Raw genomic sequence first — 56890 nt, 5'->3', positions numbered from 1 at the left:
GAAATACGTCAGGCGAGTCAGAGCCTTGCGGAGCAATCTCAATCTATGGCAGCAGCATCTGACGAGCTAAATCACAAACTCTCTTACTTCCGGGTCTAAAGCCCAAAAAACGCTCCATCTAAGATGGAGCGTTTTTCATTATCAATTGATAATCTCAGTTATTTTTGGTTGTACACCATGATAAAAGTGATGGGCACTGATGTAGCTATTGATGGCAATCCTGCAACCTCACGTAACTTTTCAATGCCCGCTTCTAGTCCAAAATCTGATGCTTGCACAATCACAGGATCCGTCGAGACAATGGCAATCTTATTTTCAGTCAATCGCATCACCGTTAGTTTGGCTGCGTAAGTTTTCTGCACGCCATGTAGAACCACGGTAAGATCATTAACAATTGAGTACACTCCACCAATTTGGCTGTTGTCCAATTGACTCATATCGACCACAGTGGTGATCGTCGTTTTGGCAAACTCTGCTACATTAAACAACATCGTTTGCATGCGTTCGTTACGAATAGGAATATTGGTCTCAACACTGGATAGATCAATGACTACCGTAGCTTTACCATCATCGCTGATGGTCCCCGTCATTGAGGAAAAGTGATGCACTTCACTCACACTGTTTTTCTTGGTCGACACAAATTTTAATGACGAGTTATTGCCATCTAACATCCATTCGGCCTGCACTGGAAGCACGACTATGAAGGCCAACAACATGGTTACCATTCTGACTATCATTTTTTTCTCCTAACTGATCACTGACCTAGTTAGGTTTAGTCTAACCTACCGAGAAACGCCATTTTGCTTACCGCGAACCTGCATAATCGACAAAATATCTCATTGTCCCATCATTCTCACTATTCCCACGATGGTTCTCACATTGCGAATAGCGTGAGAATTTAATCTATTACACTGAAATATATCGGATTAATACTAGGCATCGAATTTGCTTACCTCTGATTAACTCGCCTTTAAACATAAAATTAGAGGAATAAGCGATGAGAACAAGGAACGTCATCACACTAGCCAGTTTACTCCTACCATGGCAAGTTTATGCTCTTTCTGTAGCAGATTTAACCTTCGAGTCTGGCGCGGAGGCATCAAATTATTCAGCTAAGGGAAAGCCGAGTAATTTATATTCTGTTGCAGACACGTTACCACAAGACGTGTTGACCAATGTCTACTCCATGCTTCCAGAGGGTAGTGTCGTCAACAGTGCTTTCATTGCACCAGATAAATACTCAAGCATCGATATTGACGATGAACTGAACGGGGCAGAATATGCAACCGCCCGTATTACCTTCCTTAACGAAGGTGCTGGATATCGAAACAGCCTTGGCTATTTTGTTTTCGACACTGACAACCCTCCTACAGATAAAGACGATATTGACGCCCACATTATTGTCTTTCCAAATGCCTCAAAACCTGGAGAAGGAGAAATGCAAGAAGGGGATACGATTGACCTCGGCGTACAACTAACTGCCAATCAAACACTCGCCTTCTTCTTGATTCCGAACGGCTGGGGCTGGGAGGGGAGCTACAACAATATTGCTAACTTTGGGAATTGGGGAACACCTTTTTATAGTTACCCAGCTTTGAATCCAGAAACTACCATGGAACACAGAAGGCATAACGTTGCTTTCCTTGATGTTCAAAATGAGTTTTTGGTATTGAGTTTTGAAGATATAAAACGTCCATCTGGCGATAACGACTTCAACGATCTCATATTTACCGTTGAGGTCACTCCTTTTGAAGCCATTGATGGCGTAAACAATGATGGCACGACCGACTCCAAATATGAAACCCTTGTGCAAGAAAACGATCCTGACATTTCTATCACCTCGGTCTATCCCAGTTCAGATTCTATGGCCACTATCGCTTTTGAAGACCGCTGGCCATTAATGGGGGATTACGATTTCAATGATGTGGTGTGGAGCTATAAGATTACCGAGCAAATCAATGGACAACGCGAGCTGACCAACATCACCATCGACTACACACTGCAAGCTATGGGTGCTGGCTACTCTAATGGGTTTGCGCTCCAATTACCTAACGTCGATCCAAACAACCTTGCTTCGGTTGCATTGACAAGAAATGGACAAAGCGTCAGCCATACTGTTCAACAAGCGTCCAACGACGAAACTATCTTAATCATAGCCGAAGACTTAAGAGCAGAGTTATCCGCGCTAGGGGGACTGCCTCTTGGTTGTCATTTTTTCAAAACAGACAGCACGTGTCTGGCAATGCAACAGGACATCAGTTTGTCTTATCAACTTACTGTTGAATTAACGAATCCTGTGTCGCGCGACCTAATTGGTTATCCACCCTATGATCCGTTTATATTTGCCTCTGAAGGAGAATATCATGGCGATTTTGTTCAAACACCACCAGGGATGACTTGGCAAACACACATGAAGGCCTTCGGTGGTACAAGTTTTATGGATAACACCTTATTCGGGCTTCATGATGACCGCTCTGGCGGAGCACAATCGTTTCTATCAGAAAACAATATGCCTTGGGTTATTAATATTCGTGACCAATGGGGCCACCCAAAGGAACTGGTTGATATTACTGTCGCCTACCCTAACTTTCCTAACTGGGTCACGAGTGCTGGAGAACAAGATAGCGATTGGTACAAATACGCGAGCGCAAACCAAGTAATCTCAAGTTCGGAACAGTAAGGAGCATCCTATGATAAACCCAATAAAACTTCTCACTCTTTTCGCTGTCCTAGCCTCAATTGTTGCATGTGGCGGTGGCGGTGGCGGTCAAGATACTGCGAACACCACTCCGGCAAAACCTGTTGAAACCCCGACTGAAACACCAATTGAACGCACTGCAGATCTTGTGGCAGATAGAACATTTTCATTCGATGTTGGCCAGCTAATCACATTGTCAATTGATAAAGGTAACGCAGGAAAAGGCGCGTTGCATGTCTATAGTCAAGCCGCACACACTTTTGAAAATGGAGATATCGCTGCGGATCCAACTTCACGAGTAACGACCATCTATCCAGCAGAAACCGATGAAGTCACACTGCAAGTTAACAACAATTGGACCAAGATTTACGCTCAATGGGTGCCGATGACAAGTAATGAACAAGAGCAAACCTGGACTATTGACTTGAACCAAACCCAGAACGCTTACCATCTCGCTTTTTGACTAGGCTTTTATTGGGCCAGCTGCATTTCTGAGCCCATATAACGTTTGGTTTGGTTTGACACTTCATTCATCACTACAGGCTATCGATAATAGTATTGATAACTATTATTATTTAAGATACGATTGCGCTCTTTTGTTTCTCCCTTTCAGAATGAGCCAATCAATGAAATCACTACTCGCTAAAGGACTAAGCACGGTTTTTCTACTTTCGTTCGCTCTTATGGTTGCATCTGCACACGCACAAAGCCAACGCGTCATAACCGACCAACAAGGCAGTATCACCATCAAAGGCACACCAACTCGAGTCATCGCACTTGAATACTCGTTTGTGGACGCGTTAGCTGCTGTTGGTGTTTCACCGGTAGGCGTAGCTGATGACAAAAACATCGAACGAATTCTTCCAGAGATACGCGAACTGATTAAACCTTGGCAATCAGTGGGCGTTAGACCTCAACCAAGCCTAGAAGCAATCTCACAATTAAAGCCAGATCTCATCATTGCTGATGCTGAGCGTCATAGCACGATCTACAACGATCTTATGGCCATCGCACCAACGATATTGTTGAAAAGTCGCGGCGAAACTTACCAAGAGAACTTACAGTCTGCGATGAAAATTGGTATTGCGGTCAATAAAGCCGAAGAAATGGCAGCACGCATCGAAAAACACCATAAAATCATGGACCAATACAAAGCCAAGCTTTCTTCAAACGAGTCGTTTCAGTTTGCTGTTGTAACCGATAAAGGTATGTGGCTTCATGGTCCAAGCTCATATGCTGGGGGTGTTATTACCGCGCTTGGATTACATGGCCCAGCCGTGCCAAAAACGGATAAAGCCTACATTGAAGTCAGCTTTGAGCAGCTACTAAAAATCAACCCTGATTGGCTGCTGCTCGGTCCTTATAAGCCTCACACTGTTTATGATGACTGGCAATCAAATCCATTAAGCAAAATGCTGAAGGTAGAGAAAACAGAGCACGCCGTTAAGGTTTCTCCACAGCTCTGGTCACTAAACCGAGGTATTTTGGCAGCTGAAGGCATCGCCAAAAACCTCTCTGATATTATTAATCAACAGCACTAATTCAATATGCTTCAATCAACACAGTGCAAGCTCTGGCTTGCACTTATTGCTGGTACGTTGCTGAGCCTAAATCTCTCTTTAGTGGCGTGGTCTAGCTTTGACCTATCTTTTCAATCATTGCAGGGCTTCTGGCTACACTTTGACTCAGCCAGCATGGAGCATCAAATCATCGCAACACTAAGAATGCCTCGTGTACTCAGCGGTGCATTAATTGGAGCTAACCTCGCTGTTGCAGGCGCTCTCATGCAAGGATTGACTCGTAACCCCCTCGCTTCACCATCCGTGCTTGCTATCAATTCCGGAGCGGCACTATTTATCGTGTTGAGTAGCTTTGGCTTCTTATCTTTATCCGTGCCAACCGCGGTAATGGGTGCGATAGGCAGCGCGTTAAGTGGTCTGTTGGTTATGTTTCTTGGTGGCGCTTTTGATGATCGTCCACACCCTGTGAAACTGGTATTGGCGGGCATCGCTATCAACGCTTTGCTGCTTGGGCTCACACGCGCAACGATTATTCTTGCTGACGATCAAGCCTATAGCGTGCAATCTTGGCTCATTGGCTCAATTAGTAACTTAGATTGGTCTGCCCTGCACCAGTTATTGCCAATTAGTGTTGTGGGGTTAGCGTTAGCGTGGGCGCTTGCTCATCCTCTCAACCTGCTAGTTCTTGGTAACGATGTCGCTAAAGGCTTGGGCGTAAATACCAGCTTGATTCGATTACTGGCTTTCGTGGCTATTATTTTACTAACCAGTATCAGTGTTTCCATTGCAGGCCCTATTGGCTTTGTCGGTCTGTTAATTCCTCATATTGCACGCAAACTTGTCGGACACAGCTTCTTCGCTCTCATTCCCGCTAGCGCATTATTGGGGGCAATCTTAGTCATGTGCTCAGACGTACTTGCCAGAGCTATAGCCTTTCCCACAGAAACGCCGGTTGGTATCGTCACTGCGCTGATAGGTACGCCATTTTTCATTTTTCTTTCTATAAAAAGTCGGTTTAGCTCATGAGTAGAACTTGGCTAGTCCTTATCTCGACTACCCTCGCACTGTCTGTTTTCAGTTTGTTAGTAGGAGTCGCTGACTTATCGTTGTCGCAAATAACCGCAACGGCCTTCAAAGGTGGCGAGTACGATTTCGTCGTCAATCACTATCGACTTCCACGCCTCTTCCTCGCCATTGGTGTTGGCGCTGGATTAGGAATATCTGGAGCCTTGGTCCAAGGCGTGATCCGCAACCCTCTCGCCTCACCAGATTTAATCGGCGTAAGTGCTGGTGCCGGGTTTGTTGCCACGCTTTTGTTAACAGTATTCCCCAATGCACCAGTTTGGATGCTGCCAGTTGCCGCTATGATTGGTGGCGTATCTGTGGGGTTATTGCTGATCATCATCGCGCGCTCAGTTCAACTACCACCAGCCAGAATGGCACTCACTGGAATTGCTATCAGTGCCTTTCTTGCTAGCGGCATCGATTATTTGCTAGTGGTGCACCCAATCGAGATCAATACTGCAATGATTTGGCTCACCGGCAGTCTATGGGGACGAGGCTGGGAGCAGATGCCTTATATCTGGGTGGGGCTTGCTATCTTACTGCCTCTTTCATTGTGGCTCGCATGGCGACTGGACATTGTTGGTCTTGGCGATGAATCTGCCATCTCCCTTGGTGTAGAGCTTGATAAAGTGCAAGCCATGGCACTGATCTGCGCCGTCATGCTTGCCAGTTTGAGTGTGTCTATCGCCGGAACGATAAGCTTTGTTGGTCTTCTTGCCCCGCATCTCGCTAGACTACTGTTCGGACATAATCATAAAGCCTTACTGATGGGCTCCGCTGTGATTGGTGCACTTCTTGTCCTTACTGCCGATACCATCGCTCGAGGGATCTCGCCGCCGATCGAACTTCCTGCCGGCGTTCTAACCTCTGTTATTGGCGCACCCTATTTCATCTTCCTACTCAAACGTTACAAGGGCTGGTAATGCTGTCTGTCGAGAAATTGAACGTTGCCTATGGCAATAACACCATTATTGAAAATCTGAATTTGACGATTCCGAAAGGCAAAATTACTGCGTTAATTGGTCCCAATGGATGTGGAAAGTCCACGTTGTTGAAAACATTAGCGCGGATAAATAAGCCTAAATCTGGAAGAGTCCTACTTGATTCTACGCCCCTAGATGAGTACGGCTCCAAGTCGTTGGCCAGACGCCTTTCTATGCTTCCGCAAACCCATACCAGCCCGGAAGGCATCACGATTCAAAAACTGGTGGAGTATGGCCGCGCGCCTTATACCTCTCACTGGGGCAAATTGTCCCCTGAAGATAAAGCGATTGTAGCTAATGCAATGCAAGCAACTGGTGTAGATACACTTGCACAAAGCCCGATTGATGCGCTCTCTGGAGGTCAAAGACAACGTGCTTGGATCGCAATGATCGTCGCTCAGGATACTGAAATTGTGATGCTTGATGAGCCAACGACTTATTTGGATCTATCTCATCAAATTGAGCTCATGCGGATGATGCAAGATATGCATGCACAAGGGAAAACGGTGATTGTGGTACTGCACGATTTAAACCAAGCCTGTCGTTACTGCGACCATTTGGTGGTGCTAAAGCAAGGGCAACTCGTAACCCATGGCACTCCAAAAGACGTGTTTACCCAATCGTTATTAAAAGAAGTCTTTGACCTTGATGCGTTGGTGATTGAAGACCCAATTTCTGGTTCACCTATGTGTGTAGCACGATAATTATATCAATAGGTTATAGATCGCCTTTCGTTAATAATAATAACGTTATTGATAACTATTATCAAAAGCATTAATATCGCCACCCTAATGAGAAACACAGTGGTAATCAGGACACATGGCAAATCAAACTGGGAAGAAAGTCGTCTCCCTTTCGCTTCTCGCTCTGTCAATCGGACAAGCATTTGCGACAGAAGAAGTAAACGAATCACAGCCAACAAACAAACAGAAAACTGACGAAAATATGGTCGTTACTGCGACCCGCTACAGTCAAGATACAGATAAAATTCCGGGCTCAGTTCATGTCATTTCAGAAAAAGAACTGGAACAACAAACCGCGGTATCCGATGACCTAACCAGTGTTATCGCCAACCTAGTTCCGGGCATGACGCCAAGTCGACAAAAGCTCTCTACCCAAGGTGAGAACCTTCGTGGACGTACCGCACTTATCATGGTCGACGGTGTTCCACAAAATAACCCACTTCGCAATGGTAACCGTAACGGTTATACCGTAGATTCTTCAATGCTAGAGCGTGTGGAAGTGGTTCAAGGGGCAAGTGCCGTACAAGGTAACGGCGCCACTGGCGGTATCATTAACTACGTGACAAAAAGTGCTAAGCCAGGCGACCATTGGAAGCAGACCGTTGGAACACGCGTAACCTCAAACCTAAAGGAAGATGGTACCGTTGGTAAAGTCTATTACAATCTGAGTCAGTATGACGAAGATTACGATCTCTTTATTGGCGGTACGTGGGAACAACAAGGGCTGTATTACGATGGTAATGGCAACCCAATTGGCATGAACTCTATCCAAGGTGAAACCCAAGATTCCAATGCCACTAACTTTCTCGCTAAAGGCGGCTATAACTTTGACGGCGGTAATCAACGCGTTAGCTTCAGTGCTAGTCGCTACCAACTAAAAGGTAACCAGAACTACGTTAGTGTTCCTGGCGACTGGCAAAATGGCGTTCCGGGAACCGTGGTTCCGGGCACACCTTCTGGCGATCCTACGTCAAACTATGCGGAACTGTATAACTTTGGTTATGACCATTATGACTTCTTTGGTGGCGAGCTGAAATTTCAAGCCTTTTACCAAGACTTTGAAGCGGTCTTTGGTGAAGCATCATGGTGGCCAACAGCGAACAAACAATATGATCAAGGCGCTATCGTATCGACCAAAAAAGGCTTTAAGCTAAGTTATGTCAAAACCGATCTTCTTGGCTGGGATGATAGCTGGGTCGTTGGTCTAGACGGTCTGGAAGACACCACAAAACAAACACTCACTCAATCGGGTAAAGATGTAACCCCAGATATGATGTACCAGAGCTTAGCTCCCTTTATTCAGGGCGATATGCTAGTCACCGATTCTCTACGACTTTCTGGTGGTGTTCGCTTTGAGAATACCAAAGTAACGGTTGCAGATGGTCAAACTTTGTGGGGCTATGGTAACGCAGGGCATCGTCAGGTTGATATTATTGGCGGCGAGCAAAACTTTTCTCAGGCCGTCTTTAATGCTGGCGCTGTTTATGACTTTACCCCAAGTATCAGTTCATTCGTTGGCTTTAGCCAAGGCTTCGGTTTGCCAGATATTGGACGTGTGCTGCGTGGTAACTGGATCGGTGGTCCAACCGTCGTTGCTCCTGTAGGCGGTGCACCTATCGACTTCAACACCATGCCGGCGGTGAAACCTGTTATAACGGATAACTACGAAGTGGGGCTAAGCTACAGCGATGACAAATGGTTTGTCAGTGGTAGTACTTACATGTCCATCGCCAAAGATGGTGCGAACCTAAGCCTTAACAGCGGCGGTACTTATGATGTTGTACGCCAACGCACCGATATTAAAGGTTACGAGTTCACCGCGACCTACAATATTTTGCCCACTACACAGATTCAGGCACTGTATGCTCACGTAGAAGGTCAAGTAGATACCAATCAAGATGGCTCGGTGGATAGCGATATGGATCTTAAGAACCTGTCTCCTGATCGCCTATTGATGGCGGTCAACCACAGCTTCTCTGACCGTTGGAATGGTCGCCTACAATACAACCATATGTTCTCTCGCAGTAAAGAGAAAAACGATGCCGGTAGTGCACAGCAGTTTGACGGCTACGGCTTAATGGATGTATCTATGTTCTACGATATGCAGCGTTACGGTCGTATCAGTGTCGGTATTGAAAACCTATTGAACGAGCAGTACATCAACTACTTTAGCCAGATACGCCACCACAATGCGTATTATTTCTCTGGCCGTGGTCGAACATTCAGTCTAGGTTACGAAATCGATTTTTAATCGCTGACAACACAGAGCAATAAAAAAGCCCGCTTCAATGAAGCGGGCTTTTTACATTCGAACCAGCAACTATACAGCTAATAGCTGTTGCTTAATCGCATCGTCAGTAAAAGCAGCATTAACGCTATTGCGATAGATATGCATATAGTCTTCTTCGGACAATCCAAACTGCTCAATCACCAACTGAACTTCTTTCGTCATTGTCGTATTCGATACGGTGCGATTATCAGTATTGATGGTGACTGGAATACCACGCTGACGGAAATCCTCAATCGGGTGTACCGTCATGCTTTCCACCGCTTTTGTCTGTACATTACTGCTCGGACAGGTTTCTAACGCCACTTGTTTTTCATGCACTAAGTCAAACGCTTGTTGATGAGTGGCAATATGAATGCCATGTCCCACACGCTCTGCACCTAACATGGTGATGGCATCGTAAACGTTCTGCCCTTCGCCTTGTTCACCAGCGTGAATCGTGACGCTCAAACCCTGCTCTTTTGCGTATTTCGCAAAAGGAACAAATTTCTCACAGAACCCAAGCTCTTCTCCGCCCGCGAGGTCAAATGCCGCTACACCTTTACCTAGGTACGAAGCACCAACATCAATGACATCATTAATCTCATCGGTTGGCATATGACGTAGCAAAGACAGAATAATGTTGCCTTTAATGCCGTGTACTTCTTCTGCTCGTTTCATGCCAGCCACTACTGAGCTGATGATATCTTCAATATTAAGACCTTGCTCTCTGTGTAATAGAGGGCCAAAACGAACTTCCATATACTTAACATTCTCAAGTGCCGCATCTTCATAGACTTCAAAGGCGATACGTTCCAAGGCTTCTTTAGTCTGCATCACAGATAAAGGTAGATCAAAACGCTTTAAATACTCGAGTAAGTTTGGGCACGTCTCAGGGGCAATCATCAAGTCACGAATAACTTCAATATCCTGAGAGGGAATATCAACACCTTGGATAGAGGCAAGTTCGATGATGGTTTCAGGTCGCACGCTGCCATCTAAGTGACAGTGAAGGTCGATTTTTGGCAGTTGTTTATAGTTCATCGTTACCTCTCTTGGAATAGTTGATAAGCCTCATTCTTCCATTTACTCACTCCGGCTCCATGCAGAAAGGCAACAAGTGTATGCACTTGTTACATAAACATACATGACCCACGTCGAAGAGCTCAAGGAAATGGAGAGCATTTATACTGATTAATCTAATATAAAGCCACCTCAACTGCCTATTTTTTAGTGAGATAGTTCACCTTTTTTCGGTTAAACGTTTGCTTTTGAAAAGTGGATTTCACAGATATTAACTCCAAACACATCCAGACAGTTCCTACACAATTCACGACATTTCCTCACAGACATCAGATTCGAAACTCTTTAGAGTACGCCCCGAAACAATTTACAAGACTATTTAATAGGTATCAGAATGAAAAAAGCAGTGGCACTCGTTTTAACAGGTCTATTCGCAACTAGCGCATTTGCAGGCGCAACTGACTCAGGTTTTTACGTGGGTGGTGGTTTTGGTTTAATGGAAAGTAAACTAGAAAATAAGGATCGTTCTTACGCTCCGACATTTGATGGTGAACGTTCTTGGCGTATTTATGGCGGATATGCGTTTAACCGCATTGTTTCTCTAGAAGGTGGTTACACAAACTACGGTGCTCTAACTTCAGATAGTAAGTTCACTAAAGGTGTAGAAATCACTCCAACTGCTCTATCGCTGGCTGCTAATCTTGGTTATACCTTCGATAATGGCATTCGCCCATTTGCAACTGTAGGTCTATCGAGAGTATCTGCTGAACTTAAAGCTAACGGTCACAGCGAAGATGATTCTGCAACTGGATTTAGATATGGTGTCGGCGTTGAGTACATGCCAGCACAAATCGATGGTCTTGGCCTTCGTTTAGCATATGAAGCAGACGCATTTAACGTTGATATGGCTGGAGTGGATACAGATACATACAACATCGGTTCCCTATACCTAGGCGCATCATACAAATTCTAAGCTATCTCAAGCACGTCAGTTAGCTTAAAAAAGCCACTTCTCCGAAGTGGCTTTTTTTATATCGACCTAAAAAGACCAACCTGCTTTATAGATAAATGCTGTCTCACGGTCGCCAAACAAAAGAATCTAACTAACGACAACACTCTCCATTCAACCTTCATTTTCGGCAACAAAATAGACGTAGGGAGTCGTGCTTATGTAGCGAAACCGAGTATTTGTGAAGAAGAAGCAGTCACAGCCCCCTATTGATAAACAAGCCATTAATGTAGTGTGCTCATTATGAGCTCACCTAGGTCTTTCTTCGCTCGTTCATTTCCAAAACCTGCGCTTATCATCTAATGAGAATGAGCCGCAAGATTTTTGTTTCCTTTCTTATTCAGTAGGAATATAAATTGCGTAATTGGTTTTGATAATAGATAACACAGATATGGGAAATACACAGCAACCCACTACTCAGGTTAATGAAAAGCCACTGCAACTTTTAATGCAAGTTGCCGTGTCTGATACGCCTGTTTCAGCAAAAGATTTAAGCATTCAACTCGGCGTTCCTCTCAGCAGTCTTTATCGTCATATAAAGCTGCTTAAAGAGTGGAATCTTATTGAAGAGAGTCCACACGACAAAACACTGATTGTTGGTCCAGCTGCTCTGATGTTGATGCACAGCTATCAATCGAGTACACACAACCTAGAAGCGATAGAGAGCATATTGTTCCGATTGCAAAAGCAGACTGGTGAGATGTCGGCCTACATGGTACCAGTTGGTTATCGTGCTCTATGTGTCAGCTTACAAGAGAGTGCGCAAGCACTTCGCTGCAGCTATGTAAGAGGACAGAGCCAACCTTTGCTTCGCGGAGCTTCATCTAAAGTGATGCTGGCTTATTTACCAGAATCTCGTTGCGAAAAAATACTGCGTCATTTTGGTGAACACGAAAACGTCACAGATTGGAATAAGGAACTGGATCAGATTCGCCGTCAGGGATTTGCCATCAGTACTTCTGAGTTCGATCCTGGGGTAACAGGCATCAGTGCACCAGTAATGAAGGGCTCGAAATTAATTGGTGCTGTTTCCATTATGGCTCCTGCCTATCGTGTAGAAGCCAACAAGGACAGATTTATTCTACATGTTTTGCAAGCAGCAAGGGCGCTGCCACCAGAAAGGTAATTCATCATGCTCAACGTCTTCAAACAAATCTGGAAACGTCGTTATCATCCTGCGTTAGAAAGCCAACTTTCCGTATTCACGGTGTCGGAAGCTATCAAGCCTATGAATAATGCCCAGTTTGAAGACGCTGACTCCCTCCTGGAAACCGCCTACGACTGGCTAAGCTCACAACAAAATTCTCATTCAATGAGAAAAATTGGCCATTATCCGATTCTGGGTAGTTACTGCTCCGAAAGACCTTACTTCGAAAGCCCGGTTGCAAAACGCGACTTCACCGGTCAGCTCAACCAACAACTTGCGGTTGGTGCAATGCCGCTCGTCATTACCAATTGCCACGAAACCTTGCTCGACATTATTCCCAATCTACTGATCGACAAAGATGAAATTGGTATTGTAAACATCAACGCAGAATTGCTACTCGATCAATGCCTTGATGTCACTGTCGGTTCGATGCTTCATTTTGCACTTAACAGATACAATGAATGCCGCGCCTTTCATATCGGCATCGACAATAATCGCTGCAATAAAAAACAGTTGGAGTACGCGGAAGATATGGGGTGCGATTGGCTACTTTCAAATGAAGTGGTATACAGAAACCGAGCAATGATAAAAGAGCAGCTCGCGCGATTTATCAGTCACTGCGACAAACTGGTTGTAACCATCGATCTGCCTTCCATCTCAAGACACAGCTCAAACCTAGAGAAACACAAACTCGATGTGGCTATGGTATTGCGAGTATTACGCCAGTGTTTGGCTTCAGATAAGGTGCTATTAGTTCAGCTCGTGGGTGCTAAGGAACAACACATTTACTCCAAACCAACCCAGCTTCTTGTCCAAGAAACGGGGCTGTTCTTTTCCTAAATATATCAGTCGTTAAGCTGGTAGCGAGCCAAGAACAGCTCAGCAGTAGATAACGCGAGTTGCTGAACACCTTCTTCAGTCAACGTGTCCGTCATTCCCATTAATTGCGGCCAAAAACAGCTGCCTTTAATCAAGCTGTGCAACTGAACGCTTGCCACACTAACATCCGGAATAGTCAGTTGTTGCTCATTATTGTGCTCTAGCCATTTGTATAAGGCAGTTTCTTGCTTCGACATCTTGTCAGCTTGGGCTTTCAGTTCTTCTGGTCGATAGAAGTAATGTCCAAACGCAACCTTCGACAAATCAATATAAGCAGGATTGTTCAAGATGCCTATCTCATGCGACAGTAAATAGACAAGCTGTTGTTTGAGATCCATCGACGCCAAAGGTTGCAAGTCAACATCCATCATAGATTGTCGCCACAAATCCGACAGCAAGCTCATGACTAACACTTCTTTTGATTCGAAGTGATTATATACCGTTCGTTTCGATACACCGGCCATCGCCGCGAGTTTATCCATACTGGTATTCTGCACACCAAACTCATGAAACGCGTGTTTAGCCGCTTCAATAATTGCTTCGCGTTTAATCTCGCTTCGTGTTTTTTTCTTTTCTTTCATTGGGTTACTCGACAACTCAGATTTTTCTTTCCGCATTTTACACTAATCAGTTTACTTTTCATATTTTAAAAGTAAACTACACTGGTTAGTTTACAAAGGACTTTGGCTATCGATCTCTTTACAGCCAGTCTTTTAATCGCGATAGGAAATATCATGAGAAAGTCACTAATCGCCTCAATAGGAGTTCTAGCAATGAGTACCACTGCCTTAACCGCTTGCAGCAACACAGAGAAAGACCCCGAGCGTTATCCAGATAAATACGTCAATACTGAGTTGGAATACCAATCAAGCTTTAGCGACATCGTTAAGATCATGAAGTCTTATTTCACCACTGAGCGCGATGCCCCAACTCCGACCTTCGACTTACCTGTCCATGTGATGACATCACAGCAATTGTTGAGTGAGCAACAAGATGTGGTTTATCGGCTAGGACATTCTAGCGTTATTATGAAGCTAGATGGCCAATTGGTCATGGCAGATCCAGTTTTCAGCGATAGAGCATCTCCGGTGCAATGGGCAGGGCCTAAACGCTTTCATAAAACGCCAATATCCCTAGAAGATTTGCCGCAGATAGATGTTGTTATCATCAGTCACGACCATTACGACCACTTAGACAAAGCCTCAGTCAAAGCACTGGTAGATAAAGTTAATCACTTTGTTGTGCCACTAAAAGTAGGTGATTATCTTGTGAAATGGGGAGTACCTAAAAACAAGGTTACCGAACTTGCATGGTGGGAATCGCATGACGTAAACGGTATCACCTATACCCTGACACCGACTCAGCACTTCTCTGGTCGTGGCTTAACGGACCGTGATTCTACCCTTTGGGGTAGCTGGGTCATTAACAGTCAACAAGCCAACGTGTTCTTTTCTGGAGACTCTGGTTACTTTGGAGGATTTGCTGAAATTGGCGAGAAATACGGACCTTTTGATTTTACTATGATTGAAACTGGCGCCTATAACAAGTTGTGGTCACAAATCCACATGTTCCCAGAACAGAGCGTACAAGCTCATATCGACGTCAAAGGTAAGGTCATGATGCCAATTCACAACAGTACTTTTGATTTGTCCATGCACGATTGGCATGAACCAATGAACAGAGCTCTTGAGATAAGTCAGGAACGTGGTGTCACTATGGTCTCGCCAGAGATTGGACAGCGTTTGGAAATTCACAATCCAGCGCCAGTTAAGCAATGGTGGAATCAATGAAGCTAATTCATTCACTTCTGATAGGTGGACTACTGATAGGCTCCAACGCCTTCGCCAATACTGAGGAAGATGTACAATATCTGATCAATCAAATGCGACAATCTGATTGCGACTTCATACGTAACGGTGATAGCCATAATGGTAAAGAAGCAGCAGAACACTTAACCCGAAAGTGGAACTACGCTAAGGATGATGTAGCCTCCATTCAGATATTTGTTGAAGAAGTAGCGTCAAAAAGTTGGTTCACCGGAACACCCTACTACGTTATCTGCCAAGGTAAACAAACTACAAGTGCTGACTGGTTAACTCAGCAATTGAAACTGAAGTAATATTCTTTTGATTCCTAGGCGTTTGGTTGAAAGCCAAGCGCTTTTCTTATACCCACTCGCCCTAAGATCCACCCTGACCCACACAATAGAGATGTCTACTTTTCAACCATAAATCGATACATAATTTTAACAATTAAAATTTTTATACATTTTTATTGCATAAATAACACTTCTGATAGTATAGTTCACACAATGATTTTTAATGCAGTAAATCAGCATGGGTATTCAAGCAAACAACCTCAATAAGTTCTACGGCACGACTCAAGTTTTGCACGATGTCAGCTTTCATTGCGGCAAGGGTGAAACCTTGGTTCTCTTAGGTCCGAGTGGTGCTGGTAAAAGCTCTCTACTTCGCTTGTTAAATTTGCTGGAAATGGCAGATGGCGGGGCGCTCAGTATTGCGAATAATGACTACGACTTCGATCGACAAGTATCTGAAAAACAAGGTTTAGCGCTTCGTAAGCAAGTCGGGATGGTTTTCCAACAGTATAACCTTTGGCCTCATATGACGGTAATGGAGAACTTAATTGAAGCGCCCACTAAGGTAGCAGGCGTCTCGAAAGAGCAAGCCACACAAGAAGCCTTAAAAATGCTTTCTACACTTCAACTCGCTGATAAAGCCGATGCGTGGCCACTACAACTATCAGGTGGTCAGCAACAGCGCGTTGCTATTGCAAGAGCATTGATGATGAAACCTGAAGTCTTGCTCTTTGACGAACCAACAGCAGCGCTTGATCCTGAAATCACAACTCAGATCGTCAATATTATCAACGAATTGAGTGAAACGGGCATCACTCAAGTGGTTGTTACACATGAAGTTGATTTTGCGAAGAAAATTGCCAGTCATGTTCTTTATCTCGAAAAAGGCCGAGTCATCGAACATGGCACAAAAGACGCATTTAAAAACCCAACTACTCAAGCTTTTGCTGACTACTTAACACACTAAATAACAATGGAGATTGCCTTCATCGCAATCTGACAAGGAGAATTATTATGAAAAAGATGTTACTTGCTTCACTGATTGGTCTGGCTTCTTACGGCGCAATGGCACAACAAGAAATTAAATTTGCCATGGAAGCGACTTACGCACCATTCGAATATGTCGATGAAAATAACCAGATCCAAGGTTTTGATGTCGACCTTGCTAACGCGCTATGTAAACAGATTGAAGCCAAATGTAGTTTCCATAACCAAGCCTTTGATAGCTTAATTCCTGCACTTAAGTTCAAACGCTACGACGCAGCGATTTCTGGTATCGACATTACTGAAGCCCGTCAGCAGCAGGTTAGCTTTACCAATGCTTATTACGACAACTCAGCGGCTTTCGTAGCGATGACAGGTAAGGTTGCATCACAAGCGGCACTAGAAGGTAAGCGTGTGGGTGTTCAAAACGGTTCAACGCACCAAAGCTACCTATTAGAGCAAATGGCCGGCGTAACAGCCGTACCTTATGGCAGTTACCAAGATGCGTTCATCGATATGCAAAATGGTCGTATTGATTCTGTATTCGGTGACACGGCAGTTGTCGCAGAATGGTTCAAGAAAGACGATAAACTGGCTTACGTTGGTGACCAAATTACTAACCAAAAGTACTTTGGTAATGGTTTTGGTATCGCCGTAAACAAAGACAACCAAGCATTGGTTGACCAACTAAATGCGGCACTTAAAACAGTAAAAGAAAACGGCGAATACCAAGCTATTTTCGATAAGTACTTCGGTAATTAATATGGGGTTAACGGGTTACTCGGCGTCACTCGTACAAGCAAGTTGGGTAACCATCCAACTTGCTTTCGTCAGCCTTTTGGTTGGCTTAGTACTAGCGATTATTTTTGCTGGTGGCGAGATGTCTCGCCACAAAATCATCTCTTGGCCAACCACGGCAATCGTCACCATTATTCGTGGCTTACCAGAGCTTCTAGTCGTTCTATTTATCTTCTTTGGTTCTACCCAAGTCTTATTTCTGATTACGGGAGATTTCATTGAGGTTAGCCCGTTCTTAGCCGGTGTCATCGCACTCTCGTTAATTTTTGCCTCTTATGCCGCACAAACCATTCGTGGAGCACTAAAAGCAGTACCCAGTGGTCAGCGTGAAGCTGGCAGTGCACTAGGCCTAAGTCGTGCACGTGTTTTCTTTAGAATAGTACTGCCACAAGCGGTTAAGCATGCCCTACCCGGACTTACCAACCAATGGCTCGTACTATTAAAAGATACTGCTTTAGTCTCACTAATTGGTGTTACAGACTTAATGAAACAAGCACAATTAACCTCTGCGGCGACACATGAAGCGTTTACTTGGTATGCGACCGCAGCGGCGATTTATCTTGTAATCACATTGATTACTCAAAAAGCAGTAAAAGTACTAGATAAAAAGTTCTCCTCAAAAGAAATGGCCGTCGGTAGCAAAGGAGTCACAGCATGAATCAACAACATGTTTGGCAAATGGTGGATGGCTTGCAAACAAGCCTACAGCTCACTGTAGTAGCTCTGATCGTAGGCTGCCTACTTGCGTTGCTGATGACGCTTAGCTTGATCCTTCGAACACCAGTAGTTCACTGGCTAACGCGTGGCATCATCACTCTTTTTACTGGTACACCATTATTGGTTCAGATCTTTCTGGTCTACTACGGACCGGGGCAGTTTGAGGTTATTAGAGAAAGTTTTTTGTGGACATGGCTAAGCCAACCTTGGTTCTGTGCCATGCTTGCCCTTGCACTTAACACAGCGGCGTACAGTACTCAGTTATTTAAAGGCGCTTTCAATGCCATTCCATCAGGTCAATGGCAGGCATGTCGTGCGCTAGGGATGGATATGAAAGCAACGCTGCGTGTCTTGCTTCCGTTTGCGATTCGCAGAGCGATACCAGCTTACTCTAATGAAGTGATCTTAGTATTTAAAGGCACATCGCTGGCCAGTACCATCACCATTATGGATATTATGGGCTACGCACAGCGTATCAATGCTCAAACTTACGACACACTCGTCGTCTTCAGCGTGGCAGGGCTTTTCTATCTTGGGGTCAATGGCATTCTTACTTTGATATTCAGACAAGTTGAGAAAAAAGCTCTGGCTTTTGAAGCAGCACGCTAAATCCACTGGCGCTGAAAAAGATTAGCAGCTAAAAAAGTGGAGCAAACGCTCCACTTTAAATCATTACTTTCATAGAGAATACCAACACATCAGTAAACAGGGCCGTCTCAAACCCCAGATGTTTATAATGTAATGTTAGAGTCGGAGCAAACACTGGAGTGATACCACCAAGCTGTACGCTGTTCTGCTCTTTTGTGTATCCGGTAATCCCCCCTATTCTTAAGCCAACTTTTGCCCAAGGGGTCCAGTCGAACTGAGGGTGGTAAGACAAGATGTACGAACGCGTATCAAAACTGTTTAGTAGCGTAAATGCTTCCCATCTCTTGTAACGAACACCAACGATATAGTTATCCTGGTTTCTGCCCGTGGACGTTAAGTGCTCAGTCCACCCTGCAAACGTGACGTCAACATTGCCTTTCCATTCATCAACCTGATGATTCTCTTCTTTGACAGAGTCTTCTGTCGCAAACACAGTAGAGCTAGTTGCGATAAGAACAATGAGTAAAGCGATGCGGCTTACCATACCAGTTTTTCCGAATACTATGTGGAGGGATGCTATGCTACAAAAAGTATGCTCGATTTATTGTCCGTTATTGTATGTTATTGTCGCCATTCTCAGTACTGACACAGACTATTTACCTGTTTTGTTAGGCATCATCTCAATAAAGCAATTTCCTTCGCTGTTAATACATAGGATTTGTGCTTTATCTTGAACCACTTTTACGTCTGTCGGCATTAAGATAGGCTTCTTAAATACAAAGCCCACATGATGAAGAGCAGTTGAGTCAGATTCAAATTTCAAAAGTTTTGCCACCATATACATCCCATGAATAATAGGCTTGTTAAATCCAAACAATTTAGCTGACCAACGAGCCAGATGGATTGGATTATAGTCTCCCGATAATTTTGCGTACTCTCGTGCTTGGCTGACGCTAACAGTAAACGTGGCTAGTTCAGGCAACGAGGTCGACAGCGCAGGGTTACTATTCTTGGATCTCACGTTTTTGCGTTTAGTCGGCATCAAATATCCAGATCGATACCTCGCAACCATCTGCCCTGAGCGGTAAAAAGCTCCATGTACTTCAAAACTCAATCCACGGTCAGTTTTTTGCTCTGCCTGTAACTCCAATTGAAACTCGTAACTTTGTTCGCCGTCAAGCTCATCAAACTGCTCAAACTCTATAGAGGTATGAACTAACCCTAGAGGGCGAATAGAGGTATTTGGATGAGTGAACAGTTGCAATTGCTCATTTTGAGTGGCAACAAATAGAAACGGTAATGGTACGGAGCCTTTGCTAAAGCCGAAATAGTCCTTATAACGCTGAAGCTTTTCTCTATCAAAATGGAAATTTGAATTGGTCAGCGATAACGGCCCAATACGAGCAATAGCATCGACATCAATCCGTTTCAGTAAGGCTTTGAATAGTAGAGTGGAATATCGACTGGAGCGAGAAGCATCAATGTGCATTGAAAATACCGTAAACGTGGCAGTTACTGATTAAGCCTAGTTTACCTTGTCTTGCTCCAATGAAATAGCGCCTCTCAAATGAGAAGCGCAAGATTATTTATCTGAATTCAGGTCGATTATTTTGGCTCATTCATCTTGATAACCAGCTTACCGAAGTTCTTACCTTCCAATAGGCCCATGAAAGCTTCTGGTGTATTTTCAAAACCATCAACTAGGTGTTCTTTGTACTTGATTTTACCTTCTGCAAGCCATTGTCCCATCTGAGTTGCAAACTCATCATAACGGTGTGCGTAGTCATCAAAAATGATGAAGCCTTGCATCTTGATTCGCTTAATCAGCAAAGTTGCTACCAACATTGACATGCGATCAGGTCCTTCAGGTAATGACGTTGCATTGTATTGAGAAATCAAGCCACATACAGGGATGCGCGCACCCGTATTTAACAACGGCAACACCGCATCGAATACTTTACCACCAACGTTTTCGAAATAGACATCGATGCCATTACCGCAAGCTTCAGCAAGTTGCTGCGCCAGGTCATCTGATTTATGGTCTAAACACTCATCAAAACCTAGTACCTCTTTTGCGTGCTGACACTTCTCGGCACCGCCCGCAATACCGACGACTTTGCAACCTTTCAGTTTCGCGATTTGACCTACCGTTGCACCAACTGGCCCAGTTGCGGCAGCCACAACCACGGTGTCACCCGCTTTAGGTTGACCAATATCCAAAAGTCCCATGTAAGCGGTAAAACCAGGCATCCCCATAATACCAAGAGCAAATGAAGGATGACTTGGGTTCTTACCCAGTTTTACTAGCCCTTCACCATTAGAGATAGCGTAATCTTGCCATCCCGTATACGCCAAAACCCACTCGCCTTGCTCAAAGTTTTCATGGTTTGATTGCTCAACCTGACAAACCGTTGCGCCAACCATAACCTCATCCAAGGCAACCGGATCCGCGTACGACTCTGCAGCACTCATTCGACCTCGCATGTAAGGATCAAGAGACAAGTAAATCGCTCTTAGTAACATCTCCCCATCTTTTGGCTCAGGAATAACGGCCGACTCCAAACGGAAGTTCTCATTTACTGGTGCACCCACAGGGCGTGAAGCTAAGACAATTCTTCGGTTATTTTCTTGTGACATCTTGATTCCCTTTTGTTTCTTGCTTTCTAATATTAGACCAGTCGTCTAGTTTTGTTTGGTAAAAAAACCTGTTGTATAAACAGGTTATAAATTAATTACTTATGCTTTAGCAGCTGCTCAGTCATTGATAGGGCTCCCCCTAATTGTGCCGTGTCTTGGCTGAGCTTACTCAGCAAACTTGCACCTAACCATTGTTGGTAGATGGTACTGGCAGTGCTTAAGCTATCTTGAACAGTAATAGAGCCATCTTCGATACCTGACTCAATACACTTCGCAATTGCTGCAATGATTCGCTCCGCTCCAGTCAGTAGCTCCGAACGCATGGTTTCAGACAAATCAGATACTTCAGCACCCAACTTAACTACTAAGCATTTATGGGCATTGCAACGTCCTGATTCAACATCAAGCCAGCGATTAAAATAGCTCATTAACCGTTCATAACCGGTGCCGTTTTTACTAAAGAACAGAGCTTCAATACGTTCCATATAGCCTTCAAAGTAAGAGGCAATCAGAACTTCACCGAAGTGTTCTTTAGACTTAAAGTAATGATAAAACGACCCTTTCGGTACATCTGCTGCTTTCAATAACTCCGACAAACCTACCGCAGTAAAGCCTTTCGATAGTATTAACTGATACCCCACATCAAGGATATGCTGTCTTGTTTCGTTTGTTTTTGCATTCATGCCGCTACCATACAAACAATTAGACCAGTCGTCTAGTAATTTTTCTCCGAGGTCTCGTTGTTAAGTACTAATGACCTCACATTCACGTTTGCTTCACCAGTACCTGACAACACAGAAACCTAATATCGAGAAAATTCATGAATAATTAGTCAAATAGAAAATAGGCGGTGGAAATGAAGCTCATGGTATTGGCACTATGCATAATTGGCTTAACTGGGTGCCAACTTACTCGAGTTCAAGGTTCGGTTAAGGATGTGGAAGTGGATGTCCGTTCCAAAGGACATTCAACTTCAAACTCTAGTTCGACATTTTGCCCTCCGGGGCAAGCGAAAAAAGGACGCTGTTAAGCTGTACGTAGTTCAGACATACTCGCGATTACTTAAGCTGTATTTTTGAGTTACAATCCCTTTCAATCTGACATCTTCAGAAAAACGAGGGAATGATGAAGAAAATTGTATTGATGTTTTTACTCACGTTGCCGCTGATGGCTTGTACTGAAGTCGGCAGCGAAGCGTGGTGTAAAGACATGAAAGAGAAACCAAAAGGCGACTGGACAGCGAACGAAGCGAGCGATTACGCTAAGCATTGTATCTTTTAGTCAATCTGGCTGAACCAAAGTAGCCTTCAATAGTCCCATTAGAAAAACAATGGGACTTCAACATGATACGTTCACTAATTGTCACCTTAGCTTGGCTCTCCTTCTCGACTCACGCCGCAGTTAAGTATCAGATAACCACTCACGACACCGACCCAAAGCAAGGTACGATTAAGGCAGATACCTCTGACATTGGAGCATTCCAACTTTCTAAACCACGAACCACCAGCTCGTCAGAGCTCCCTGACATCCAGTGCCTCTCAAACAATGGACAAAGTACAATCGTTAGTTTTGACTCTCCTATTTCCTGTCGTCAGTTATCTTGGACCGTCAATTTTGAAGCAAAAACGTCTAACGAATTCGAACCTGCACAACAAGTTAATACCTATGAGCCAAATGAAGGCTGGTACTTTTTAAGCGAGTGGAACTCGCTACCCACCATTCAAGGGCAAGACATTGAAGTTTGCGACCCAGACAATATCTGCAGCGCTATGCCAAACTCAGATCAACCACCTCTTTTTGTGGTTTGGGGTATGCCCTATGAGCAAATGAATATCGGAGCTTCTACCGTTGTAGTGAAAAGTAATGCCTTGCCACTACTTAAATCCAACAGGTCATGGTTTCAAAACTTAACGCAACAATTGGACTATCTGAGCACCATCTTTAACGACAAACAACCACATCAGTGGCAGCTCATCTATTTCTCTAAAGACAAAAGCCAGCGCAATGTTTCAGGCGCGACTGGATACAATACTCTCTTAAGCAATGTACTTACTGACAAGGGGGCTTTTGCTAAGGACAGTATGTTTCATCTTGCTAAAGTGACTGCCCATGAATCTGTACATTTCATGGGGTCTCGTTCACTGCCCGTATGGGCAGAAGAAGGATTAGCTGAATATTACGCTATCAAATCCCTACAATTTACCGACTTGAACAACAAGCCTTCGCCCGTCAAAAACTGGGAAAAGGCATCGAAAGAGTTTCAGCACCTTGGGAATGTAGGATTAATAGAAGCGGGCAAAAAAGTATCCATCGAGAACGACATGCAATATTACCCGTTGTTTTATGTTAAAGGTCCCGCGTTCTGGCAAACGCTCGACGAGCAACTACAAGCGAATCAAAGCTCTCTCGATACACTCGTCCCATTGTTACAAACAGGCAACGACTTCAACCTTCCGGATGTCTTTGTAAACCAAGTCATCAGTGTTATTGGAAATGATAAGTGGCAGGAAATTACCTTAGCCTACTTGTAACTTTAAAGTACAATACAACGTCTTTTTGATATGAGAAAAAACCATGGCAATCAATAGAATAAACCCAAGTAAACGTTGGTCTGATATCACTGTATTTAATGGAATCGGTCACTTTGTGGAAGTCGCAGAAGCGGACACCTCTGCCGACGTTAAAGGTCAGACACAACAGATTTTCGAACAAGCAGAACAGATGTTGACGCAGATGAACAGCGACAAATCACGCATTCTATCCGCTACCATCTTTCTTACTGACTTTGCCAATTTTGATGCATTTAACGAAGTATGGGATGAATGGTTTGCTGAAGGCACTGCACCAAGTCGAGCATGTGTGAAAGTAGAGCTCGCTGACCCTAACTTGCTGGTTGAGATTGCGTTTGTTGCAGCTGAGCGTCAGTGATCATTAAACAGGCAAACAACCCGGTTGCCATTTGATACTAATTTCCTCTACTAAGGTTGAACACAATATGGAGAGCCTTAAGCTCTCCATATTATTCGCGACTATTTAAAGTAAAACCTCCGCTTTGGCAGCTTCCAAAGAATAAATAGCCCCCATATTGTGAAAAAGGCTTCTGCAAGTAGGTACAGTAGCATGGTGTCGTTGGGTTGAGACTCGATTGCAATACCAACCGTGCGAGCTAGTGCCATAAAGCCCGCCAACAGCGTGGAAGCGACCACCGACACTTTCAGTGTTTCGTTTTTTATGACGAGCAGAATGAGAATAATACCGACTGCGACAGACATACCGCCGTATGTTGCGCGTACATCAATGCTGGCAGAATAAGAAAACAGAGCGCTATCAGTGACGCGTTCGAATAGGGTGTTGGGAGAGAGTGTAAACAATACACCGTAACCAGAAAAAATCAGAGCCGTAATCCAAACCATCAATTTTGCTTGTATCATAAAAATCCCGCTAGAGAAGCTAACTATCAGAAGTGTAAGTCACAACTCTCAATAATGCGGGATTTTCGTTTTGCCCTTCGTTGTTAAGAGGGCGGATTCTTAACTATGAAACTCAAGCATACCTTGTGTCAAAATGAAATCGATGATGGTATCCAGCCCCTTACTTTCTTTAAGGTTAGTAAACACATAAGGCTTCACAGGGCGCATTCTTTGCGTATCTTGTTCCATCACTTCAAGTGAAGCTCCAACATAAGGGGCAAGGTCAATCTTATTGATAACCAATAGATCTGAACGCGTAATACCAGGACCACCTTTACGAGGGATTTTTTCTCCCTCCGCCACATCAATAACGTAGATAGTAAGGTCTGCAAGCTCTGGGCTAAAGGTCGCACTCAAATTATCGCCACCACTTTCAACAAAGACCACATCGAGATTTTTGTGGCGCTTTGCCAACTCCTCTACCGCCGCAAGGTTCATCGACGCATCTTCACGAATTGCCGTATGGGGGCAACCACCTGTCTCTACGCCAATAATTCTATCGGGTTCCAATGCTTCTGCTCGTGTCAGGATTTTGGCATCTTCTTGGGTATATATGTCATTGGTTACTACGGCGATATGTAACTTATCGCGAATCGCCTTACAGAGTACTTCTAGTAGTGCTGTTTTGCCCGAGCCGACAGGACCGCCAATGCCAATTCGTAATGGTTGTTTGTAACTTTCCATAGTCTTTCCTATCTCCTCCGCTGTTTCCTCTAAGAACGAAACAGTCTGGTATATTGTGTTTCGTGTAGGCTGCTGGCGATGGATACCGAAGGAGTAAAGCTGCCAATCATCCACTCTTCGGTCGCCTGTGCAATTGCTAATGTTTCAGCAAAATGGTTTGATAAATTGATCAGTGCCAACTGTCCATCGGTCTGACCTAGTGGCACCAGTTTGACGCCTGCCATCACTAAGTTCTCGGCCCAGCTCCATAGGTAGCCTTTCTTTAATTCAGCTAACTCGATATTCCAGTGCACCGCAGCAACGCATAGTCCGAGAAGCTGTGTAGCTGGGTAATCACTAAGTTCAATGTCTGGAAGCTCGACTTCCAGACGTTTGAGTAACGTATTCAAAGCAAGACCACGCTGCTTCTCTTCTGCCCGTAACTCTTTCGTTTCTCGACTGCTGTAAAGGCGTTCGGTGAGCAACCGTATTTGCTCACTATCTTTTGATTCTACCGCCGCATACAAACGCTCAATGATTGGCACCTCCAACGTAGCGACGCTGTTAAATAACATGTTGGCTAACCAAGTTTCCATTGATTCACGATTTGTTACCCAGCATGCCTCTACCGCCCACTCTAATCCTTGCGAGTACGTAAACCCGCCAATCGGTAGCGATGGGCTTATCAGCTGAAAAAGTCGGTAACTAGAGACATCACCGCTAACAACGGCTGCATTTGGTGTGCCTTTGTCTGACACCATCACGTCGTCTTCTACTGCGTTTGAGGTCATAAATTAAGAAGCCATTAAGAACGCAGAACTCAGCGCCGCAACACCAACCGCCATCCAACGTGAAGCGACTAAATGGCCAATTTGAATTCCGACAGCCATTAACACCGTCGCACCCATCGCCATTCCCATAGAAAACTGACCAAGTGTGCCTTGCGCTTCAACGCCGTGAGCGTAGCCGTGAAAGAACATCATGCCGATACACAAACCAACAGCCAGCTTCACCATTTGCTGCGATGCGCTAAATACTTGCCAGATGGCCGCACTAACCACAAACAGAGAGGCGACAATGGCCATCTCCACACCAGAGACTAGACCTAACCATTTCCCGGCGAGTAAACCAGCCATAAGAGTTATCAATGCTCCCACAAGTAAGCCGATCTTCTGAGCTTTATTTACCGTTAAACAGCCTACCAACAAACCGAAGGCAACAAGCATAATAAGGTGATCAACACCGGTGATGGGGTGCAGCAAACCGCTGGTGAATGCCATTGAGTCGTGACCCGGATGAGCAAAAGCAAACGCTGGGGTTAAAAATGATAGTGCTGTTGTTGTCTTGAAAACTGATTTGGCGAACTTTGATTTCATTGAATATTCCTTTTCTTGTTATTGGGCTTAATAGGTATTAATTAGTGATGATGGTGATGACCGCCACTCTTACCGCCGTATGCCCCACCTTCTGGCTCGAACGGCGCAAGCTCTACTGAAACGGTGGCGCCTAACCCTTCGACCATTTCATCCAGTACATGATCATGTTGGTAACGAACCCAACCAAACTCGACTTGTAGTGGGACATGTCGGTTGCCTAGGTGATAAGCAACGCGGGTTAACAGATGTAGGTCACTACAATAGATAGAGGAGACTTTTTCAGGCGCCGCTTTAACCTCTACCACCAAGCCACAACGGCTTTTTAATTGCTCACCGCCACGCAGAATGTGACCTCTGGGCAAAAACAACCCTGCATCACGACCATCATCGAGGATCACTTTCAAACGGCTCTTGATTCGACTGTCAATCGGCAAGCTCAAGAAGGCATGTGGCCGAGTCGTGGGTTGTTGTGTAATTTCTACTAGCTCTATCACTGTGTTGTCCTCAATGCTTAACTATCTGTTTTTATTAAAATAAGAAGTAGCGCTGCGCCATTGGCAGTACATCCGCTGGTTCACAGACCAACAATTCACCATCCGCTCGGACTTGATAAGTCTGGGAGTCCACTTCAATATTTGGCTGCCAATCATTCAGCTTCATATCCGCCTTACTGATGGTGCGACACTGTTTAGCAACACCGATGAGACTGCCCAATCCGAGTTCCTCAGCTATTCCAGCGTTTTGTGCCGCTTGAGATACAAACAACATCGACGTGTGCTGAGAAGCCTTTCCATAGCTACCAAACATCGAACGATAGTGAACGGGTTGAGGGGTAGGAATCGAGGCGTTAGGGTCTCCCATTGGTGCCATAGCAATCATGCCACCTTTGAGAATGACACTTGGTTTTACGCCAAAGAAAGCCGGTTTCCAAAGCACCAAATCAGCCAACTTACCCACTTCAATTGAGCCAATTTCATGTGCCATGCCATGGGTAATAGCAGGGTTAATGGTGTATTTGGCGATATAACGTTTAAGTCGGAAGTTATCACTATAGCTTGAATCTTGTGGCAGACTTCCACGTTGCACTTTCATCTTATGCGCGGTCTGCCATGTGCGAGTAATCACCTCGCCGACTCGTCCCATAGCTTGTGAATCTGAAGCGATCATAGAGAACGCACCAAGGTCGTGGAGAATGTCTTCAGCGGCGATCGTTTCACGTCGGATACGCGACTCCGCGAAGGCAACATCTTCTGCAATCGAAGGGGAAAGGTGATGGCACACCATCAACATGTCCAGATGCTCATCCACCGTATTTACGGTATAAGGTCTGGTTGGATTGGTAGAAGAAGGCAACACGTTAGACTCCCCCGCCGCCTTAATGATATCTGGCGCATGACCACCACCCGCCCCTTCAGTGTGATAGGTATGAATAACTCGGTCACCAATCGCCCCCAGCGTAGATTCAACAAAGCCCGATTCATTCAATGTGTCGGTGTGAATCGCCACTTGTACATCCATCTCATCTGCGACGCTCAAACAGGTATCAATAGAAGCAGGCGTGGTTCCCCAGTCTTCATGCAGTTTTAAGCCAACTGCACCTGCGGATACCTGCTCACGTAACGCCTCTGGCCGACTGGCATTGCCTTTCCCTAGCAAACCAAAATTCATTGGGAATTGGTCGAGGGACTCCAACATACGATGCATATTCCAAGGGCCCGGAGTACAAGTTGTCGCGTTAGTGCCGGTATTAGGCCCGGTACCGCCGCCGATCATGGTAGTGACACCAGACGCAAGCGCTTCTTCGATTTGTTGCGGACAAATAAAGTGGATATGAGAGTCAATTCCACCCGCGGTAAGGATTGAGCCTTCTCCTGCTAACACTTCGGTTCCGGGGCCAACAATAATATCTACACCAGGCTGAATATCGGGATTTCCCGCTTTACCAATCGCTGCGATACGGCCGTTTTTCACCGCCACATCGGCTTTAACGATCCCCCAATAGTCGAGGATCAGCGCGTTTGTGATGACGAGGTCTGGCGTTTGACTGCTAGGTAGTTGACTTTGCCCCATACCATCACGAATGACTTTGCCACCGCCAAACTTAACTTCATCACCGTATACCGTAAGATCTTTTTCAACTTCTAACCAGAGATCAGTATCCGCTAAACGAACTCGGTCACCCACCGTAGGACCAAACATCTCTGCATAGGCTTGCCTAGAAATACTCGCCATTATTCTTCCTTGTTGTTTTGAGTTAGGCGTCTTATAAACTGCCCATGACCTTACCTTGAAATCCGTAGACTTCGCGTTTACCCGCAAAGGCAACCAGCTCTACTGTGCGTGATTGTCCGGGCTCAAAACGCGTTGCTGTTCCGGCGGCAATGTTTAAACGAAACCCCCGTGTCGCTTCACGATCAAAGCTGAGTGCATTGTTAACTTCGTAGAAATGGTAGTGAGAACCTATCTGAATCGGACGGTCACCAAGGTTTTCAACGGTAACCATCACTGTGTCTCGCCCCGTATTGAGCTCAATATCGCCCTTTGCGGTTTCAATTTGCCCCGGGACAAAGCCTGAGTAATTTGCTTTAGACGCTGCCATAGCTCCCTCCTAAACAATTGGTTCGTGGACGGTGACGAGCTTGGTCCCATCGGGGAATGTGGCTTCTACTTGCACATCAGGAATCATCGAAGGTACCCCTTCCATGACTTGGTCGGATGTGAGTAAGGTACGTCCAAAATCCATTAGCTCTGAGACGGTTTTTCCTTCACGAGCCCCTTCTAAAATTGCACTTGAGATAAATGCTACCGACTCAGGATAATTAAGCTTTAGCCCTTTCTCTTTACGCTGTTTTGCCAGCATCCCAGCGCAAAAAATCAGCAGTTTGTCCTTCTCTCTCGGGGTTAATTCCATTTAATAACCTTATGTTGTGAATATTGAATTTCGATTAGGTTGCCCAGATTCTTGGAGGCTCAGGACAGTCACCAGTCCAATGCTCGCGAACCAACTGCCAGATCTTTTGGAAGCACGCCAAGATCACTTCGCTCCAGTTTCCTAAGGCACGAATAACCAGTAAGTTTTCTAACTGGCTCGCAGCAATCAACACTGCACCTTCTTTGTGTTCTTGTTGCATGTTATTGAGCAAGGTCTGTACCAATTGGTAAAAATCCTCATCATCAATTGAAATGTAAACCGTCCCCATCATTTGATAATTCAATAAACCCCTACTTTTCAGCAAGTTATCATTACCACGAACATTCAAACCTTCAGTCAGTAGCAACTGCTTATCAAGATAAACCTCTGTTTTTCCTAGCAAATGACCTGCGCTATATCCCTCATTTAGTGCAGGCCGCCCAAAACAGTGCATTTCCCAGCCCAAAAACTGTGCACCACGCTCTAAATGGATTTCGGTATCAAGACGTACGTGTGCATCAGGAAAAAAGATGTTCTCTTGCGGTAGCCACTCCAAGCGAGAACCGCCAGCAACATGCAATGTTTGCTTTTGCTTAGCGAATTTAGACTCTGAACGATAAAACTTAGTCGCCCCAGGGGTGGTAATGAGTGATTTGGCACCTTGAATGGCATGTACGCAGATCTGTAAAGTATCTCCACCCACGACTCCTCCAGGCGGATGGAGCAAGTAGGTATGACAAGGGTTGCCCTCTGGATACAGAGGGCGCTGAATGGCAAGTGGGCCTTGTTGAGAGCGGTGTTTTAATACTGTTTTATCGCCGCGATCAATAAAGGTTAAGTCGAGACTTGCTTTCCAACCGAATTGAGTGTGAGCGTCTATTACTTGTCCAAGCGAACCCTGAACCGCAATACTTGGATTGGCGTCCATTCCTTTCTGATTTGTAACTGGGGAACTCATACTGTGAGATACTCCTTGATTAACGCGTCGTCTAGGTTCGACATCTCACCCGCCGCAACTTGCCTGCCACGATCCAGAATGCAGAATTGGTCTCCAACTTTTCTGGCAAAAGGCAGTTTTTGCTCCACCAGTAATACTGTTAAGCCAAGTTTTTCATTCAACATTCTAATGATGTCACCAATTTCCTGGACGATATTGGGCTGTATGCCTTCGGTAGGTTCGTCGAGAATCAACAGTTTTGGATTAACGACCAAAGCTCTGCCAATAGCTAACTGTTGCTGCTGACCACCCGATAAGTCGCCGCCGCGACGATGTAACATCTCTTTTAAGACAGGGAACAAATCAAAGATAAATTCAGGAATGCGTCTATCGCCTTTGTCACGAATCGGCAGACCAACTTCTAAGTTTTCTTGAACAGTCAACATGGGAAAGATTTGTCGACCTTGAGGAACATATCCAATACCCATACGAGGTCGAGATTCTGCATCATGCTTAAGTAGCGACTCTCCGTTTAATTGAATATCTCCACTTGAGACTTTCACAAGCCCCATGACACACTGAAGTAGCGTGGTTTTACCCACGCCATTTCGTCCCATCAGCACGGTGCACTTACCTTCCGGAATCGACATGTCCAAATCCCACAAGGTATGACTTTCACCATAAAACTGGTTCAATGACTGGATCTGCAACATATTATTCCCCTAAATACACTTGTTTTACTTCTGGATGAGATTGCACTTGATCCATGGTTCCTTCCGCTAAGACATGTCCTTGATGGAGCACGGTTACGTGACTGGCAATAGAGCGAACAAAATCCATATCATGTTCGACCACCACCACCGAGTGTTTGCCCGCCAGCGAGTTCAATAGCTCTGAGGTGCGATCCATTTCTTGATGGGTCATTCCTGCCACCGGCTCATCCACCAGCAGCAACTTAGGGTTTTGCATCAGCAACATGCCAATCTCTAACCATTGCTTTTGTCCATGAGATAAGTTGCCAGCCGTTAATGTGGCATGATCTTGCAGATGAATCAGCGTCAATACTGACTCTAGCTTGTCCTTTTGTTCGCCAGACAGTTTGGCAACAAACGTCCCCCAAACCCCGCGAACGCCGGACATAGCCAACTCTAAGTTCTGCCAAACGGTTAGACATTCAATAACGGTCGGTTTTTGGAACTTTCTACCAACGCCTGCATTCGCAATTTCAGACTCGTTCATTTTTAACAGGTTAATATTAGAGCCTAACCAGACTTGCCCTGTGTCTGGCTTCGTTTTGCCCGTAATGATGTCCATCATGGTGGTTTTTCCCGCACCATTAGGACCAATGATGCAGCGTAACTCCCCCTCTTTGATATATAGGTTGAGATCATTGATGGCCTTAAATCCGTCAAAGCTTTTGTTGACCCCTTCCACGTACAAGAGAACGTTATGGCGTGTGTCAATTAGGGGATGCTGATCCGGTTTTAAAAAAGAGAAAACTTCGTCTCGACGAGTCAACTCTTGAACCGAACTTTTCAGCTGTTGGGCTCGATGCAGTGTCGTCATACTGTCACCTCCTCTGCCTTAGTTTTCGGGTTAGATGCCTTTTTACGGATTTGTCGGATTTTGTCGGATAAGAAGCCAATTAAACCCTTAGGGAAATACATCGTTGAGAGGACAAACAACCCACCTAAGGCAAACAACCACACTTCTGGAAACTCAACCGTAAACCAACTTTTTGCGTAGTTGATCACCAATGCCCCTACAATGGCACCGAACAAGGTAGCGCGACCGCCAAGGGCAACCCAGACAACTACTTCAATGGAGTTGAGAGGCGCAAACTCACCAGGGTTAATGATGCCCACCTGTGGGACATATAAAGCGCCCGCAACACCTGCTATGACTGCCGATAACACAAAGATCCAAAGCTTGATACCATCGACGTCATAGCCCATAAATCGGGTTCTTGACTCAGTATCACGAATCGCCATCGAAACACGTCCTAATCGGCTGCTTATCACGGTTCGACAGACCATATAACTCACAACCAAAGCGATGCCAGTAATCATAAATAGCGCTATTTTGGTGGCGTCCTGCTGTAAGCTGAAGCCTAAGATGTCTTTAAAGTCAGTGAGACCATTGTTGCCACCAAACCCCATCTCATTGCGGAAAAAAGCCAACATTAATGCGTAGGTCAAAGCCTGGGTCATAATGGATAAATACACGCCCGACACACGAGAGCGGAAAGCGAGATATCCAAACACGTAAGCCAAGACACCAGGAACCAACACCACCATCAAACAAGCAAACCAGAATTGGTCAAAGCCCTGCCAAAACCAAGGTAGGGCTTGCCAGTCTAGAAACACCATAAAGTCCGGCAAAATAGGATTGCCATAGACTCCCCGGTCACCAATTTGACGCATCAAATACATACCCATGGCATAACCGCCAAGAGCAAAAAACGCCCCGTGTCCAAGACTCAAGATCCCTAGATAACCCCATACTAAGTCCACAGCGAGCGCCAACATGGCGTAACTTAGATACTTGCCCATAAGTGAAATGGTAAAGGTTTCAACATGAAGTGGGTGACCTACCGGCAACAAAGTGTTTGCCAGTGGCACGACAACAACAGCAGCTAGAAGAGCAAGAATGGTAAGCTGACCACCCTTATCCCCCCTTAATGCCGATAGAACAAAAGATTTAGATTGCATAGTGTCAGTTATCCTTAACCTTCAGCCGCTCGCCCGCGCTGTGGAAATAAACCACGTGGACGTTTTTGAATGAACAAAATGATGAATACCAGTACCAAGATTTTGGCCAATACCGCCCCAGCCCAAGGTTCAAGGATTTTGTTGAATAGGCCTAGGCTTAACCCAGCAACGAGTGTTCCCCACAAGTTGCCGACACCACCAAACACCACCACCATAAACGAGTCTATGATGTAGGCCTGCCCCATATTCGGACCAACATTGGTAAGCTGGGATAACGCAACCCCAGCTACTCCGGCCACGCCAGACCCTAGCCCAAACGTCAACGCATCCACTCTCTCAGAGCGAATACCCATTGCTCTCGCCATAGCTCTATTTTGTGATACGGCCCGAACCTGCAGACCCAATGGGGTTTTCTTTAGCACCATCACCAAACCGATAAACACCATGATGCAGAACAAAATGATGTAAAGGCGGTTATAGGTAAGCGACAGCATTGGATTGACTTGCAGCGCACCTGACATCCAATCAGGTGTGCTCACCGAGCGATTAAGTGGAGAGAAGATGGAGCGCACAGCTTGCTGCAGGATCAAACTGATCCCGAAAGTCGCTAGCAAGGTTTCTAATGGTCTACCGTAAAGATGACGAATGACGCTTCGCTCAATGGCAATACCTACTAATCCAGAGACAATAAACGCCATAGGGATAGAGAGAATCAGCGCTAAACCAATTTGGTTTGGCATCAACTGCTGCATGACATAGGTGGTGTAAGCTCCGATCATAATCAACTCACCGTGCGCCATATTAATCACACCCATCACACCAAAGGTGATAGCTAACCCAATTCCAGCAAGTACCAAAACAGAGCCTAAACTGAGCCCGAAAAATACCGTTTCAACCCCTGAGTAGAGTTTTTGACTCTGTTGATAACGGTCGAGCGCCCGCTCTGCTGCAGCAAGCACTAGTTCATCAGTTTCCGTTTTCAACACTTGATTAAGCGTTGATAACACCACCGATTGCTTGTATTCAGACAGAACATCAATGGCGGCAATACGCTGCTCAGGGGTGCTACCTGTTAGAGCATCATCAATGGATACTGCGAGCCGCAGCAGGTTCGCTATTTCTCGCTCCGTCTCAATACTGGCTCTTTGTTTAAGTCGGGAGATAACTGCATCGTCAGTTTGCCCAACTAATGCCGTTACTGCATTTAAGCGAATCGTCGTATCAGCATGATCCAATCCGAGCGAGGCAATTTCTAGACGAATTAAGCTCCGTAGCTTGTTGTTCACTCGAACTTTTTTGAACTGACGAGAAGACTCTACAGCAAGCGCTGTATCACTCCAGGTACTGACTACTTGAGCCGCATTGCGGATATTGCTTGATAGAAATAAGTGTTGGTATTGGTCACTCGACTTGTCATTGTAATAATACAGATTGCCTTGCAGCCAAGCGGTTAACACGGATTTGGCTACATCGTTGGGCTCGTTGTCCACGAGCCATGACATTGCCGCTTGTTTTTGAGGGGTGCTTTTCCCTATGAGCGCTTTGGAGAAAGACTCTCGGTCACTTACGTTTGCCAACGCGACATTCGTACTCAAAATTAAGAACACGACCACTTTCAATAATTGAGTTATGTTTTTCATGAAATGCGTCCTTTGCGTTGCCCTCTACTTGAAATACATTGAGGACAAAATCTAAAAGGTGCTTTCACGAGAAACCGTAAAAGCACCGTACCGTCTAGCAACTAGTTTGTGCTTCCTGAGCACTTACCAGTTTCGACGTTAAACGCACCACAAGAAAATGGTTTAGACCAGCTAGAGTAGAGCTTTGCAGATTCTGGCAAGAAGTTTGACCAAGCATCACCAGCCACTAAGCCCGTAGTTTCCCAAACGATATCAAACTGCCCATCGTCTTGAATCTCACCGATCAACACGGGTTTGGTAATGTGGTGATTAGGTAGCATAGTCGAGTAGCCCCCGGAGAGATTCGGCACCGAAACACCAATTAGCGCATCTTGAACTTGTTCTGCATCAGTAGTACCCGCATTGGTGACCGCTTGAGTCCACATGTTGAAACCAATGTAGTGTGCTTCCATCGGATCATTCGTCACTCGTTTGTCACTCGCGATAAACTTCTGCCAAGTTTCTACAAATTCTTCGTTTGCCTGCGTATCGACACTCATAAAGTAGTTCCAGGCTGCCAGATGTCCGACTAACGCCGACGTATCCATCCCAGAGAGCTCTTCTTCACCCACGGAGAATGCGACAACGGGAATATCTTCCGAAGAGACACCTTGCGCGCCTAACTCTTTATAAAAGGGGACATTCGCATCGCCATTGATCGTAGAAACCACCGCCGTTTTTTTACCCTCAGAGCCAAATTTCTTAATATCTGAAACAATAGACTGCCAATCAGAATGACCAAATGGCGTGTAGCTGATCATGATATCTTTCTCACTGACACCTTTGTCTTTTAGGTAAGCCTCTAGGATCTTGTTCGTCGTACGTGGATAAACATAGTCCGTCCCTGCCAGCACCCAGCGCTCGACGTCTAGTTCGGTCATCAGGTAGTCAACTGCTGGAACGGCTTGCTGATTTGGCGCGGCGCCAGTGTAGAACACATTCTTCGAAGACTCTTCGCCTTCGTACTGCACTGGATAAAATAAGATGCTGTTTAACTCTTCAAACACGGGCAACATCGATTTACGAGATACCGATGTCCACCCACCAAACACCACATCCACTTTTTCTTTTTCCACTAATTCGCGGGCTTTCTCCGCAAACAATGGCCAGTTGGAAGCAGGATCGACAACCACAGCTTCTAGCTGTTTCCCGAGTAAACCGCCCTTTTTGTTTTGCTCTTCCACCAGCATTAAGATGGTATCTTTTAGCGTGGTTTCACTGATGGCCATGGTGCCGGATAATGAGTGCAATACTCCGACTTTAATCGTTTCTTCCTCAGCCACTGCCATACCCGATACAAGAGCCATTGAAGCACTCACTGCAGCAAGTTTAAGTTTGAACGTCATGTTCATGTTGGATATCTCCTTATTATGAATAGTTATGTCTAACTTTCATATTTCAAGAAGAATGCCAGATATGATAAGAATAATTACATAACCTCAAACAACTGAATATTAAAGCTTTTATCTAAACTATCTCCAGATTGAAGCTTAATACTCATTCTGGTGCGCTGCATATTGGTGCAATCATAGGTAGAATTTCACCAAGTTAGCGATATCTCTCGCAATATTTATCACCTGTCTTTGTTCTTTAGCCTCAAGCTAGAAAAAGCCTCCTTGGTTTACGCTTTCATATAGGAAAAATTGCGACTAACTCGACATCTCATCTAAGGTAACTGATTGCATATCATGTTGATTCTTATTAATTTAATAAGACAGACAGCAGGGAGAAAGCGATGCAACAACAAACCTTTAGTGAATTTGTCAAACGTGTTTTGATGCTCGGCGTGCCTATCGCTTTGCAAAGCTTACTGATGAGCAGTTTGGGGTTTGTTGATAGTTTAATGATCAGTCAATTGGGCACGCAGGAAGTCGCGGCTGCAGGTATTGGTGCGAGGGTATTTTGGGTTTCTATCGTTTTTATCTGGGGATTAAGCTCCGGAATGGGGATTTTACTTGCTCAATATTGGGGCGCACAAGATGAGCATGGCCTAAAGAACAACCTTGCATTAGGCACTATTGTGACCCAAGTATTTGCCTTTCTCTGCTTTGCTATCTGCTTTTTTACGCCGCAATTACTGCCTCAACTATTTAATCCAAGTCGCGAAGTACTTGCACTCTCTAGCCAATATGTACAACTGCTGGGCATCGCGACACTGCTCTCAGGATTAACCATTGCTGCAGATACGGCACTGCGCTCAATTGGGCAAACGCAAATCAATCTTTATCTGTCCATCATGGAGATTGGCCTGAACGTTACGTTGAACTACGTACTCATCTTCGGCCACTTTGGTGCCCCAGAACTTGGTTTACTTGGCGCAGGCATCGGCAGTGTAATCGCACGTAGTCTTCGTCTTATTGCCGTCATCGCTCTTATCTATTATCGATACCCAGCGCTCGCACTCCGCCTTGAACATATATCCAATGCTTTTAAACCATCATTGGTTCGTAAGTTTTTCACGATTACCTACCCTATTGTTGTTGGAACCTTTATTTGGTGCGCGGGGATCTTTACCTTCCACTTGATTCTTGGCCGCATGGGCGAAACCGAACTGGCGACTATGGCTGTGATTACACCGCTAGAGTCTATTGGACTCTCTGTGGCCCATGGTTTATCTAGCGCTGTCGGTATTATGATTGGCAACAGTTTGGGTGCGAATCAGTTTGGACTCAGCACCATTTACGCACGCTGGGCATTCAAATCCGCCGTTCTACTTGGCGCTCTGCTCGGCGCACTATTACTGATAATGCAAACTGCCATATTGCAACTCTATGGAGCGCTATCGTTAGACGTTATCGACTTGATGACACTAAGCTTCCCAATTGTCGCGTTGAGTATCTTGATGCGCAGCATCAACATCACCTTGATTGTGGGGATTTTGCGTAGCGGCGGAGACAACAAATTTTGCATGAATATGGACTTTGTTTGCCAGTGGGTGTGGGCAGTTCCACTCACCGCCTTAGGGGCGATGTTCTTTGACTGGTCGTTTCCAGTGGTATTATTAATGATGACATCAGAAGAGATCGTCAAAGCTTTCCCGGCTACTTGGCGTGTATTCAGCCATCGATGGGTCAACAATCTGACTGACAGCGAACCACGACCCACCGCTTAACATGAGCTTTCTGGCAGCTAACCAATTTCAAAAGAAGTCACACCAAAGGTTCTACTAAGTGCAATATCAGGACTGCCCTTGGTATACATGCGCGCCGTCTCAAAACAGGCGGTCATTTGATGATTTGATGCAAACTCTAGCGCTGATTTATTGGTTTCAGGTACATCTAGAAAAACCGGCTGGTCTGGCTCAACACTCGAAGTAAGTCCAGTATAGAGCATGTTTGCAAGATTCATTGAGTCAGCAAATAACGGTCCTATTTTATACCCGTCTTTGCACGGCCTAATAACCCCAATACCTTTAATATCAGAAGGTGTACCAACATATAAAGCCACGCTGTTCGGCTGAAACAGCCATGATTGGTAGAACTCTTCTCGATGCGACGGGAAAAATGGAAGCAAGTACTGCTGAGCTAAATCCAAACTTACACTATGCAAAGGCTTGATGGTCTCTTGATTATATGGCGACGATACGGTCAGGCTTTGATAGCGAATATTACGGTGTGACAAGACAAATCCAGATCGTTTGTAGTTGTCCTGTTGGTCTACGACGCCATCCAAAGCAACATTGCAACCTTCTAAATAAGCCATACCTTTACGCCAAATTTGTATTCCATACCCTTTCCCCCGATACTCTGGTTTAACGATATAAAACCCCAAGAAGCCAAAGTTGTGGTCATATTTGATCACAGAAATACACGCTATCGGCTCACCGTCAAAACTCCCTATCAAGAAGCCTGATGGATCAGCAAGGAAGTACTGCTGCGCATCATTGAGCCCTGGGTTCCAGCCCTCTTTCGCCGCCCACTCCACCGCTAACTGCACGTCTTCCAAATTCATTTGTCTAATATGAAATCCCTTCATATTTACACCTTTCATTGCGTCTACTGTTATAAGTAACTTAGTGGGCAATACAAACTTCGACAAGAAGGTCATTGGAAGCAGCTAAAGGTCGTGCTAGATTTTGTGAGTCATTACCAAAAAGAACGAAAGACATGAATACATTTCCTAACTGGCTTCAAGGTGAAGTCATCAAAGACAAGGTTACTAACCCTAATATTCAGGTTGGCGACTACTCCTATTACTCTGGCTTCTACCACGGCAAGAGCTTCGAAGATATTGCAGTTCGCTACCTATTGGGCGACAAACCCACGAAAGAATTTTGGGAAAGCGGCGCTTATACCGATATCGATAAACTGATCATCGGTAAGTTTTGCTCTTTTGCGTCAGGGGTAACGTTTATGCTTGCCGGCAATCAAGGGCATCGACTTGATTGGATTTCTACCTTCCCATTCTCACAAGAAACCTTCGGTGCTGACGTCAAAGATGGCTTTCAGAAAGCGGGCGATACCATCGTTGGCAACGATGTGTGGATTGGCAGTGAAGCGATGATTATGCCTGGTGTCAAAATCAGCGATGGCGCGGTCATTGGCGCTCGTTCGGTTATCACCAAAGACGTAGAGCCGTATACCATAGTGGTTGGTCATAATACGGTGATAAAAAAACGTTTCAGCGAAGATCAGATCAATAAATTGCTTGAGATGCAGTGGTGGAACTGGCCTCTAGATACACTAAAACAAGTTATGTCCGTAATGTGTAGCCCTGATATTGATGCGTTGTATCAATACTATAAATCACATCCAGACTTAACGCATTCATGATAACTATCTGAGTAAGTTAACTTATTGTCGCTTCATGTAAAACCTACCAGCAGCTGACAGACCGTTAACTCGACAATCGTCAATACATAGACAATGACCTGAGAACACACATCTCTTAGGTCATTCATGAACAAAAAATTCTCCCCAAAAGCGCCATTACTCATCTTATTCTTGAGCGTATTGTCCTCCCCTACCTTTGCTGACCCTTGGCACAAACACTTCGACAAACCGTGGAAAAAGCACAAACATCATAAGAAAGAAGTTCACATTGTACACCACTATGAGCCTCATAGATTGCCAGACTCCGCCGTTATGCTAGCCATCGCAGGCGTTACCTATGCGTTGATTGATGGTCACTACTACAAAAAAGAGAAGCACAAATACATTATCGTAGAGAAGCTACCAAAAAGGCGTTACCGACTAGGACAAATGGTGAAAAAGCTCCCTGAGGGGGCGACGACAGTGAATAAAAGAGGACAACAGTACTTTGTTTCGAGAGGAAATTGGTTTCTTGCGGTGGGCAATGGTAAGTACGTTGTGGTTGAGCCGTAGCTCCTAAAGAAGGGGGACTTAGGCGATACTCACATGAACTGCTTTAGGGAGTATCGCTTACTTTTCAAATCCTTGAAAGGCTGGTTACATAACCCAAGTTAGGCTAAGTAACAAAACTACAGCTGAAGTCGCAAGGTACATAGTTAGGATAGTTGCGATCTCACCTAGAGTAGAAGTTGAAGATTTTGATGCTTTTTCTACTTCTGTAGTTTTCTCAGTGTCCAATGTTGATAGAAGTGCTGCGTTCATTTTCTCTACCTTATGTAATAACATTTCAAAAGACAGAGCGAATTTTACTCATTTCGTGACCAAGGTCAAATGTTTTAAGTAATTTAATTACAAATAATTTTGTAGATTCTCGATTAGTTTATCTAATCCGGCTTAATCGTCATCTCTTTGGATGGGCAAACCGCAGTTAAAAGCGTCGGGTTAGACTCGAAACGAACTGACGCTTTTTACTTCCATTCTGTCCATACTCCATAGAGAGAGACCAATCTCGATTGAAGTTATAGTTGGCACCGACTAACCCCAACCACTTATCAATATTCTCTTGCTCAACCTTATAATCAATAGACTCACTGGTTCCTGGGATTGGTTGTGACCCCGAAATGGTCAAACGGCTATCCAGATAGGTTGCCCCAGCATAAATGGCAATGGATTGAGTGCCTTTAAGTGGAATTTGCTTACCAACACGAGGAGAAATATTAAGAACAAATCCTTCAGCATCACTACGACGCATGTCCGCATAAGAGGCCGAAATTGGCACCGTAAAGAAGTAGTCTTTCCATCCTGAAGCTAGGATAGTACCAACGGTGTAGTTGGTACCACTCAAGTCAGCCACCACTGGTACCGTTAGCGAGCGCTCTTGGAGAATACAAACGGGTTTATTAATTATTCTTGAGCAATCCTCACCGATTTGATTGAGAAAGTCGTTCCCATCAATAGTGAATTGAATATCGGCTTCACCACTGATTTTACCAACCGTTGCGAAGACATTCATAAACGGGAATACCCAAGCATCTAACTTTAACTGTGGCGTTTGTGTATGGCTGGTATTGTTATCAAACGAAACGAAGTCAATCGGTACTTTGTTAGAACCTCGAAAGCCTACTTCTAAATCATTAAGCTGCATTTGTTGGAATGTATCGGCATAAATCACACTAATACCAAATGGCTTTGGCAAACTAAACCCTTTATCAATAACATTCTGAGCATAGAAAGGTAGTGCTCGGTCCCACTTTTTAGGTGGCACATCGCTGGCAGCAATAGGCTCTTTATTTGCTACTCGGTTCTCTCCAAGCCCTGTCTCTGTTAGGTCGTAGTTGACCGAAACCGACACTACTTTCGCACTACCGACGGCGCCGCCACCTGAACTAGAAATAAGATAAATAGGTACGTCTTCGTCTCTACCCGCTAAGCTCATACTGCTAAACTGACCACCTTCACCTAAAAACCACTCTGCTCCGACTGAGGGTTCCCAAGATCCACTGCGATATTCCTTTAATGTTGAAGCATCATTGAAGATGGCCAAAGCTTGAGTCGTACCCATCGAAAGGCCTGCCCCCACTTCGTATCGGTTGACGTCGATATAGGTTACTGAACCATCTTGTTGGTCATAGATTGCCCCAACGCCTGTACCCCCACCTAAAACTGGGATCTTTACGTTGGACATAGAAACGGCGGCATAACCATCAGCATAGGCAAGCCGCTCAGGTAAGTCAGGGTAACGCTCGCTGAGTCGGTTAATCAGTGTATCTGATGTGGCATTAATCTCTTCGCGGGCCGCTTGGCGCTCTTCTGGAGGAATGGAAGAACTGCAACCTGCCAGTGTCAATATACTCAATGCAACAATGTATGGATGTTTGCTGTGCATAGCGGCCCCCAAGTCAAAAGGAGGGCAGCCTACTTTATTGTGCGCTATGTCTCATCATAAGACACCGATTCAATCAATCGTTAGCAAATATTAATAGCTTTGATTCAATCCTGTAGCCGTTTAGCGGCTGAAACAAATCCTTCGCGTGCATTTTCTATGATGGGAAAGCCATGCGCTGGTAGCAAAGTATCATAACTCAACATCGCCTTTTCCATTAGCTCACTGATGGTTGGCTTAGCCATTTTCAGCCATCCAGGACCAAAATTACTTGGTGAAATGAAACCCATTTTGGGCATCATCCACTTTGCAAACCAATTGAAATATTCATCAGGTCGGGACCAATTCTGCATACTGTCGCCGGATATCAAAATGCCTTTATTCCGTTGCAGCAGAATCAGGCCTTCTTTGGGAGTGCTGGTGGAAAACTCATGGTAGGACGCCTTATTAATAGGGAGAGCATCACCCGATTTTAGAATTCGATCCGCACGGTAGTATTCTGCACTCCCTTCACTCGAAAACCCTCTTAGATAAGGCGCATCCACAGACCATAAAGTTGCCCCAAACGTTTCTTTGTAAAAAGGATCGTCAAAGCCATGAAAGGCCGCTAATCGAATGATGTGTTTGACGTCGCCCAACTCATCTAACTCAGCGATGCCTTTGTCACTCAGTCTCACCGAGTTTATTAAAATAAGGTCTCCACCTTGTTTAATCACAATCATATTTCGACTAAAGACGAGATTAAACGGTCCCCATTTAGGGTGTGGCGCTTTCATGGAAACAGACCCTGTGACCAAATAAATATTTTCCAATACCTGGGTCAATTCACCATGGGGTAACGCTTCGGGATAGTTCATTAGGTCACCTTAATATGCAAACTTGATTTGATTATAGACAACCACTGACAAATCACTACGTTACATGACATTAAGTCAATCAATAGATCTTTATAATTCCATAACTAGTCGGTATTAAGCATTCAATATTGAGATTAATAACCACCACCAATGGAACGCACTCTCATCAAGAAATATTAGTAATACTGACGGTATTCAACGCTTCTCCGAGTCACTTCTTCACTGAACTGCTCGATTTTATATTCATTATAAATTGCCCGAATTACCAATAGGGATCATTGGCAATTAAACGCGAATACTCTAACTATGAATATTGTACCAAGACCGTTATTTTCAGTGCGAATGTTAGCCCCTAAATACTGGGGAATCTGGTGCGCCTTTGGCTTTCTCGCTTCCATCGTCAATGTTCTTCCCTACTCCTTGTTACGCGGAATAGGCACTGGAACGGGATTATTGGCAATGAGAATACTCAAGAAACGGTCCCAAGTTGCCGCCCAAAATCTAGCACTTTGTTTTCCTCATTACACTGCTAAACAACGCGACTTAATACTGAGAAACACGTTTAAACGCACTGGTATAGCACTTTTTGAAACGGGTATGGCTTGGTTTTGGCCTGAATGGCGACTACGCAGAATATCTTCAGTTGTCGACCGGGAAACCCTTTTAGAACAAGAAGCTTCGGGGCGAGGAACCTTGGTTGTGTGTAGTCATCATCTAAACCTAGAAATGACCGCCTCCATATTTGGTCAGTTCGCCCAGGGCTTTGGTGTTTATCGACCTCATTCAAACCTGGTCTACGAATTCATTCAACACCGAGGTCGTACCCGAAGTGGGCATCAAATGATTGACCGAACAGACGTAAGAACCATGCTAAGAGCTCTTAAAAAGGGATACCGACTCTGGTATTTACCTGACCATGATTATGGCCATCACAACTCAGTGTTTGCACCGTTTTTCGCCGTGAAGCAAGCTGCTGTAACCGCCGGTCCTAGCGTGCTCATTGATGCCACAAACTGTGCCGTAATATCAGGGGTTACTGTCGTACAAGACAATCATTATACGTTGCACATTGGCAAGGATTTGAGTGAACAAATTCCAAGGCGCGATCCTGAAACTGCTGCCAAGGTGCTAAACAAAGAACTAGAAGGGATGATTGAGCGCGATATTCCGGGTTGGATGTGGCTACACAAACGGTTTAAGACGCGTCCAGAGGGCGCGAGCAGCCTGTACTCTTAATAAATGATTCCTAAAAAAAGGACTTTTGTAGTATGTTTCGAGCCCTACTCCTAATATTGATCATTGCCGTAACCTCTCCAGTTAGATCGATGGAGTATGAGACTTTAAGTATCGATCAGCCAGCGATACACTATTCCGAATTGGCGTTTCCAAATAACGATAACATCCAACCTAATCGCAGTGACTTCTCTGTCAATAACTATGTTCTCATGAGCAGCGAGTCAGGCGAGCGGTGGGCGGTCATTACTGTTACCAATACGTCCTCAGCCAAACGTACTATCAATCAAACACAGTTAGTTGCTATCTTGGCTAATGGCGAACGTATATTTGCTGAAGACTTCCATGAATCAGTTAGTCCGAACAAAACCACTTCTCTCACTATTAACTTTGGTTGGAACAAATTTCCAATTTTATCGATCTATTCAAGACACTAAGCGTCAATTAGCCGCTTGCCTTTTCTAAAAATAAAAAACCAGTCAATACGACTGGTTTTTTTAACTTTGAGCTCGTGCCCTACAGCAAAAATTAAGCGGAGAGTTTCTCGCGCTCTTTAATGATGTTTTTTACCGGGTTCGCATAGCTATCAATTAAGAACGAGTGAGCACCCTCTGGTAAAGCATCCAATTTATCTTGAAGCGTCGCGCGAGTCGTTCCAGTGATAAACTCATCTTCCAAACCTGCAGCCAACTTATTGATTGGAAACAGTGTGTAGTTTTCGTGAATCTGACGATCAATCTCTTCTGCAAGCGCTTCTGGCGTATCAAAATCTTGATCGATTACGTCACCAAACACAACGTGAACACTATCTTTACGGCCTACAATACCTTGAACGATACTCTCGATATCTTCAAATTCTCCTTTCTCGTAGTTACCATGCGTCGCTTTCTCGTAAAGCTCGTTAGCTTTCGCGATATCACATGGATCGTTTTCGTACGAAATCGAAACAGGGACAATCTTTAAAGAACGGATGTATTCAGCAAAAGGTATCTTTTGCTTACGCCCTTCTACGTGGAACATTTTAAGAATAGCCGGATCAGTAAAATCGTTACCATCTTTTGCTCGGCCTTCTTTTTGGGCGATCCAAATGGAATTGCCTGTGTCCAGTGAGTGCTTAATGTATGACGACAAAGTACCCAACGCCTTCATCATTTCACGAGGGCCTTTCAAGGAGCGCTTTACAATGAAGCTCTTGTTTAGACGCATCAGTTCTGTAGCGCAAGGCTTCTTCAACAGGTTGTCACCAATCGCGATACGAACTGTTCTATGGTTCCCTTCATGCAGACCATAGTTGACTAGGGCCGGATCCATCGCAATGTCTCGGTGATTGGAGACAAATAGATACGACGTATTTTTGTCTAGTTTGTCGAGACCTTTGTACACCACGCCTTTCGTCGTCGTATCCAAGGTTTGCTCTAGGTATTTTTTTACCTCTAGTTGAATAGCTTCAACGCTATCCAGTTTCGCCCACTTGAACTTTAAGTACACTTTTACCATTGGGCTCATAAGAGCTTTGAACCAAGGGGCATGATTTGAAAAGCGATGTTGCAAAATTGCATCTATAAACTCTGCATCATTAATCAAACGATCAATCGCTGCAGGAATCTCTTCGTCGTTGTACGGACGAATATCAATATATGGGTCGTTTTGTGTTGTCATGTTTGTTACATCAAATTAAAAGCTGCACTATTCTACGCTTAGTGTATAAAGACCGCAGCTAACTTAAGTCTATTTTTGTTAAGGTCAGACCACACTTTTGCATGATTGTTCAGCACAGCGCACATAAAAGTGCGATCTTTGGTTGGATTTGGGATTCACTCACGGTAATCTACGCGCAGTTTAACTACCAAAGATCATCATGAACCACGCCATAGACTTTCAATCCATCAGCTACGACTTGCTGACCATTACATCTCGTAAAAAGACACTACATAATCAGCTGTTCAGAGTTGAAAGTGGAAAGGTATTGTTGAAGCTTGGAAAAAATGAATATGTCTTTAACGCCGGTGATGCTTTTTGGCTACCTATCGAGTGTTTGATGAGCTTAACCATCCTTCCAAACAGTCAGCTAAGCTTGGTTAAATTATCGGTAAGACTTGCAGATCAGTTTCCTAAGAAAGCTGGCAAGGTTCATTTGAGCCCACTTTCTAAAGCACTGCTAGATAAACTACTTCATGAAAGCGATTTAGCGACCGTTAATGACTTACTGCAAGTCGTGCGACGTGAGATTATTGAACTGCAGCCTAAGCTCGCGCAAACGCCAGAATGCTTGGCGATAAGCAAATGGCAACCTAAGACCGATAGTATTTCTGGTGAGTTAGCACTTGTGCTTTTGGTAAGAGAAGCACGCAAACAACGATTGTCAGGTACGAAGTTAGGCGTCATTTGTGACAATCTTTTTGCGGGAAACAAAGAACAATTGCAGTTGCTTTCTCAAAGTCTACTAGGCAATACCGAATTAGACTAACCGATATTACCACCAACAAAATTAATATTCATAAGACAGTAACCAAAACCGCGAATATTGACGACGTCAAACTCGGTTTTGGACTCCCTTAGAACATTACGGCATTTGTGAATCGTATGCGTTAAGTTATTATCCGTCACCGGACGTTGCCAAACATAGTCTTTGATGTTGTATTTCGAAACTATGTGGTTTTCTCCATAACGGGAAAAAACACATAAAGTACGAACTGTAAGCATCGACATATTGGTAAGGGAGTTCATCTCTACGACTTTCTCCTCATCAATTTTTAGCTTCAGCCCTAAATACATTTGAAGCTTATTTAGTTGCTCACACCCAGTGCAAGAACTCATATCACACACATGTTCACATTTCACCGAAATATAACCTTAAGCTGACTATTAGCTACCATTTTTATCTTGGTTTTATGATAGCTAATAGTCGATATGCATATCATAGGAGTTATGCTACCTCGCTGTAAGAAAGCTCTCACAAGCATTCACTTTCGGTACAAGATCCATGATATTGGATACGTCAAATTTCTCTAACACTCTCTTTTTATAGGTTGAGACAGTTTTATCACTGATATTCAGTCGACGAGCTACCTCTTTATTTCTATGGCCTTCAGTAAGTAATTTAAGTACTGTTAATTCTCGGTCTGAGAGTTGAACTTCATTAACTTGCTCATGGTTCTGATGTTTTTTAAATGCATAGCCATTGGCCGCAGCCATTAGACAAGCTTCTAGGGTTTCGATTGAGTCTAGACGAGATACGACGCCCATAATCCCCATAGTGTTAAATAGTCGCATGTAAGACATAGACGTATTCATACTATAAGCAATGGTATAAATATGAGGTCGTGATTCTGACAGAAAGGTCATCAACTCAGACGCAGCAGATAGGTCACTCATTGGATCAAACAGGATACAGTGCACCGATTTAGTTTGAGTGATGGTATGAACATCAGAATAATCTCGAAGACTATAGATGTTACCTGCGAATGACTGATTGGTAATAAGCTCGGTTAATGACTGACGTAATAATGGTTGGGGTTCGACAACAATAAAGTTGATAGAATTTTCTTGTAACATGACTACCTCGTAGATTAATTAACTTGAGTAATCCATTACCGAGGCGCCATAGTATTTAAATTTGTTTCACTGCGGGGAAAAGCTAGTTTTCCTAAAAAGAAATCACTTTAAGATATAGCTCGAGTTTTTGACAAGCATAAACACAGAACGCACATCGTATTTGTCTAGAATTCGACGTTTGTAAGTACTAACCGTCTTCTCACTAATGTTCATCCTTCGAGCAATTTCTTTGTTTGTATGTCCATCCAATAACAGCCGAAGCACAGCACTCTCACGAGTAGATAGCTTGATTGTTCCGTTGCCGTGAGAAGTGGTCGTATTGATTTGGCGAAAATAGGTATAACCACTATTTACTGCTTTAATCGCATCAGCAACTCGAGAAACACTTTCTTTTTTGTCCAAGTAACCGGAAGCTCCTGCACTGACTGCTAAATCAGAACACAATTTTTCATCTTTACTCGAAATAACAATGACTTTACCATCAAAGCCAAACCGTTTTGCTTTGTGAAGTAAATCGAAACCATCATCATCACCCAACTCAATATCTAATACGAGGATATCAATCTTATTCTCAGCCAAAAAAGACAACGCTTTTTTGGCATTAAACGCTTGTTCAACAACAACATTTTCAAAGTTCTCTTCAATTACATTTTCGAGCGCCGCACACACTAGCGGATGATCATCAACGATCAAAATATTCATTCATTAAACCTCTATACTTTTGGGCTTGGTTTACCCAACAAAAAACCCTGACATATATCAAACCTTAGCTCTTGGGCTAATTGAAGCAGGTCATGATTTTCTACTCCTTCTGCCACCGTTTGGATATTCAGTTCTCGACAAACTGAGACTATATTTTTTATCAACGCGTACGTTTTTTCATTTTCATTTCCTGCCAACAAAAGCTGCCTAGATATCTTTAGCTCATGAAACGAAAGATTCGCTAGCTTTCTAAAAGTCGCATGGTCGTCACCAAAATCATCGATTGAGAACTTCACACCAACTAGAGATAACTTGTTGAATGCGTATAGAAATGCACTATCTAACAAGTAACTTCTCCCCTCCGTAATTTCGATAATGATGTTGTTAAATTCAAAACCAAACGATTCGACTAGATCAATGATGGAACTCACCATTCCTGGATTAGAGAAAATATCCGGCGGTGCATTAATAGAAAATGTCACATCGACGTTATTTGATTTCCAGTAACGAATCGCCTTCTCCAAGCTGAGTAAAAAGAGTTGGCAATAGAAGCTTGTTGGTAGGTCATCCGTTAAGAATCGTGCCGCGGGTATCGTGCCTTGTATAGGATGCTCGAAACGAGATAGTACCTCATAACCAACGACTTGCTGTGAATCCAGCGCAACCTTTTTTTGGTAGTAATTCACTATCTGGTTTCGGTATAACGCCGTAAGTAACTCATGCAGTTGAAAGTCGTCATCGAGTCCATTAGGCCGGACACTTTCGCTCAACATCAGTGACTGCAAAGTCTCCTCTAGCGTATCAATACAAAATGGCTTCTGTAGAAAGTTAACGTGTTTAAACCCTAACTGATTCGCCATTAGTACCACCGATTGAGAAAAACCTTGTGCAATAGAGCTGATCATCAAAATCGGTACGGATTTATCAATCGAAGCCAGCCTTTTTATGAAGTCTAAGCCATCACAAACCGGCATATCGACATCACAAATGATAAGTTCAAATGTCTCGGTTGCTAAGATTCTAGACGCAACTTCTCCATTTGCTGCGTGCTGTATCGTGTCGGCTCCTAGATCGTTTAAATAAACGCTGGTTACTTCTCTATCGATGTTACTATCGTCAATCAACAAAACGCTGTTATACATTACTACTTCCAACTTCTCTCAATTTATTTGATAGAACCTCGATCAAGACCTTTTTACCCTCAAGAATCTCCTCAATATTTCTCGATTCTAAACACTGACTCTCTAATTGCCCTGCCACATCGCCCACTTCAAACTCTCCTATTGAGTTAGCTCCACCCTTTATTTTATGAGCGATTTTTCTGATTATCTCTTCATCAACTGCCGACTTTAAAAGATATAAGTCGTTGGTCATTGTTTCTCTAAATACCTGGACCAAGCGCTTCCTTTTATCATCAGATAACGTGGACATATAACTGGATATTTTCTGATTTTTGCCAGATGAAGTTTTGTACTTCGCCTTGTTACTTGATATTACTTCGAATAACCTTTTAACCTCGAAAGGCTTTAAAATAATGTCATCAAAATCGAGCATTTTTCTGCGCAACGACTTCGAATGCTCAGCAGTACAGCCGACGATAGGCTTGTACTTGAATGACGATAAATTCTCTCTCACCCATCTAACTAACGATATTCCATCCATCTTCGGCATGTGGACATCCGTAATCAACATATCGTAGTGCTCTCCATTTACTTGCAACTCCTTTTTTGCCTCAAGGCCATCTGACACAATCACCGCATTAATGCCCAACAGGTCCATTTGCTCACTCAACATATATTGGTTAATAGGATTATCTTCCGCTATTAATACCTTTAGCCCTGCCAAGTTGTTGACACCACCACTAGTAAAGCCTCGATTTTTGGTACCGATCTTTTCTTTACACTTGTAAAATAGATCTGGATAGAAAGGTTCAGTACTAATTTCCCAGATTCCGTACTTTTCGTTGAATCCCATACCCAAACGTTTGTCATTAATCAGGATATAGCTGTCTCTATCATCTTTAGTCGTCAACTCGTCAATAGAGTCGATGATTTTTATGCATTTATCTTTTTCTTCGCATGAAGAGAACCAGTTACTAATATGGGTATTTTGTCCTGTGTAGTTAAAGCATATTTTTGTTTTCTTATACTCGTAACTTTTCAGTGGCAAAGAGATCATGACACTCGAGCCTTCGCCTTCAGTTGAGTTAATCGAGATATAGCCCGACATCAACGTAGTGAGTTTTTTAACGATCGCTAATCCAAGACCTGTGCCACCGTATTTTCGCTCAATTGAATCATCTGCCTGACGAAATGGGTCAAATATCGATTCCAATTTATCTGGGCTAATTCCGATACCCGTGTCATCAACAATAATGCTGATGTTCTCCTTAGTGGCTCGTACCGTAACTTTTATTTTTCCTTGTTCCGTAAACTTAACCGCATTAGAAAGGACGTTGTTGACTATCTGGCTAAGCCTTAAGGCATCCGTTAGGATGAATTCGATCTCACTGCTATCCCATTGAGTTTCAAATACAAGACCCCGTTCTCTCGCTGAGGCTTCATGCAATCGAACCAAGTCTCCTAAAAGGTCAGTATATGAAACAAATTCTTCGACTAAAGAAATGCCTTGGCTATCTAACTTGCTGTAGTCAAGAATGTCGTTAACCAATAATTGCAAGTTCTTCGCCGAGGACATAAGGCTTTTGAGTTTATAGTCATCAGCAATGTTTCGGTTTTCATATGACAACAATTCCAATAAGCCAATCATGGATGCTATTGGTGTCCTTAGCTCATGACTCATTGTCGCCAGAAAACGCTCACGACTTTGCACAGCCTGTTCTGCAAGCCAGTGCGCTTTTTCGAGTGCCGAGCGCTGCTGGTACTCAGAGGTAACATCATCAACAACCGTCAGCATTTTTTGACTGTTTGGTATCGTCCGCTTAGTGACACGGATTTTGTCAATAAAACCAAATTCACATCGTTTTTTATATTGGGCGTTTTTGAGATTGTGAATACTGTCTTCCTGTCCATCTATCTGTTGGTGAATGCCACAACCACCAGACTTTAGACATGAATCATAGTAAGGGCAGTTACACCCCTCTAAACCTTTGTCACTTTCTAGGAATATTAAGCTAGGAAGCTGGGAAATAATATTTTCCGTCCAAGACGGTATTTCATTACGGCCAGTGTCTAATTTCGAACGATTTCTTACCGAGAATACCAATACTGATAGTGCCGAAATTGCTAAACCCAGTGTAATAAGTAGGTACATTCTTACTTCCTCCCGGAGTGAGGACCTCAGACTAAGAAAGTCTTGCCCCAAGAAGCGAATGTAATTTGATTGGCTGAGTCCACTATCACTAGGTTTATCATCTATAGTTAAAGAAAAATCACCAAATGCATATCCTAATGAAGGGATAAGACAGACAGCTATAAAAGCTATAGTCTTAAATGAACTGCATGATTTTCGCATTACATAACGCCTACAAGAAATAATATTCCTTAATCTTATCTTGTTGCGCTAAATTTCGATGTAAGACTGGATGACTCGTCAAGTACGAAATATACTACATGACAGTATGTTCTATTTTTTGAGAGCTCTTAACCTATGAAACAGGTAGAAAACCTTCAGTTACTATATACACTACTTGAAGTATATTACACGCAGAGTTTGTCAGAAGCGGGGCGAAAGCTTGGTAAAACGACGAGTTCCGTAAGTAAGGATATTTCTAAGCTCAGAGAGCAATTAGATGACCCTCTTTTTGTACGTTCAAATAATCGGATGCTTCCTACTGAATATGTCAAAAATATTGCCCCCGAGATAGAACAAATGCTAAGTGACATACGTCACACTTTAACCTCTAGGAATACTATTTCAAATGAAAATTATCGTAAGCCTATAAAAGTAGCTATTACACACATACTAATGGAGCTATATGGTGACGAGATATCACTACAGTTATCAAAACAATTCCCCAGTGCAAAGATCGAACTGATGACATGGGATTCTCAGACAAATCAACACCTTCAAGATGAGAAAATAGATTTTGGCATTCACTTGAATCTTGTTTACCACCCAGGAAAAATTCGATACAAGCGCATTACTGCAACTAAACTTGTTGTGATTTGTCCTCAAGAAGATACTAACAAACCTTTGGAGCAACTATCACAAGAACGTGAATTTATGTTTCTTCGACTCAAAGACTGGAATGATGTTGAGTCCAACTTTTTCGATATAGCAGAAAAGAATGGCATTCCAATAAAACATTCTTTCGTCGTAGATAATTTAAGTACTGCGATGAAATTGGTTAACCAACAGAAGCTATGTTTTATCGTACCAAAAATCATCGCCGACTATTATCGTTCACCACATATATTATGGCAACTTCCTACAAGAGGTATAATCATTGGCCTCTACCATCATGCTCAACAAAATGAAATGTTAACCAATATTTTTTATAACAGCATATCACAGATTCTAAAGTCTCCTCCTTCTACTTGTAGCTTGTTTGAGAGTATTTACGAGTAGTACAAGAGTAAGCTCATTGAATTTTCTTTAGCGAGTGTCCAAAAGGAAACGACTGGTAAAAATCTCTCTGATATAAACCAAACTATTTCTTATCTTTTCTAAAGTAAACTCTTCTAGTTTCAATCAATTATACATCTCCAAAAAACACTAAATACAGTTATCTGACACCTGTGTGAGAATAATACTACAACCAGGCACGTTAATTCTCATCAACATCTTTAAACCGTTAAGTAAAATAGAACATGCCTTTGTTATGGGAGGCAGAAAACTATATCAGTGTTATTAGGTATTATTGTAAATTTCAAATTCCAAAAGGATATATCGAATGAAAAAAAGTGTTCTGATTAAAAGTGTTTTAGCTAGCAGCATATTACTAGTTAGTGCAGGTTCTTACGCCGCTGATGGCACTATTACTTTCAACGGTAAAGTAACTGCTGCTTCATGTACCGTTACTGGTGGTGCAACCGGTGGTGGTAGCGCTTCTACTAATCTAAACGTGACACTGCCAAGCATTACTACAGGAAGTATTGGCACGACTAAAGGTGACTTAGCTGGTATGACAGCATTTACCATCACACTAACCGATTGTAAGAGCCAAACTACCACAGCTGAAAAAATGCGTGTTGCTTTTTCCGGTGTTGGTGATCCAGCAAACCAATACGTACTAAAAAACACAGCTAGCACTACTCCTGCTGGTGGTGTAGGTATCCAACTACTCAAGGAAGATGGCGTTAGTATCATCGATATTAACGGTGGTAGCAATAAAGCTGACGAAACAACGCTTCCAACAAGTGCAGAAACTGCAGAATCTTACATCCTCAATTTCAACGCAGCTTATGTCAATGTAAGTGGCTCTGCACCTACTGCAGGTACCGTAACTTCAGTAGCAAACTACACCATCGAATACAACTAAAGCTTACGCGTTCGCATACCACCCGGAGTCAGTTCCTCTTCGGAGCTGACTCCCTGATTTCTGTCGGTACAGCATGAAGAATCATCAATTTTTAGGCTTCATCGCACTATTGCTTTCATATCAAGTGTTCGGTTCAGACTTCGACTTGAGCTTTATGAATAGCGATATTTCTGGTGAAAAACTTGATACACGCTGGTTTGAACAAGCTATTGCACCTGGTGAGCACATGATCGATGTTGAGCTCAATGGGCTTAGTTCTCAACGTATGCTTGTCGAGTTCAAACAATCTGCTGCCAACGATATCCAACCTTGTCTTTCGAAAATTCAACTGCTGGATTTAAATATTAAACTGCCGGAAGTTGGAAAAAGCTGCTATACCGTCACAGACATCAGCCCGATGGCGACGGCTAACTATATTTCTTCACAATCGCTGCTCGTGCTTACTATACCCGACATTAACATCGAGAAGAAAGACGGTAAATTGAAGACACCTCCATCTAAATGGGATCAGGGTGTCAACAGCGTTAAGCTGAATTACAACTCTTATATTAGCGGAACAAGCAATTCATCCGCCGTTAATGGCTACCTCGGTGTTCAAGGGTTGGCAACATTTGGCATGTGGCGACTCAAAGGCGGCGGTAACCTCTATAAGAATGGCGATGCATTTAGCTCGAACTTGAGTGATTTCTTTGTATATAGAGATATAGATAGCATTACTTCTAGAGCCAATTTCGGTGAAATTCGTTCAAGCAACATCTCCGCGATTAACGGCTCACTACCACTAACGGGCCTTAGTCTTGCTAAAGCAACCGGAATGTATAAATCTCACTGGAATAATTACGTTCCCGTTCTTAAAGATGTCGCCTTAAGTTCGGCCAAAGTTACCGTGCTCCAAAACGGACTCGTACTATACAGTCGCGTTGTGCCACCTGGTGAGTTTGAAATTGATGATCTTGACGTTTCAAGTACAGGTGCCGATTTAGAGCTCGTCATCGAAGAAAGTAACGGTCAAATTCGACGCAGAACTATTCCATTTACTAAGCTACCATCCCTACTTCGTGAGGGCAGCTTTAATTACTCCGTCTCAGCAGGTCAATACCGTAATTCGAACTCTTCTGTTCAGCCAGCGGTATTAACAGGCGGTCTAGAGTATGGACTGGGCGTGATTACGCCTAAATTCTCATCATTACTTTCCGAGCAATATTATTACGGCGAACTGGGCGTGACCTATGACTTAGGCCAATTTGGAGCTATGTCTTTTGAAAGTGGCGCAACACGTTATACGAGTTTTGAGGATAACCAACAACACAGCGGATTTATCTTAAAGAGCTTGTATGCGAAACAATTCTACCGTTCAGCAACCAGTTTACAGTTGGTTGGTTATCAATACCGATCGCCCGATTTTCTAAGCTTCGAAGAGTTTGTCTCTACAGCAAGTGACATGGACAGTAATGAACAGACTCGACTTGGACTGCGTAACCGATTTGAGGTATCGGTGAACCAACCCATTAGTGAAGCAACATTGTACTTATCATATAAGTATGACACCTACCACAATTCATCCTTGAGTGGCACATCACTGTACTCATCTTTGAATTTTAATCTTGGTCGTGTTTCCGTTGGTATGAATTACACGATTAGTGACACTGTGCAAACCAATTATGGTGTGACTAGTGATAAGAGAATTGGTTTATCTCTATCGTTACCATTTGGGGAAAACAACGACTCTAGTGTGGTGTTCTCATCAACACACGAGCAAAACACTGGTGCACTTAATAATCAGTTGTCGTACAACGGTAGAACCGGAAATTACGACTACAGCACGACAGTCAGTCAAACCTCAAATGATACAAAAACTGGCAATACTTCCGTCTCGGCCATGGTAAGAAACTCGACACCTTACGGTCAGTTTTCTGCAAATGTCGAATCTAATGGAGAGACAACGTCAGGGAGTCTCAGCGCCAACGGTGGTTTACTCATCTATGACGGGGGAATTGTTGCAGCTCAGTATCTAGGGGAAACCACCGCAGTTGTAAAGGTGGATGATGCGGAGAATCTGATTGTTAATCACAACCCAACACTCAGGACAAACAAGGACGGTATTGCTGTTATTCCTTACTCAAATGATTACGGCTCTAATAAAGTCTACATCAATGCAGAAGAGAACTCAGACGTTCAATTAGTGGAGTTCAGCAAAAACTACGTTCCAAGACGAGGCTCTACGGTCCTTATAGATCTGAAAGCTCGTGTAGGTAAACGTGTACTGGTGAAACTTAATACAGACGCAAACCTATTTGGAGAACCTGTTGTTTCACTCGATAACCAATCAGATGAGATGTCATTTGTTGGTACTGACAATATTGTTTATCTGTCAGGGATTAAACCTGACCAATCAGCAACTTTTGTTGTTGGTTCTGGTCTTTGTGAATTTTCAATCAGTGTAAGTCCTGACTCTAAAAGTTTGCAGGACATCGTTGAGCGAAGCTGTAATTAGGTACAAATATGTTATTGAGATCGTTATTAGTCATTGTTGTTAGTCTATTTCCAATTATTGAAGCGCACGCGGGAGTGCGCCCTATTAATACTAGGGAGATAATTACAACAACCAAAGAACATCAAGTTGACATCATCAATGATTCTGCAAGTGAATATCTGGTGCAATCTTGGATTGAGGATAGCGATGGCAACACTCGGGACCTGCCGCTAGTACTTACGCCACCTATCTTTAAGCTAGGCGCTAATGAACAAGGTTTTGTGAGAATTCTACCGATTGAAAACAAACTAGCCAAAGATAGAGAGAGCATTTTCTTCCTTTCGGTACAAGAGATCCCTAAGAAAGCGGAAACTGACCAGAACCAGCTAAATATTGCCGTCAGAACTCGGATCAAGGTCATCGTTCGTCCCGACCAATTAGATATGACCGGGCTTCTTGATGCAGCTAAACAGCTGTCTTGGAACATCATTGAAGAAGACGGGAAAAAATACCTTCAATCAACGAACAATA

Annotated in this window: 62 protein-coding genes (2 of these 62 cut by a window edge); 31 read left to right on the top strand and 31 right to left on the bottom strand. The window is 43.9% G+C overall.

Features of this window, described 5'->3' with window-relative positions; translation table 11 throughout:
• A protein-coding gene (locus AWH66_RS01725) for a methyl-accepting chemotaxis protein (RefSeq protein WP_063604982.1) crosses the window boundary here: on the top strand, positions 1 to 99 show its final stretch. The gene continues 1518 nt to the left of window position 1, outside the view; only the last 99 of its 1617 coding nucleotides appear in the window; its start codon lies off the left edge, out of view; the stop codon is at positions 97 to 99.
• Between the two features lie 59 nt (positions 100 to 158).
• Here the strand turns inward: AWH66_RS01725 and AWH66_RS01720 are convergent, their stop codons facing one another.
• Positions 159 to 737, bottom strand: coding sequence for a YceI family protein (locus tag AWH66_RS01720; RefSeq protein ID WP_083399923.1), 579 nt, complete (start codon positions 735 to 737; stop codon positions 159 to 161).
• Between the two features lie 260 nt (positions 738 to 997).
• Here AWH66_RS01720 and AWH66_RS01715 point away from each other — a divergent pair, with 260 nt between their 5' ends.
• From AWH66_RS01715 to AWH66_RS01685, 7 genes are all read left to right on the top strand, one after another.
• Positions 998 to 2680, top strand: coding sequence for an LruC domain-containing protein (locus AWH66_RS01715; protein WP_063604981.1), 1683 nt, complete (start codon positions 998 to 1000; stop codon positions 2678 to 2680).
• Positions 2681 to 2690: 10 nt separating this feature from the next.
• Positions 2691 to 3161 (top strand): hypothetical protein, encoded by a 471-nt coding sequence (locus AWH66_RS01710; RefSeq protein ID WP_063604980.1) that lies wholly within the window; start codon positions 2691 to 2693, stop codon positions 3159 to 3161.
• 94 nt (positions 3162 to 3255) lie between these two features.
• Complete coding sequence (locus AWH66_RS01705) at positions 3256 to 4239, top strand: Fe(3+) dicitrate ABC transporter substrate-binding protein (RefSeq protein ID WP_420882856.1); 984 nt, start codon at positions 3256 to 3258, stop codon at positions 4237 to 4239.
• Between the two features lie 6 nt (positions 4240 to 4245).
• Positions 4246 to 5244, top strand: coding sequence for a FecCD family ABC transporter permease (locus tag AWH66_RS01700; protein WP_063604978.1), 999 nt, complete (start codon positions 4246 to 4248; stop codon positions 5242 to 5244).
• Positions 5241 to 6206 carry a FecCD family ABC transporter permease gene (locus AWH66_RS01695; RefSeq protein WP_063604977.1) on the top strand — a complete coding sequence of 322 codons (966 nt, stop codon included), beginning with the start codon at positions 5241 to 5243 and terminating at the stop codon, positions 6204 to 6206. The genes AWH66_RS01700 and AWH66_RS01695 overlap by 4 nt, the downstream gene beginning before the upstream one ends.
• Positions 6206 to 6970 carry a Fe(3+) dicitrate ABC transporter ATP-binding protein FecE gene (gene fecE, locus AWH66_RS01690; RefSeq protein WP_062458361.1) on the top strand — a complete coding sequence of 255 codons (765 nt, stop codon included), beginning with the start codon at positions 6206 to 6208 and terminating at the stop codon, positions 6968 to 6970. Before AWH66_RS01695 ends, fecE begins: the two co-directional genes overlap by 1 nt.
• 115 nt (positions 6971 to 7085) lie before the next feature.
• The gene (locus AWH66_RS01685; RefSeq protein ID WP_063604976.1) at positions 7086 to 9260 is read left to right on the top strand and encodes a TonB-dependent receptor; all 2175 of its coding nucleotides are present in this window, start codon (positions 7086 to 7088) and stop codon (positions 9258 to 9260) included.
• Between the two features lie 69 nt (positions 9261 to 9329).
• Here AWH66_RS01685 and add read toward each other — a convergent pair whose 3' ends face one another.
• Positions 9330 to 10319 (bottom strand): adenosine deaminase, encoded by a 990-nt coding sequence (add, locus tag AWH66_RS01680; RefSeq protein WP_063604975.1) that lies wholly within the window; start codon positions 10317 to 10319, stop codon positions 9330 to 9332.
• A gap of 373 nt (positions 10320 to 10692) precedes the next feature.
• Here add and AWH66_RS01675 point away from each other — a divergent pair, with 373 nt between their 5' ends.
• The 3 genes from AWH66_RS01675 (at position 10693) to AWH66_RS01665 (ending at position 13294) form a co-directional block, all read left to right on the top strand.
• Complete coding sequence (locus AWH66_RS01675; RefSeq protein WP_063604974.1) at positions 10693 to 11271, top strand: porin family protein; 579 nt, start codon at positions 10693 to 10695, stop codon at positions 11269 to 11271.
• Between the two features lie 427 nt (positions 11272 to 11698).
• Complete coding sequence (locus AWH66_RS01670; RefSeq protein WP_063604973.1) at positions 11699 to 12433, top strand: IclR family transcriptional regulator; 735 nt, start codon at positions 11699 to 11701, stop codon at positions 12431 to 12433.
• 6 nt (positions 12434 to 12439) lie between these two features.
• Positions 12440 to 13294, top strand: coding sequence for a hypothetical protein (locus tag AWH66_RS01665; RefSeq protein WP_063604972.1), 855 nt, complete (start codon positions 12440 to 12442; stop codon positions 13292 to 13294).
• Between the two features lie 5 nt (positions 13295 to 13299).
• Here the strand turns inward: AWH66_RS01665 and AWH66_RS01660 are convergent, their stop codons facing one another.
• A complete protein-coding gene (locus AWH66_RS01660; protein ID WP_063604971.1) occupies positions 13300 to 13914 on the bottom strand; it encodes a TetR/AcrR family transcriptional regulator in 615 nt (204 codons plus the stop codon).
• A 153-nt stretch (positions 13915 to 14067) separates the two neighbouring features.
• Here AWH66_RS01660 and AWH66_RS01655 point away from each other — a divergent pair, with 153 nt between their 5' ends.
• The 6 genes from AWH66_RS01655 to artM all read left to right on the top strand — a co-directional run bounded on the left by AWH66_RS01655 (position 14068) and on the right by artM (position 18539).
• Complete coding sequence (locus tag AWH66_RS01655; protein ID WP_083399922.1) at positions 14068 to 15123, top strand: MBL fold metallo-hydrolase; 1056 nt, start codon at positions 14068 to 14070, stop codon at positions 15121 to 15123.
• Entirely contained in the window at positions 15120 to 15452 is a 333-nt protein-coding gene (locus tag AWH66_RS01650) for a DUF5329 family protein (protein WP_063604969.1), read from the top strand. The genes AWH66_RS01655 and AWH66_RS01650 overlap by 4 nt, the downstream gene beginning before the upstream one ends.
• Positions 15453 to 15669: 217 nt before the next feature.
• A complete protein-coding gene (gene artP, locus AWH66_RS01645; RefSeq protein WP_063604968.1) occupies positions 15670 to 16398 on the top strand; it encodes an arginine ABC transporter ATP-binding protein ArtP in 729 nt (242 codons plus the stop codon).
• Positions 16399 to 16445: 47 nt separating this feature from the next.
• Complete coding sequence (locus AWH66_RS01640; RefSeq protein WP_063604967.1) at positions 16446 to 17177, top strand: arginine ABC transporter substrate-binding protein; 732 nt, start codon at positions 16446 to 16448, stop codon at positions 17175 to 17177.
• A gap of 1 nt (position 17178) precedes the next feature.
• Complete coding sequence (gene artQ / locus AWH66_RS01635) at positions 17179 to 17871, top strand: arginine ABC transporter permease ArtQ (RefSeq protein WP_038227185.1); 693 nt, start codon at positions 17179 to 17181, stop codon at positions 17869 to 17871.
• Entirely contained in the window at positions 17868 to 18539 is a 672-nt protein-coding gene (gene artM, locus AWH66_RS01630) for an arginine ABC transporter permease ArtM (RefSeq protein ID WP_006074674.1), read from the top strand. Before artQ ends, artM begins: the two co-directional genes overlap by 4 nt.
• Before the next feature lie 55 nt (positions 18540 to 18594).
• On the opposite strand, the gene AWH66_RS26060 is transcribed toward artM, so the two are convergent.
• The 4 genes from AWH66_RS26060 to AWH66_RS01610 form a co-directional block, all read right to left on the bottom strand.
• Positions 18595 to 19062, bottom strand: a complete 468-nt coding sequence (locus tag AWH66_RS26060; RefSeq protein ID WP_006074673.1) for a hypothetical protein — start codon at positions 19060 to 19062, stop codon at positions 18595 to 18597.
• Between the two features lie 108 nt (positions 19063 to 19170).
• Positions 19171 to 20007 carry a MaoC/PaaZ C-terminal domain-containing protein gene (locus AWH66_RS01620; protein ID WP_063604966.1) on the bottom strand — a complete coding sequence of 279 codons (837 nt, stop codon included), beginning with the start codon at positions 20005 to 20007 and terminating at the stop codon, positions 19171 to 19173.
• Between the two features lie 116 nt (positions 20008 to 20123).
• Complete coding sequence (locus tag AWH66_RS01615) at positions 20124 to 21155, bottom strand: NADP-dependent oxidoreductase (protein WP_063604965.1); 1032 nt, start codon at positions 21153 to 21155, stop codon at positions 20124 to 20126.
• 95 nt (positions 21156 to 21250) lie between these two features.
• Complete coding sequence (locus AWH66_RS01610; protein WP_063604964.1) at positions 21251 to 21838, bottom strand: TetR/AcrR family transcriptional regulator; 588 nt, start codon at positions 21836 to 21838, stop codon at positions 21251 to 21253.
• A 173-nt stretch (positions 21839 to 22011) separates the two neighbouring features.
• Between AWH66_RS01610 and AWH66_RS25845 the strand changes: the two genes are divergently transcribed.
• The 4 genes from AWH66_RS25845 (at position 22012) to AWH66_RS01600 (ending at position 24083) form a co-directional block, all read left to right on the top strand.
• Positions 22012 to 22185: a hypothetical protein gene (locus AWH66_RS25845; RefSeq protein ID WP_167360921.1), complete on the top strand. Its 174-nt coding sequence runs from the start codon at positions 22012 to 22014 to the stop codon at positions 22183 to 22185.
• Between the two features lie 95 nt (positions 22186 to 22280).
• Entirely contained in the window at positions 22281 to 22436 is a 156-nt protein-coding gene (locus AWH66_RS25285; RefSeq protein ID WP_006074668.1) for a DUF3012 domain-containing protein, read from the top strand.
• Positions 22437 to 22498: 62 nt separating this feature from the next.
• Positions 22499 to 23686, top strand: coding sequence for a hypothetical protein (locus AWH66_RS01605; protein WP_063604963.1), 1188 nt, complete (start codon positions 22499 to 22501; stop codon positions 23684 to 23686).
• A 43-nt stretch (positions 23687 to 23729) separates the two neighbouring features.
• Positions 23730 to 24083 carry a RidA family protein gene (locus AWH66_RS01600; RefSeq protein WP_063604962.1) on the top strand — a complete coding sequence of 118 codons (354 nt, stop codon included), beginning with the start codon at positions 23730 to 23732 and terminating at the stop codon, positions 24081 to 24083.
• Between the two features lie 101 nt (positions 24084 to 24184).
• Here the strand turns inward: AWH66_RS01600 and AWH66_RS01595 are convergent, their stop codons facing one another.
• The 14 genes from AWH66_RS01595 to urtA all read right to left on the bottom strand — a co-directional run bounded on the left by AWH66_RS01595 (position 24185) and on the right by urtA (position 36254).
• The gene (locus AWH66_RS01595; protein WP_063604961.1) at positions 24185 to 24586 is read right to left on the bottom strand and encodes a DUF4345 domain-containing protein; all 402 of its coding nucleotides are present in this window, start codon (positions 24584 to 24586) and stop codon (positions 24185 to 24187) included.
• A gap of 99 nt (positions 24587 to 24685) precedes the next feature.
• The gene (gene ureG / locus AWH66_RS01590; protein WP_063604960.1) at positions 24686 to 25309 is read right to left on the bottom strand and encodes an urease accessory protein UreG; all 624 of its coding nucleotides are present in this window, start codon (positions 25307 to 25309) and stop codon (positions 24686 to 24688) included.
• 29 nt (positions 25310 to 25338) lie between these two features.
• Positions 25339 to 26049: an urease accessory protein UreF gene (locus AWH66_RS01585; RefSeq protein ID WP_063605161.1), complete on the bottom strand. Its 711-nt coding sequence runs from the start codon at positions 26047 to 26049 to the stop codon at positions 25339 to 25341.
• Positions 26050 to 26082: 33 nt separating this feature from the next.
• Positions 26083 to 26664, bottom strand: coding sequence for a HupE/UreJ family protein (locus tag AWH66_RS01580; protein WP_063604959.1), 582 nt, complete (start codon positions 26662 to 26664; stop codon positions 26083 to 26085).
• A gap of 41 nt (positions 26665 to 26705) precedes the next feature.
• On the bottom strand, positions 26706 to 27158 hold the full coding sequence (gene ureE, locus AWH66_RS01575; RefSeq protein ID WP_038227199.1) for an urease accessory protein UreE: 453 nt from the start codon (positions 27156 to 27158) through the stop codon (positions 26706 to 26708).
• A 34-nt stretch (positions 27159 to 27192) separates the two neighbouring features.
• Positions 27193 to 28896: an urease subunit alpha gene (gene ureC / locus AWH66_RS01570; RefSeq protein ID WP_063604958.1), complete on the bottom strand. Its 1704-nt coding sequence runs from the start codon at positions 28894 to 28896 to the stop codon at positions 27193 to 27195.
• A gap of 31 nt (positions 28897 to 28927) precedes the next feature.
• On the bottom strand, positions 28928 to 29263 hold the full coding sequence (locus AWH66_RS01565; RefSeq protein WP_063604957.1) for an urease subunit beta: 336 nt from the start codon (positions 29261 to 29263) through the stop codon (positions 28928 to 28930).
• 9 nt (positions 29264 to 29272) lie between these two features.
• The gene (gene ureA / locus AWH66_RS01560; RefSeq protein ID WP_006074658.1) at positions 29273 to 29575 is read right to left on the bottom strand and encodes an urease subunit gamma; all 303 of its coding nucleotides are present in this window, start codon (positions 29573 to 29575) and stop codon (positions 29273 to 29275) included.
• A 34-nt stretch (positions 29576 to 29609) separates the two neighbouring features.
• Positions 29610 to 30533, bottom strand: coding sequence for an urease accessory protein UreD (locus AWH66_RS01555; protein ID WP_206360031.1), 924 nt, complete (start codon positions 30531 to 30533; stop codon positions 29610 to 29612).
• Complete coding sequence (gene urtE, locus AWH66_RS01550) at positions 30530 to 31225, bottom strand: urea ABC transporter ATP-binding subunit UrtE (protein WP_071487839.1); 696 nt, start codon at positions 31223 to 31225, stop codon at positions 30530 to 30532. The genes AWH66_RS01555 and urtE overlap by 4 nt, the downstream gene beginning before the upstream one ends.
• Position 31226: 1 nt before the next feature.
• Positions 31227 to 32078, bottom strand: a complete 852-nt coding sequence (gene urtD / locus AWH66_RS01545) for an urea ABC transporter ATP-binding protein UrtD (RefSeq protein ID WP_063604955.1) — start codon at positions 32076 to 32078, stop codon at positions 31227 to 31229.
• Positions 32075 to 33223 carry an urea ABC transporter permease subunit UrtC gene (gene urtC / locus AWH66_RS01540; protein ID WP_063604954.1) on the bottom strand — a complete coding sequence of 383 codons (1149 nt, stop codon included), beginning with the start codon at positions 33221 to 33223 and terminating at the stop codon, positions 32075 to 32077. The genes urtD and urtC overlap by 4 nt, the downstream gene beginning before the upstream one ends.
• Positions 33224 to 33237: 14 nt before the next feature.
• Complete coding sequence (urtB, locus tag AWH66_RS01535) at positions 33238 to 34863, bottom strand: urea ABC transporter permease subunit UrtB (RefSeq protein WP_063604953.1); 1626 nt, start codon at positions 34861 to 34863, stop codon at positions 33238 to 33240.
• A 101-nt stretch (positions 34864 to 34964) separates the two neighbouring features.
• Positions 34965 to 36254 carry an urea ABC transporter substrate-binding protein gene (gene urtA, locus AWH66_RS01530; RefSeq protein ID WP_063604952.1) on the bottom strand — a complete coding sequence of 430 codons (1290 nt, stop codon included), beginning with the start codon at positions 36252 to 36254 and terminating at the stop codon, positions 34965 to 34967.
• Between the two features lie 383 nt (positions 36255 to 36637).
• Here urtA and AWH66_RS01525 point away from each other — a divergent pair, with 383 nt between their 5' ends.
• On the top strand, positions 36638 to 38014 hold the full coding sequence (locus AWH66_RS01525; protein WP_063604951.1) for an MATE family efflux transporter: 1377 nt from the start codon (positions 36638 to 36640) through the stop codon (positions 38012 to 38014).
• 17 nt (positions 38015 to 38031) lie between these two features.
• Here the strand turns inward: AWH66_RS01525 and AWH66_RS01520 are convergent, their stop codons facing one another.
• Entirely contained in the window at positions 38032 to 38877 is an 846-nt protein-coding gene (locus tag AWH66_RS01520) for a GNAT family N-acetyltransferase (protein WP_063604950.1), read from the bottom strand.
• A gap of 131 nt (positions 38878 to 39008) precedes the next feature.
• Between AWH66_RS01520 and AWH66_RS01515 the strand changes: the two genes are divergently transcribed.
• Entirely contained in the window at positions 39009 to 39674 is a 666-nt protein-coding gene (locus tag AWH66_RS01515) for a CatB-related O-acetyltransferase (protein ID WP_063604949.1), read from the top strand.
• A 126-nt stretch (positions 39675 to 39800) separates the two neighbouring features.
• Positions 39801 to 40226 carry a DUF6515 family protein gene (locus tag AWH66_RS01510; protein WP_063604948.1) on the top strand — a complete coding sequence of 142 codons (426 nt, stop codon included), beginning with the start codon at positions 39801 to 39803 and terminating at the stop codon, positions 40224 to 40226.
• An 84-nt stretch (positions 40227 to 40310) separates the two neighbouring features.
• Here AWH66_RS01510 and AWH66_RS25840 read toward each other — a convergent pair whose 3' ends face one another.
• The 3 genes from AWH66_RS25840 to AWH66_RS01500 all read right to left on the bottom strand — a co-directional run bounded on the left by AWH66_RS25840 (position 40311) and on the right by AWH66_RS01500 (position 42953).
• On the bottom strand, positions 40311 to 40475 hold the full coding sequence (locus AWH66_RS25840; protein ID WP_156020246.1) for a hypothetical protein: 165 nt from the start codon (positions 40473 to 40475) through the stop codon (positions 40311 to 40313).
• A gap of 166 nt (positions 40476 to 40641) precedes the next feature.
• Positions 40642 to 42099, bottom strand: coding sequence for a hypothetical protein (locus AWH66_RS01505; protein ID WP_063604947.1), 1458 nt, complete (start codon positions 42097 to 42099; stop codon positions 40642 to 40644).
• A gap of 104 nt (positions 42100 to 42203) precedes the next feature.
• The gene (locus AWH66_RS01500; RefSeq protein WP_063604946.1) at positions 42204 to 42953 is read right to left on the bottom strand and encodes a hypothetical protein; all 750 of its coding nucleotides are present in this window, start codon (positions 42951 to 42953) and stop codon (positions 42204 to 42206) included.
• Between the two features lie 306 nt (positions 42954 to 43259).
• On the opposite strand from AWH66_RS01500, the gene lpxL reads away from it, so the two are divergent.
• Positions 43260 to 44189, top strand: a complete 930-nt coding sequence (lpxL, locus tag AWH66_RS01495) for an LpxL/LpxP family Kdo(2)-lipid IV(A) lauroyl/palmitoleoyl acyltransferase (protein ID WP_063604945.1) — start codon at positions 43260 to 43262, stop codon at positions 44187 to 44189.
• Positions 44190 to 44221: 32 nt separating this feature from the next.
• Entirely contained in the window at positions 44222 to 44623 is a 402-nt protein-coding gene (locus tag AWH66_RS01490; RefSeq protein ID WP_063604944.1) for a hypothetical protein, read from the top strand.
• Between the two features lie 91 nt (positions 44624 to 44714).
• Here the strand turns inward: AWH66_RS01490 and AWH66_RS01485 are convergent, their stop codons facing one another.
• Positions 44715 to 45845: a 1-acyl-sn-glycerol-3-phosphate acyltransferase gene (locus tag AWH66_RS01485; RefSeq protein WP_063604943.1), complete on the bottom strand. Its 1131-nt coding sequence runs from the start codon at positions 45843 to 45845 to the stop codon at positions 44715 to 44717.
• A 199-nt stretch (positions 45846 to 46044) separates the two neighbouring features.
• Here AWH66_RS01485 and AWH66_RS01480 point away from each other — a divergent pair, with 199 nt between their 5' ends.
• Positions 46045 to 46653 carry a hypothetical protein gene (locus AWH66_RS01480; RefSeq protein ID WP_063604942.1) on the top strand — a complete coding sequence of 203 codons (609 nt, stop codon included), beginning with the start codon at positions 46045 to 46047 and terminating at the stop codon, positions 46651 to 46653.
• Here AWH66_RS01480 and AWH66_RS01475 read toward each other — a convergent pair.
• From AWH66_RS01475 to AWH66_RS01455, 5 genes are all read right to left on the bottom strand, one after another.
• Positions 46650 to 47003 carry a helix-turn-helix domain-containing protein gene (locus AWH66_RS01475; protein ID WP_240495585.1) on the bottom strand — a complete coding sequence of 118 codons (354 nt, stop codon included), beginning with the start codon at positions 47001 to 47003 and terminating at the stop codon, positions 46650 to 46652. The genes AWH66_RS01480 and AWH66_RS01475 overlap by 4 nt on opposite strands.
• Before the next feature lie 114 nt (positions 47004 to 47117).
• Positions 47118 to 47741 carry a response regulator transcription factor gene (locus AWH66_RS01470; protein WP_006070943.1) on the bottom strand — a complete coding sequence of 208 codons (624 nt, stop codon included), beginning with the start codon at positions 47739 to 47741 and terminating at the stop codon, positions 47118 to 47120.
• Positions 47742 to 47843: 102 nt separating this feature from the next.
• Entirely contained in the window at positions 47844 to 48443 is a 600-nt protein-coding gene (locus AWH66_RS01465; protein ID WP_063604941.1) for a response regulator transcription factor, read from the bottom strand.
• An 11-nt stretch (positions 48444 to 48454) separates the two neighbouring features.
• Positions 48455 to 49585: an EAL domain-containing response regulator gene (locus tag AWH66_RS01460; protein ID WP_063604940.1), complete on the bottom strand. Its 1131-nt coding sequence runs from the start codon at positions 49583 to 49585 to the stop codon at positions 48455 to 48457.
• Entirely contained in the window at positions 49578 to 51917 is a 2340-nt protein-coding gene (locus tag AWH66_RS01455; protein WP_063604939.1) for an ATP-binding protein, read from the bottom strand. The genes AWH66_RS01460 and AWH66_RS01455 overlap by 8 nt, the downstream gene beginning before the upstream one ends.
• Positions 51918 to 52052: 135 nt before the next feature.
• On the opposite strand from AWH66_RS01455, the gene AWH66_RS01450 reads away from it, so the two are divergent.
• From AWH66_RS01450 to AWH66_RS01435, 4 genes are all read left to right on the top strand, one after another.
• Positions 52053 to 52973, top strand: coding sequence for a LysR family transcriptional regulator (locus AWH66_RS01450; protein ID WP_063604938.1), 921 nt, complete (start codon positions 52053 to 52055; stop codon positions 52971 to 52973).
• Positions 52974 to 53298: 325 nt separating this feature from the next.
• On the top strand, positions 53299 to 53886 hold the full coding sequence (locus AWH66_RS01445; RefSeq protein WP_063604937.1) for a fimbrial protein: 588 nt from the start codon (positions 53299 to 53301) through the stop codon (positions 53884 to 53886).
• A gap of 73 nt (positions 53887 to 53959) precedes the next feature.
• Complete coding sequence (locus AWH66_RS01440; protein ID WP_063604936.1) at positions 53960 to 56380, top strand: fimbria/pilus outer membrane usher protein; 2421 nt, start codon at positions 53960 to 53962, stop codon at positions 56378 to 56380.
• Between the two features lie 8 nt (positions 56381 to 56388).
• Positions 56389 to 56890: the 5' portion of a fimbrial biogenesis chaperone gene (locus tag AWH66_RS01435; RefSeq protein WP_031496453.1), read on the top strand. 206 nt of this gene lie beyond the right edge of the window; only the first 502 of its 708 coding nucleotides appear in the window; the start codon lies at positions 56389 to 56391; its stop codon lies off the right edge, out of view.

The organism is Vibrio barjaei, assembly GCF_001639065.2.
Taxonomy (GTDB): Bacteria; Pseudomonadota; Gammaproteobacteria; order Enterobacterales; family Vibrionaceae; genus Vibrio; species Vibrio barjaei.
Note: the sequence above shows the minus strand (reverse complement) of the source record. Positions and strands in the feature narration are given on the sequence as shown.

Coding starts and splice junctions, on each gene's coding strand:
- AWH66_RS01720 (WP_083399923.1), bottom strand. CDS start 737: ATGATAGTCAGAATGGTAACCATGTTGTTGGCCTTCATAGTCGTGCTT.
- AWH66_RS01715 (WP_063604981.1), top strand. CDS start 998: ATGAGAACAAGGAACGTCATCACACTAGCCAGTTTACTCCTACCATGG.
- AWH66_RS01710 (WP_063604980.1), top strand. CDS start 2,691: ATGATAAACCCAATAAAACTTCTCACTCTTTTCGCTGTCCTAGCCTCA.
- AWH66_RS01700 (WP_063604978.1), top strand. CDS start 4,246: ATGCTTCAATCAACACAGTGCAAGCTCTGGCTTGCACTTATTGCTGGT.
- AWH66_RS01695 (WP_063604977.1), top strand. CDS start 5,241: ATGAGTAGAACTTGGCTAGTCCTTATCTCGACTACCCTCGCACTGTCT.
- fecE (WP_062458361.1), top strand. CDS start 6,206: ATGCTGTCTGTCGAGAAATTGAACGTTGCCTATGGCAATAACACCATT.
- AWH66_RS01685 (WP_063604976.1), top strand. CDS start 7,086: ATGGCAAATCAAACTGGGAAGAAAGTCGTCTCCCTTTCGCTTCTCGCT.
- add (WP_063604975.1), bottom strand. CDS start 10,319: ATGAACTATAAACAACTGCCAAAAATCGACCTTCACTGTCACTTAGAT.
- AWH66_RS01675 (WP_063604974.1), top strand. CDS start 10,693: ATGAAAAAAGCAGTGGCACTCGTTTTAACAGGTCTATTCGCAACTAGC.
- AWH66_RS01670 (WP_063604973.1), top strand. CDS start 11,699: ATGGGAAATACACAGCAACCCACTACTCAGGTTAATGAAAAGCCACTG.
- AWH66_RS01665 (WP_063604972.1), top strand. CDS start 12,440: ATGCTCAACGTCTTCAAACAAATCTGGAAACGTCGTTATCATCCTGCG.
- AWH66_RS01660 (WP_063604971.1), bottom strand. CDS start 13,914: ATGAAAGAAAAGAAAAAAACACGAAGCGAGATTAAACGCGAAGCAATT.
- AWH66_RS01655 (WP_083399922.1), top strand. CDS start 14,068: ATGAGAAAGTCACTAATCGCCTCAATAGGAGTTCTAGCAATGAGTACC.
- AWH66_RS01650 (WP_063604969.1), top strand. CDS start 15,120: ATGAAGCTAATTCATTCACTTCTGATAGGTGGACTACTGATAGGCTCC.
- artP (WP_063604968.1), top strand. CDS start 15,670: ATGGGTATTCAAGCAAACAACCTCAATAAGTTCTACGGCACGACTCAA.
- AWH66_RS01640 (WP_063604967.1), top strand. CDS start 16,446: ATGAAAAAGATGTTACTTGCTTCACTGATTGGTCTGGCTTCTTACGGC.
- artQ (WP_038227185.1), top strand. CDS start 17,179: ATGGGGTTAACGGGTTACTCGGCGTCACTCGTACAAGCAAGTTGGGTA.
- artM (WP_006074674.1), top strand. CDS start 17,868: ATGAATCAACAACATGTTTGGCAAATGGTGGATGGCTTGCAAACAAGC.
- AWH66_RS26060 (WP_006074673.1), bottom strand. CDS start 19,062: ATGGTAAGCCGCATCGCTTTACTCATTGTTCTTATCGCAACTAGCTCT.
- AWH66_RS01620 (WP_063604966.1), bottom strand. CDS start 20,007: ATGCACATTGATGCTTCTCGCTCCAGTCGATATTCCACTCTACTATTC.
- AWH66_RS01615 (WP_063604965.1), bottom strand. CDS start 21,155: ATGTCACAAGAAAATAACCGAAGAATTGTCTTAGCTTCACGCCCTGTG.
- AWH66_RS01610 (WP_063604964.1), bottom strand. CDS start 21,838: ATGAATGCAAAAACAAACGAAACAAGACAGCATATCCTTGATGTGGGG.
- AWH66_RS25845 (WP_167360921.1), top strand. CDS start 22,012: ATGAAGCTCATGGTATTGGCACTATGCATAATTGGCTTAACTGGGTGC.
- AWH66_RS25285 (WP_006074668.1), top strand. CDS start 22,281: ATGAAGAAAATTGTATTGATGTTTTTACTCACGTTGCCGCTGATGGCT.
- AWH66_RS01605 (WP_063604963.1), top strand. CDS start 22,499: ATGATACGTTCACTAATTGTCACCTTAGCTTGGCTCTCCTTCTCGACT.
- AWH66_RS01600 (WP_063604962.1), top strand. CDS start 23,730: ATGGCAATCAATAGAATAAACCCAAGTAAACGTTGGTCTGATATCACT.
- AWH66_RS01595 (WP_063604961.1), bottom strand. CDS start 24,586: ATGATACAAGCAAAATTGATGGTTTGGATTACGGCTCTGATTTTTTCT.
- ureG (WP_063604960.1), bottom strand. CDS start 25,309: ATGGAAAGTTACAAACAACCATTACGAATTGGCATTGGCGGTCCTGTC.
- AWH66_RS01585 (WP_063605161.1), bottom strand. CDS start 26,049: ATGGTGTCAGACAAAGGCACACCAAATGCAGCCGTTGTTAGCGGTGAT.
- AWH66_RS01580 (WP_063604959.1), bottom strand. CDS start 26,664: ATGAAATCAAAGTTCGCCAAATCAGTTTTCAAGACAACAACAGCACTA.
- ureC (WP_063604958.1), bottom strand. CDS start 28,896: ATGGCGAGTATTTCTAGGCAAGCCTATGCAGAGATGTTTGGTCCTACG.
- AWH66_RS01565 (WP_063604957.1), bottom strand. CDS start 29,263: ATGGCAGCGTCTAAAGCAAATTACTCAGGCTTTGTCCCGGGGCAAATT.
- ureA (WP_006074658.1), bottom strand. CDS start 29,575: ATGGAATTAACCCCGAGAGAGAAGGACAAACTGCTGATTTTTTGCGCT.
- AWH66_RS01555 (WP_206360031.1), bottom strand. CDS start 30,533: ATGAGTTCCCCAGTTACAAATCAGAAAGGAATGGACGCCAATCCAAGT.
- urtE (WP_071487839.1), bottom strand. CDS start 31,225: ATGTTGCAGATCCAGTCATTGAACCAGTTTTATGGTGAAAGTCATACC.
- urtD (WP_063604955.1), bottom strand. CDS start 32,078: ATGACGACACTGCATCGAGCCCAACAGCTGAAAAGTTCGGTTCAAGAG.
- urtC (WP_063604954.1), bottom strand. CDS start 33,223: ATGCAATCTAAATCTTTTGTTCTATCGGCATTAAGGGGGGATAAGGGT.
- urtB (WP_063604953.1), bottom strand. CDS start 34,863: ATGAAAAACATAACTCAATTATTGAAAGTGGTCGTGTTCTTAATTTTG.
- urtA (WP_063604952.1), bottom strand. CDS start 36,254: ATGAACATGACGTTCAAACTTAAACTTGCTGCAGTGAGTGCTTCAATG.
- AWH66_RS01525 (WP_063604951.1), top strand. CDS start 36,638: ATGCAACAACAAACCTTTAGTGAATTTGTCAAACGTGTTTTGATGCTC.
- AWH66_RS01520 (WP_063604950.1), bottom strand. CDS start 38,877: ATGAAGGGATTTCATATTAGACAAATGAATTTGGAAGACGTGCAGTTA.
- AWH66_RS01515 (WP_063604949.1), top strand. CDS start 39,009: ATGAATACATTTCCTAACTGGCTTCAAGGTGAAGTCATCAAAGACAAG.
- AWH66_RS01510 (WP_063604948.1), top strand. CDS start 39,801: ATGAACAAAAAATTCTCCCCAAAAGCGCCATTACTCATCTTATTCTTG.
- AWH66_RS25840 (WP_156020246.1), bottom strand. CDS start 40,475: ATGAACGCAGCACTTCTATCAACATTGGACACTGAGAAAACTACAGAA.
- AWH66_RS01505 (WP_063604947.1), bottom strand. CDS start 42,099: ATGCACAGCAAACATCCATACATTGTTGCATTGAGTATATTGACACTG.
- AWH66_RS01500 (WP_063604946.1), bottom strand. CDS start 42,953: ATGAACTATCCCGAAGCGTTACCCCATGGTGAATTGACCCAGGTATTG.
- lpxL (WP_063604945.1), top strand. CDS start 43,260: ATGAATATTGTACCAAGACCGTTATTTTCAGTGCGAATGTTAGCCCCT.
- AWH66_RS01490 (WP_063604944.1), top strand. CDS start 44,222: ATGTTTCGAGCCCTACTCCTAATATTGATCATTGCCGTAACCTCTCCA.
- AWH66_RS01485 (WP_063604943.1), bottom strand. CDS start 45,845: ATGACAACACAAAACGACCCATATATTGATATTCGTCCGTACAACGAC.
- AWH66_RS01480 (WP_063604942.1), top strand. CDS start 46,045: ATGAACCACGCCATAGACTTTCAATCCATCAGCTACGACTTGCTGACC.
- AWH66_RS01475 (WP_240495585.1), bottom strand. CDS start 47,003: ATGAGTTCTTGCACTGGGTGTGAGCAACTAAATAAGCTTCAAATGTAT.
- AWH66_RS01470 (WP_006070943.1), bottom strand. CDS start 47,741: ATGTTACAAGAAAATTCTATCAACTTTATTGTTGTCGAACCCCAACCA.
- AWH66_RS01465 (WP_063604941.1), bottom strand. CDS start 48,443: ATGAATATTTTGATCGTTGATGATCATCCGCTAGTGTGTGCGGCGCTC.
- AWH66_RS01460 (WP_063604940.1), bottom strand. CDS start 49,585: ATGTATAACAGCGTTTTGTTGATTGACGATAGTAACATCGATAGAGAA.
- AWH66_RS01455 (WP_063604939.1), bottom strand. CDS start 51,917: ATGCGAAAATCATGCAGTTCATTTAAGACTATAGCTTTTATAGCTGTC.
- AWH66_RS01450 (WP_063604938.1), top strand. CDS start 52,053: ATGAAACAGGTAGAAAACCTTCAGTTACTATATACACTACTTGAAGTA.
- AWH66_RS01445 (WP_063604937.1), top strand. CDS start 53,299: ATGAAAAAAAGTGTTCTGATTAAAAGTGTTTTAGCTAGCAGCATATTA.
- AWH66_RS01440 (WP_063604936.1), top strand. CDS start 53,960: ATGAAGAATCATCAATTTTTAGGCTTCATCGCACTATTGCTTTCATAT.